This window comes from Phenylobacterium sp. (assembly GCF_037189685.1).
Lineage (GTDB): Bacteria > Pseudomonadota > Alphaproteobacteria > Caulobacterales > Caulobacteraceae > Phenylobacterium.
The window spans coordinates 1-55,717 of the sequence record NZ_JBBCIT010000008.1 but is presented as its reverse complement, the minus strand read 5'-3'; the positions used below and the strand labels follow the sequence as shown (position 1 = coordinate 55,717).

Sequence of the window (55,717 nt, the reverse complement as noted above, 5' to 3'; positions counted from 1 at the left end):
AAGCGCCTGCCCTACGACGAGGCCGCGCCGGGGGCCGTCGGCCTCCAGACCCTGCTGCCGGCGCTGCTCGCCTTCCATCACGAGGGCCGCATCCCGCTGATCGACCTGATCCGGGCGGTGACGGCGGCCCCGGCGAAGCTGCTGGGCCTGCCCTGCGGGCGCATCGCCAAGGGCGCGCCCGCCGACCTCGTGCTCTGCGACCTCGACGCCCCCGTCGTCGTCGACGCCGACCGGCTGATCTCGAAGTCGAAGAACTCGCCGTTCGATGGCCGGCGCCTGCAGGGCAAGGTGCTGCGCACCCTGGTCGACGGCCGGACGGTCTACGCCCCCTGACCCTTCGCCGGAGGGATCGGAACCCGCTTCGGCTCTCGTTGACGGCGGCCCGCAGCCGCTGTCAGCCGGACCGGCCAGATCGCGATTTCCTACAACTTGAAGATGATTTTTATACGGAGGACTATCGCCAGAATATCCAAAAGACTTAAACACAACAGCTTCTTATGCAAGTTTCCCGATGCGTGCGGCGGTCGGCCCCACACCCGCTGGGATTGCTAGATCGACCTCGGGAAATCTCCAGCGGCGCCGCTGCGGACAGGTAGATTCCTGGGGTTCCGCCCAGGCGGCGTATGGATCGAAGTGTTCTTTTTTTGTTCCAAAACCGGCTTTCAAGCGCTACGGTTCGCCCTGCTGATGATCGCCAGCCGCTGACGGCGCAGACCGTCCGCGCTAGGAGTGAAGCAGCGAGGGAGCGTTGATGGCCCAGATTCTCAGCCCGACCATGATCGGCGCCGCATTGGTGGGCGGCTATCTTTTGGGATCGATCCCGTTCGGGATGATCGCGACCCGGCTCGGCGGCGCGGGCGACCTGCGCGCGATCGGCTCGGGCAACATCGGGGCGACGAACGTCCTGCGCACGGGCCGGCGAGACCTCGCGCTCGTCACCCTCCTGGGCGATGGCGGCAAGGGCGCGGTGGCGGTGTTCCTGGCGTGGCTGGCGACACGGAACGGCACGGGCGAGCAGCAGGCGCTGCTGACGGCGCTCGCTGGCGGCGCGGCGTTCCTTGGCCACCTCTTCCCCGTATGGCTCGGCTTCAAGGGCGGCAAAGGCGTCGCGACCTTCTTCGGCACCCTGCTGGCCGCAGCCTGGCCCATCGGCATGGCGGCGGGCGCCGCATGGCTGATCGTCGCCTTCCTGTTCCGGATTTCGTCCCTGGCGGCGCTGGTGGCGGTGGCGGTGGCGCCCCTCCTGGCGCTGGCGCTGGGCCGCCCCAACGCGATCGCGCTGCTCGCCTTGTTCATGGCGCTGCTGGTCTACATCCGCCACGCTGAGAATATCCGCCGGCTGCTGAAGGGCCAGGAGCCGAAGATCGGCAGGAAGTCCGCCGTCACGGCGGCGGAGACGCCGGGGGAGACGACCGGGGAGTGATCCGCGCGCTCACCGACGCCCAGCGGCGCGACTGGCTGCGGCTGGCGCGGTCCGAGAACGTGGGGCCGGTCGCCTTCGACCAGCTCCTCGGCCGCTTCGGAGAGGCGTCGCTGGCGCTGGCCGCCCTGCCCGACCTGGCCCGGCGCGGCGGACGGGCGTCTCCGCTCAGGCCGGCCAGCGAAGCCGCGGCCGACAGCGAGCTGGCGGCGGGCGCGGCTCTGGGCGCAAGGCTGATCGCCTCGTGCGAACCCGACTTCCCCCACGCCCTGGCCGCGCTCGACCCGCCGCCGCCGCTCATCTGGGTGCGCGGAGACCCGGGCCTGCTCGACCGCAGGACGGTCGCCGTGGTCGGGGCGCGCGTCGCCTCGGCCGCCGGACAGCGGTTCGCCCGGGGCCTCGCGGCCGAACTGGGCCAGGCGGGCAGCGTCGTCGTCTCGGGGATGGCCCGCGGCATCGACGCCGCCGCCCACGAAGGCGCGCTGCCCACCGGGACGGTCGCCGTCCTGGGCGGGGGCGTGGACGACGTCTACCCTCCCGAGCACCGGCCCCTCTACGAGCGGATCGTCGAACAGGGCTGCGTGGTGTCGGAGAACCAGCCCGGACGAACGGCCGTGGCGCGCGACTTCCCGCGCCGCAACCGCATCATCGCCGGTCTCTCGCGCGCCGTCGTCGTGGTCGAGGCCGAGTTCCGGTCCGGCTCGCTCATCACCGCCCGCCTGGCCAACGAGCAGGGGCGCGAGGTCCTGGCGGTCCCCGGCTCGCCGCTGGACCCGCGCGCGAGGGGCTGCAACGACCTCATCCGCCAGGGCGCGGCGATCTGCGAGGGCGCCGAGGACGTCCTGCGGGCGCTCGAGGGCCTGGGCGACCTCCGCGAGCCCGAGGCGCCGCGGTTCCACCCCGCGCCGGTGGAGCCTGACGACGCGCTGCGCCGGCGACTCGCCGAGCTGTTGTCGCCGACCCCGGTCTCCCGGGACGAACTCGTGCGCGCCGCCGCCGCGCCGCCCGCCGCCGTGCTCGCGGCCCTCACCGAACTGGCGCTGGCCGGCCGCGCCGAGCTGCTGCCGGGCGGAATGGTGGTGAAGGGGTGACGATCCGGAGCCAAAGAAAGGAGCCCCTAAGGGGCTCTCCGCCCCTGTCTCGATCCGCGCCGTTGACAGGCCGCATCGGCCGCCCCCACTTTCCGCGCTCTTTTGGGAACAGCGCGCCTAGATGAACGTCGTCATCGTCGAGAGCCCGGCCAAGGCCAAGACCATCAACAAGTACCTGGGCTCGGACTACAAGGTTCTCGCCTCGTACGGCCATGTCCGCGACCTTCCGCCGAAGGACGGCTCGGTGCGTCCCGACGACGACTTCGACATGTCGTGGGAAGTCGACGCCAAGGCGGCCCGGCGGCTGTCCGAGATCGCCGAGGCCACCAAGGGCGCCGATCGCCTGATCCTGGCCACCGACCCCGACCGCGAGGGCGAGGCCATCTCGTGGCATGTGCTGGAAGTGCTCCAGCGCAAGCGCGTTCTGAAGGGCGCGAACGTCCAGCGCGTCGTGTTCAACGCGATCACCAAGAGCGCCGTCACCGAGGCGATGGCCAACCCGCGTGACCTCGACATGGAGCTGGTCGAGGCCTACCTGGCCCGCCGCGCGCTGGACTATCTCGTCGGCTTCACCCTGTCGCCGGTCCTGTGGCGCAAGCTGCCGGGCGCCCGGTCGGCCGGCCGGGTGCAGTCGGTCGCCCTCCGGATCATCGTGGACCGCGAACTCGAGATCGAGCGGTTCAGGACCCAGGAATACTGGACGGTCGAGGCCCAGGTCGCCGCCGGCGCCGATCCCTTCGCCGCCCGGCTGGTGGTCCACGAGGGCAAGCGCCTCACAAAGTTCGACCTCGCCGACGAAGCCGCCGCGTTCGCCGCCCGCGACGCCGTGCAGGCCGCGACGTTCAAGGTCTCGAGCGTCGAGCGCAAGCCGGGACGCCGCTCGCCGCCCCCGCCCTTCACGACCTCGACGCTCCAGCAGGAAGCCTCCCGCAAGCTGGGCTTCAACGCCCAGCGCACCATGATGGCCGCCCAGAAGCTGTACGAGGGGATCGACATCGGCGGCGAGACGGTCGGCCTGATCACCTACATGCGGACCGACGGCGTGCAGACCGCCCCCGAGGCGCTGGACGAGGCCCGCAGCGTCATCAACGGCCTCTACGGCAAGGACTATGTGCCCGAGAAGCCGCGGCTCTACTCGACCAAGGCCAAGAACGCCCAGGAAGCCCACGAGGCGATCCGTCCCACCAGCCTCGCCCGCAACCCCGGCCGCCTGCGCCTGGAGGGCGATCTCGGGCGTCTCTACGAGCTGATCTGGAAGCGGATGATCGCCTCCCAGATGGAAGCCGCGCGGATCGAGGACACCATCGTCAACCTCGACAGCGCCGACGGCCGCACGGGCCTGCGCGCCAGCGGCCGCGTCGTGACCTTCCCGGGCTACCTCGCCGTCTACGAGGAGGGCCGCGACGATCCCGCCTCCGGCGAGGGCGGCGACGAGGAGACCGGCCGCCTGCCCCAGGTCGCCGAGGGCGCCGCCGCCAGCGTGCGCAGCGTCAAGGCCGACCAGCACTTCACCGAGCCGCCGCCCCGCTATTCCGAGGCCAGCCTGGTCAAGAAGATGGAGGAGCTGGGCATCGGGCGGCCGTCGACCTACGCCTCGATCCTGGAGCGGCTGCGCGACCGGTCCTATGTCCGCATGGAGAAGCAGCGGTTCATCCCCGAGGACCAGGGTCGCATCGTCTCGATCTTCCTCGAGAAGTTCTTCGGCAAGTACGTCGAGTACGACTTCACCGCCGACCTCGAGAACCAGCTCGACCTGGTGTCGGCCGGCGACCTCGACTGGAAGGTCCTGCTGCGGGACTTCTGGGCCGACTTCAACGCCAAGATCGGCGAGATGGGCGGGCTGGGCACGCGCGAGGTGATCGACGCGCTGGACGAGACCCTCAGCCCCTACCTGTTCCCGGCCCGGCCCGACGGATCGGACCCCCGCGCCTGCCCCAGGTGCGGCGATGGCCGCCTCAGCCTCAAGCCCAGCCGCACGGGCGCGTTCGTCGGCTGCTCCAACTATCCCGAGTGCCGCTACACCCGCCCGTTCGGCAGCCCCGACGCCGAGGCGGCCCAGGCCGAGGGCGACCGCGAACTGGGCGTCGACCCCGTCACCGGCGAGACGGTCTTCCTGAAGTCGGGCCGCTTCGGTCCCTACGTCCAGCTCGGCGAGGGCGAGAAGCCCAAGCGGGCCAGCCTGCCCAAGGGCTGGAGCGCCCCCGACATGGACCTGGAGAAGGCCCTGCGCCTGCTCAGGCTGCCGCGCGAGGTGGGCCTGCACCCCGAGGACGGCAAGCCGATCCTGGCCGGCATCGGCCGCTTCGGGCCGTTCGTGCTGCACGAGGGCGTCTACGCCAACCTGCCCAATGTGGACGAGGTGTTCGAGGTCGGCGTGAACCGGGCCGTGGACCTCATCGCCACCAAGCGCGCCGGCCGTCGCGGCGGCGCCGAGGCGGCGGCGCTGAAGGAGCTGGGGGCGCACCCCGCCGACGGCCAGCCGGTCCGCGTGCTTTCCGGGCGCTACGGCCCCTACATCAAGCACGGATCGACCAACGCCAACGTCCCCCGCGGCGCCGACCCGCTGTCGGTGACCCTGGAACAGGCCGTGGCCCTCATCGCCGAGCGCGAGGCCAAGGGCGGCGGCAAGAAGGCCAAGAAGCCTGCGCGGGCCAAGAAGGCCGACGGGGCGGCGAAGACCACCGCGAAGAAGGCGCCGGCGAAGAAGGCGCCGGCGAAGAAGGCCACGGCCAAGAAGACGGCGGCCAAGAAGCCCGCTGCGACAAAGGCGGCCGCCTCCGCCGGCGACATCACCGACGACGAGACGCCGTTTTAGGCCCAGCTCCACGATAGACGGTGTCGCCCCCTCCTCTCCCCCACGCGCAGCGTAGAGGGGAGAGGGTAGGGAGAGGGGAGACGCCGAGCCTTTCGCGGGCAAGACGGTCCAGCCATGACCCATCCTGCGGCGCCTTCTGGCTGAACCGCGAGCGGCAGCCGATGGTTCTGCGCCGCCCCTCTTGCATCTCGCTTCGCGTGGGGCGAGGAGGTGCGTGGATCAATGTCGGCAATCGACCCTTAGCGGTCGCTCATCCTCTACCGCTTGCGCTCGTGCCAGATGATCAACGTCTCGCTTAGTTCGCCATCACCATCGCGCTCAAACTGGCTCCACAGCTCGCGAGTGACACGCTCTTCGCCGTTGAAGGCGGCCGTCACGTCATAATAGCACTCAGCAATGGCACCCCCGAAATTGGGCTCGCAGCGAGCGTTCGCGACTGAGACCAAGACAGAAATCTGCCCCGGTCGCCCAGCAAACCGGCCGAACCGAAGATCGAAGTCCGCAGTCCAGTGCTCAGCTACATAGCCGCCAATTTCGCTAGTGCTCGGCATCGTCAGACGCGCGTCTTCGCGATGCGCGCAAGCGGTCAACATGAGCGCGGAGCAGGCAGCGAGGGGCAATAGCTGAGCCATGCCAATCGGTGTCATCGCGAAGGTCCGCAGTCCACCCCAATCGGACCTAGCCCGCGTCCGCTTCGGCCATTCCGGGCCGAATGTCCGGTTGAAGCAGACGTCGCAGTGTCTGAACTCGACCCGTTGCGGACGTTGAATTCAGAGCCTCGAGAAGAGGTGCGGCTGTGACCGAACTAGTTGGGCTCGCGCTTCACGCTTCTCCCTGAGGCCCGGCGCAGTCGACTCCCAGCTCGCGACCGCTCCGGCCAAATGGCCGCTGCGCGTGAGCAATTCGTCTGCCAAGGCGACCACGACCAAATTGGGCGTAGCTTCTGGACGCAGAGCCAACAGCTGGGCGAGTGCGGTGGACTCGGCACCGGGGCCGAGGCGATCAGCGATAATCGCCAGTGCAATAGCTGCCGACCTGCCAACGCCGTGGAAGCAATGCACCAGCAACGACCCTGAAGCGTGAGAGCGACCAAACTCCAGAGCTGTTGAGACTTGTTCGCGTGTCGCCACTCGTAGGCCGATCTGATCATCGTCAACGTCCTCGAACGCCAGAACCAAGTGTGCTGGCGCGGGGCGCGTGTGAAAACGAAGCTGGTTTGCCGGGCGGCACGCGGGGTCTTCCAGGGTGATGACGGCATCGAACCGCCGCTTGTGTTTCCGCGCCTGAGAAAGGCTCGCGACGACGACATTCCCGGAGCCCGGAACGAACTGAAAGCTGGTCGCGTCGGCCATTCGACGCCACTAGCCGAGGTAACGTCGCCTAGCCACCCATCTCTGACCTTCAGTCCGTCCGCTCGCCGGCTGCGGTGGAAGCTCTCGACGTCGACGCCAGGATGCCTACCCTGCCCCCATGCCTCACGCGAACCTCAACGGCCTGACCTTCTATTTCGAGCGCGCCGGCGACGGCCCGCCGCTGCTGTTCATCTCGGGCACGGGCGGCGACCTGCGCGCGCAGCCGAACGTGTTCGCCTCGCCGCTCGCCAGGGCCTTCGATCTGCTGGCCTACGACCAGCGGGGGCTGGGGCGCAGCGACAAGCCCGACGTGCGCTACACGATGGCCGACTACGCCGATGACGCCGCGGCGCTCATGGCCCACGTCGGCTGGGACCAGGCCCTGGTGGTCGGCGTCTCGTTCGGCGGCATGGTGGCCCAGGAACTCGTCCTGCGACATCCCGACCGGGTGAAGCGGCTGGTGCTGGCCTGCACCTCGCCGGGCGGCGCCGGCGGGGCGTCCTTCCCGTTCCACGAGATCGGACACCTGAAGGGCGAGGCGCGCGCTCGTCACCTGATCCCGATCAGCGACACCCGGCGCGACGCCGCCTGGGCCGCCGCCAACCCCGAGGATCACGCCAAGCTGGTGGAATTGTCGGCCGCCGATCCGTTCGCCGACGAACCCGGCCGCGCCGAGGGCGCGCACCGCCAGCTCGAGGCCCGCGCGGACCACGACACCTGGGACCGCCTGCCCCGGATCGCCTGCCCGACCCTGATCGCCGCCGGCCGCTACGACGGCATCGCCCTGCCCGCCGCCCAGGAGAAGATGGCCGCGCGCATCCCCGGCGCCGAGCTGCGCTGGTACGAGGGCGGCCACCTGTTCATGCTCCAGGACCGCGCCGCCTACCGCGACATCATCGCCTTCCTGGCCGCCTGACCGCGCGGCGACAGGCGGTAGCCCACCTCCAGGCTCTCGGTCAGGCCCAGCGCCTTCAGCTTGCGCACGTTCAGCTTGAAGGACGGCGTCTCCAGTCCGAGCATGGCGGCGAGGTCTCCGGCGCGACGCCCGGGATGCCGGGCGATGAGGTCGAGGACCCCGGCCGTCCAGGCGCCGCGGATGTCCAGTCGCCCAAGCCGCTCCAGCACGCCGGTCAGGTCGGTGTCTTCACGCAGGGCTTGCCGCGGATCGGCGCCCAGATACCGCACACGAACGCGATACACCGTCCCCTCGCCCGCCAGGTCCACACGCAGCCGATCCGCCGACGCCGCGCCCGCCGCCTGCGCTTCGGCGTCGGTGATCCCGGCCGGATCGACCGCGGCCACCTCGTCGATGGCGAGTTGGCCCACGGCCGTGTTCAGCGTGCCGCCGGTCTTCACCGACGGCCGCGTCCACCGTCGGTAGACCAGGCTCACCTCGCCGCGCCGGATCGCCTCCAGCAGGACGACCTTGAGCAGCATCAGCCGGCCGCGATCTCGAGGATCTCCACGATGTCGGCCGGGCCGGAGATCGGGCGCGGGCTGTTGCGGACGCCGCCATCGTGCATCGTGTGCTCGGCGATGGCCTGGAAGTCGCCGCGCGTCACACCCACGCTCTTCAGGTCGGCCGGCAGGTCCAGCCTGCGGACGAGACCGCGGACGGCCCCCGCCGCATCCGGGCCGCCCAGGGCCTCGGCGACGGCGCCGTTCGGGCCGCCGGCCCCCGTCCACGCCAGCACCGCCGGCAGGATCACGCACGAGGTGATCCCGTGCGGCACGCCGTAGCCCCCGCCCAGGGTGTGGCCGATGGCGTGGCTGGGCCCCATGCCCCGCCCCGATCCGACGCCGCTGATCGCCAGCCACATGCCGAACTGGCATTCGAGCCGCGCCGCCAGATCGCGCGGGTCGGCCTGGGTCGCCGGAAGGCCCGCCGCCAGCCGCTTCAGGCCGTCCACGGCCAGCGCGTCCGCATACGGCGCGCGCAGGGGGTGACAGAGCTGCTCGACGGCGTGGTCCACCGCCTTCATGCCGGTCGAGGCCCAGAGCCGCGGCGGGGTGTCCAGCGTCATCGCGGGGTCCAGCACCACCGCGCGCGGGGCCAGCATCGGATGGGTGTAGCCCTCCTTCACGCGCCGGGTCGGATCGCTGACGCCGGCGAACGGGGTGAACTCGGCCGCCGACAGCGTCGTGGGCACGGCGATCATGCGGACGCCGGGCGCCACCTTCGCCACATCGACGCGATCCGCGCCCCGTCCGGCGCGATAGGCGTCGAGCTGGTCCGCCTCGGTCAGGTCCGCCCACAGGCAGAGCTGCATCACCTTGGTGGCGTCGATCACCGAACCGCCCCCCAGCGCCACCAGCAGGTCGGCGCCCGCCACCCGCGCCGCCGCCGCCCCGCCGATCACGCCCTCGCGCGGCGAATGCGCGCCGATGTCGGCGAAGACCCCGACGCAGAGGTCGCCCAGGTCCGCGGCGAACCCGGCCGCCAGCCCGTCGGCCAGCGAGCGGGTCGTCGTCACCAGGATGCGGCCGGCGCCCCAGGCCGCCGCCAGTTCGCGCACCACCTCCACCGCCGGGCGCCCGTAGGCGATCTGGTCCTGCCGCGGAAAACGGTGTGTTCCGGTGAGCATCTGCGTTCCTCCCAAAACGGTGCTAAGCACGCCGAATGGCCCGATCCAAGATGCCGAAGTCGACCCGCTTTGCGAAAGGCCTGCCCGACCGCGAGACCCTGCTGAAGTTCATCCGCGAGAGCGGCGAGACCGACAAGGCCGCCATCGCCCGCGCGTTCGGGCTGAAGGGCGAGGACCGCCGCCAGCTTCGCGCCCTGCTTCAGACCCTCCAGGACGAGGGTGCGCTGGGCAAGCGTGGCCGCCGGGGGTTGGCCGAGGCCGGCGCCCTGCCCGAGGTGGGCGTGGCCGACGTGGTCGAGCGCGACGCCGACGGCGAGCTCCTGGTGCGGCTGACCCGGGGCGAGGACGCGCCGCTGGTCCCGCTGGCCCCGGGCGGCGACGCGAAGGGTCCCGCGCCCGGCCTGGGCGACCGGGTCCTGGTCCGGTTCGTCCCCCTGGAGAACGGCGAGACCGAGGCCCGGCTGATCAAGCGCCTGGGCCAGAGCGCGCACCGCATCCTGGGCGTGGTCCGCAAGGCGCGCCGCGAGGTCCGCGTCGAGCCCGTGGATCGCCGCTCGAAGGACACCCTGCTGCTGCCCGAGGGCGAGGACGTCCGCGACGGCGACCTGGTGCTGGCCCAGGTCGAACCGCACGGCCCGCGCTACGGGCCCCGGCGCGGCAAGCTGCTGGAGGTGGTGGGCCGCGAGGACGAGCCCCGCGCCTATTCGCTCATCGCCATCCATGCCCACGGCATCCCGACCGGCTTCTCCGAGGCCGCCGAAGCCGAGGCCGAGGCGGCCCAGCCGCCGACGCTGGCGGGCCGCGAGGACCTGCGCGACGTCCCCCTGATCACCATCGACCCCCAGGACGCCCGCGACCACGACGACGCCGTCTACGCCCACCCGGACGACGACCCGAAGAACCCCGGCGGCTGGGTCTGCTGGGTGGCCATCGCCGACGTCGCCGCCTATGTCCGGCCGGGCTCGGAGCTGGACCGCATCGCCCGCGACAAGGGCAACAGCGTCTATTTCCCCGACCGGGTCGAGCCCATGCTGCCCGAGCGGCTGTCGAACGGCCTGTGCAGCCTGCGCGAGGGCGAGAACCGCGCCACCCTGGCCGTCCGCATGGTGTTCGGCGCCGACGGCAGGAAGCGCGGCCACCGCTTCGTGCGCGGCCTGATGCGCTCGGCCGCCAAGCTCAGCTACGAGCAGGCGCAGGCGGCCATCGACGGCCAGATAGACGACAAGACCGCGCCGCTGCTGGAGCCGGTCCTCCAACCCCTGTGGGCGGCCTACGCCTGCCTGAAGACGGGCCGCGACGCCCGCTCGCCCCTGGCCATCGAGAGCGCCGAGCGGCGCATCGCCATGACCCGCGAGGGCGAGATCGCCGCGATCACCCCCCGCGCGACGCTGGACGCCATGAAGCTCATCGAGGAGTTCATGATCCAGGCCAACGTCTGCGCCGCCGAGACGCTGGAGCAGAAGAAGACCCCGCTGATCTACCGCATCCACGACCAGCCCAGCCGCGAGAAGATCCAGGCCCTGGCCGACCTTCTGGACACCCTGGGCCTGCCCTGGACCAAGGGCGAGGCGCCGCGCACCGAGCGCTTCAACCGGCTGCTGGACGAAACCCGCGGCGGACCGCACGCCGACATCGTCAACGAGGTGGTCCTGCGCACCCAGATGCAGGCGCACTACTCCACCGAGAACATCGGCCACTACGGGCTGAACCTGGCCAAGTACGCCCACTTCACCTCGCCGATCCGCCGCTACGCCGACCTCATCGTCCACCGGGCGCTGGTGACGGCCCTGGGACTCGGTGACGACGGCCTGTCCCAATTCGACATCTCGCAGATGGCGGGCACGGCCGAGATCATCACCTTCGCCGAACGCCGCGCCATGGCCGCCGAGCGCGACGCCACCGACCGCTACGTCGCCGCCTTCCTGGCCGACCGCGTGGGCGCCGAGTTCGAGGGCCGGATCACCGGCGTCACCCGCTTCGGCCTCTTCGTCCGCCTGGCCGAGACCGGCGCCGACGGCCTGGTCCCCGTTTCGCGCCTGGGCGGCGAGTTCTTCGTCCACGACGACCGCGCCCACGCCCTGGTGGGTGAACGCTCGGGCGCCCGCTGGCCGCTGGGCATGACGGTCCAGGTGCGGCTGGCCGAGGCCACGCCCATCACCGGCGGCCTGCTGTTCGACATGCTGAGCGACCCGGCCCCGCCCGACCGCTCCATGCCGCTCCCCCGCCTGGGCGTCCGCGGCCGCGGCGACCGCCGCCCGCCCTCTGGACGCCCGCCCTCTGGCCGTCCGCCGGGCATCCGCACCGGCCGCAAGAAGAAGATGGGCGGCAAGAAGCGCTAGACGGCCGCGAAGCGGCGCCTCCCGATTCAAAGGACCACAGAAGGCACAGAAGGCGCCACCCGGCCCTCCTTCTGTGTTTTCTGTGTCCTTCTGTGGTTCCAATGACTGAGCCTCCGCTCGCGCGAAGGCTCGGAAAGGGGCTTCCGCGACGGCAGGCTTCCCAGCCCCACGCGGCGGATCATACAATTGTTTCATGCCGACCGACGCCCCCATCGTCCACAAGCCCGAAGGCCCGCCCCGCCAGCCGGGCCAGCGGGCCGTGCGCCCCAAGAACGCCGCCACGGTGATGATCATCCGGCGCGACGGCCCCAAGCCGCGCGTCCTCATGGGCAAGCGCCACGGCGGCCACAGCTTCATGCCCGACCGCTGGGTCTTCCCGGGCGGCCGGATCGACCGGGCCGACTACCGCGCCCCCTACGCCACCGACCTGCGGCCCGACGTGGGCGGCCTGTTCGACCGCTACCTGCCGGCCGGCAAGGGGCGCGCCCTGGCCCTGGCCGCGGTGCGCGAGACCTGGGAGGAAGCCGGCCTCCTGCTGGCCCGGCCCGGCGAGGCGCGCGGCCGCGGCCCCTGGAAGGACTTCGTCGACCAGGGGGTCCTGCCCGACCTCGAGGCGATGGACGTGATCGCCCGCGCCATCACCCCGCCGGCGGTCGGCAAGCGGTTCGACACCTGGTTCCTGCTGGCCGACGCCGAGCGCCTCACCAGCCTCGAGCGCCAGGCCGACTGCGGCGAGCTGGAGGAGATCGCCTGGGTCGACTTCGACGACGCCCAGGGCCTGCCCCTGCCCACCGTCACCCGCATGATGATCCGCGAAGCCGTCCTGCGGATGGACGACCCGACCCGGCCCAAGCCCTTCCTGCGCTACAAGGACCGCGAAGAGGGCATGCGGCCGGTCAGCCTCTGAGCCTTCGCCCGCCGAAGCCGGCGCAGGCCGGCTGAAGAGCGGGGGTGGGAAGGGCGAGCGGCCGGCAGGGCGGATCGACCGTCCGCCCATGAACCCGGCAGGTCGGATCGCGACGTCGTGGGCGAGGCTCGCCCTCTCCACCCCCGCTCCCACTTCGTGGGAAAGGACGTTGACTTCCGGGCGCGGATTCGTATTTTCCGCGCCTCCTGAACACCCGCCGGCGGTGCGACCCCGCTTGGCCCCGCAATCTTAAGGGACCCGCACCATGGCGAAGCCCGCCTCCATCAAGATCCGCCTGAATTCCACGGCGGACACCGGCTTCTTCTACGTCACCAAGAAGAACGCCCGCACCAAGACCGACAAGATGGTGCTGAAGAAGTACGACCCGATCGTGCGCAAGCACGTCGAGTTCAAGGAAGGCAAGATCAAGTAGGCCGACAAGCCTCTGGTTCCGCACGAAGACGCCCGGCCTCACCGCCGGGCGTTTTTCGTTGCGCCCACCCGACCCGCGACCAGCGCGCTCACGAAACCCAGCACCGTGAGGCCGAACATCCCGCCGATGACGCGGGTCAGCATCAGCTCGCGGTCCGTGACCTCGGCGCCCGGCTCCAGCACGCCACCGAGATGGCCGAAGAACGACATCCAGAACATGGCGCACGCGAATCCCCAGCCGCCGGCCAGCCAGTCCGTCCGGCCGCCGCGCAGGGCCGCGACACCGCCCGCCACGAGCAGCCCGGCCGCGACATAGTCCACCACCCAGAACGGCCACCACTGCCAGTCGCCCCAGTTCCGCACCGCCTCCAGCACCGCCAACGCCGAGCCAAACCCGATCGCCAGCCAGGCCGATATCCGAAGCATCATCCCCTCCCCTGAGGTTCGCGCTGTGGCGGGAGCATCCCGCCTCCGGTTGTAAACTGGCGCGTCCGCTTTCGCGTCGAGGACGAGATTCCGCCTTCGGCTCGGCCATTCACGAGGTCACCGCGTGCCGCGCGAGGACGAAGGCTGATGGAGTCGGGGATCGCCTGAGACGCCATTCTCCCAGGCGGCTAGGCAACTCGAGTTCGACGAGGAGCTCGTGCGGACGCCCGTCAACGGCGGTGGCGTACGCCAGCGCTCCGCCCACACCGAACGTCACGGGCTCTCCGAGATAGGTGAAAGGCTCCACCGCGACGGCGTTCCACTGGACGAAACCGCCCGCCCACTCCATCCGACAGACGCTGTCCGGCCCGGTCGGGATTGCTTCGAAGGTTTTCGCGGAGGAGCGAAGGACCACGGTCTCCCAGATCGGATCGGTATAGTCGGCGAGTTCCTGGCTCCAGATGTCGCCGCCCACCCACCGATTGTTCAGAATGAAGGTATCTGTGTCGTCGGCGATGCAGAACAAGGCGATCAACCGGGAGACCTCGGTGTGAAGTTCTTGGCTTACGGTTTGAGTCGGCATGTGCTTCGCACGAAAGCGCGGCGGCCCCGCTGCGGCGGCCACGAACTCCCCGATCGAGACTTGCTCCAGCCCCACGCCCGTCTTCCCCCGTCTCAGCCTAGGCGATATCGGCCCCGGCGCAACGTCGACGACGTCCGCGAGCCACCCTTTGCTGGCTCGCACCGGCTTCGGCGGGCGGCACCCCCACCTTCGCTCCCGCGGCAGGGGAGGCAAGGTCGGCAACCCTCTATGGTGGCCAGTTGATCAGTATCGGTGGCTGATCGCGCTTGTCGGCCAGATCCGCTGGAACACTCTCCGTCGCCAGGAATAGGCGACCGACATCCGTTCCAGAATCCCCGAGGTCTGCCCGGCCGCCGCCGCCAGCGCCCCGCCCGCGCCTACGCCGCCCGTGCGATCACGCGGTTGCGGCCGGCGGACTTGGCTTCGTAGACGGCTTCGTCGGCGCGCTTGAGCAGGGCGTTCGAGGTGTCGTCCGCTCCGGCGCTGGTCGCCACCCCGATGGAGATCGTCACCGACAGCAGCTCCTGGCCGCCCATGACGCGGAACGGCGCGCCGGCGACGTGCAGGCGGATGCGCTCGGCGATGCGCCGGGCGTTCTCCAGGTCGGTGTCCGGCATCACCACCACGAACTCCTCGCCCCCGTGGCGCACCGGCAGGTCGATGGCGCGCACGTTCGAGGCCAGGCGCACGGCGAACTCGGCCAGCACCTCGTCGCCCACGTCGTGGCCGAAGCTGTCGTTCACGCGCTTGAAGTGGTCGATGTCGATGACCAGCACCGAGACCGGCTCGCCCCCCTGCCCGGCCCGGCGCATCAGCGCTTCGAGCTGGCCGGCCATGTAGCGGCGGTTGTGCAGGCCGGTGAGCTGGTCGGTGACCGCCAGCTCCAGCGAATGGTCCAGGTTCGAGCGCAGGTAGTCGGTATAGCGCTTGCGGCGGATCTGGGTGCGCACGCGGGCGGCCAGCTCGCCGGGATCGATGGGCCGGGCCAGGATGTCGTTGATCCCGATCTCCAGCGCCTTCAGCGCCTTGCGGCGCTCGTCCAGATCGGCGACCGCCAGCACCGGCAGGCTCCGCGTCGCCTCGTCCGAGCGGAGCTGGGCCGCGAAACGCAGCCCGTCGAAGGCCCGCGCGTTCGCATTGACGATGACCAGGTCCACCGGCCCCCTGGCGGTCAGCAAGGCCTTTTCGGCCTCGCTCTCGACCACCGGGCGGTGCTCGACCGCCAGCTCGGCGGCCACCCGCTCGGCCTGGCGGACGTTGTCGTCCACGATCAGGATGCGGCCGCCCGACCCGCCCAGGCGCGAGGCGGCGCCGGCGATCACGCCCATCCGGCGGCCCGAGGCCTCGCGGTCGCGCAGCTCGTCGATCACGCCCTTCAGCCGCGTCAGGCTGCGCACGCGGGCGAACAGCATCACGTCGTCGATCGGTTTGGTGAGGAAGTCGTCGGCGCCCGCCTCCAGCCCCGCCACCCGGTCGGCGCGGCCGTCCAGCGCGGTGACCAGCACCACGGGGATGTGACGCGTCAACGCGTCGTCCTTCAGCCGGCGGCAGACGTCGAAGCCGTCCATGCCGGGCATCATCACGTCGAGCAGCACAATGTCGGGCTGCTCGGCCGCCGCCACGGCCAGGGCCGTCGGGCCGTCGTGGGCGGTCAGGACCTCGTAGTATTCGGCCGACAGCTTCGCCTCGAGCAGGCGCACGTTCGATTCGATGTCGTCGACGACCAGGATCCGGGCGGACATGGCTAGGTCAGCAGCCGGCGGATCGTGTCGAGGAAGTGCGTGACCGAGATCGGCTTCGAGATATAGGCCTCGCAGCCGCCCTCGCGGATCCGCTCCTCGTCGCCCTTCATGGCGAAGGCGGTGACGGCGACGACCGGGATGTGCGCTAGGTCGTCGTCCTCCTTGAGCCACTTGGTGACTTCCAGGCCCGAGATCTCGGGAAGCTGGATGTCCATGAGGATCAGATCGGGCCTGTGCTCGCGCGCGAGCGACAGCGCCGCGAGCCCCTCGCGGGTCTCCAGGGTCTCGTACCCCTGCGCTTCGAGCAGATCATGAAACAGCTTCATGTTCAGCTCGTTATCCTCGACGATGAGGACTTTCTTGGCCATTCGGGACCCGACGTTCTCCTCGGACCAGGCCGCAGACGGCCCACCCCACCCTTCCCGTTCTTATCCGCCCGGATATCCTTAAACTTCGTTATCTGCGTTCACGTCAGCCTGGACCCCGCCTTGACGAACCCTGCCGAACCCGCTGCGCCCCGCCTCGCCGACCTGGGGCTGTCCCCCGACCGCCCGCTCGTGCTGGTCGACGTTGACGAGGTGCTGGGCCTGTTCATGCAGGGGTTCGGGGACTACGTGGCCCGCCAGGGGCTGGAGATGCGGATCGAGCGGTTCGCCCTGTTCCAGAACATCTACCGCCCCGGCGAGACGCAGCACCTGGAGATCGCCGAGGGCAAGCGGCTGTTCGACGCCTTCTTCGCCGGCCATTGCCACGAGATGGAGCCTGCGCCCGGCGCCATCGCCGCGCTGAACCGCCTCTCCGACCGCGCGGAGATCCTCATCCTGTCGAATGCGCCGGCCGACGCCGAGCGGCTGCGCGCCGAATGGCTTCGCAAACATGGGCTCAAGCATCCGCTGGTGCTGAATTCCGGTCCCAAGGGGCCCATCGCCGCCAGCCTCGTGGCCCAGACGGCGCAGCCGACCGCCTTCGTGGACGACCTGCTCTCGAACCTCGACTCGGTGGCCGACCATGCGCCCCGGACCGCCACCTTCCAGCACGTCGCCGACCTGCGCCTGCGCCCCTTCGCGCCGCTGTCCGACCGCCACCCCCGCATCGACGACTGGGCCGAGCTGGGCGAGCGGATCGCCCGGGCGGTCGCCCGCTGAAGCCGTCGCGGCCCCGAAGTCTGTCCACCGGCGGGGCGCCCTCTCCCTGCCGGCCTGGACCAGATCGCGTATACCTGACCGCATGATCCGCATCGGCGTGGACTTCGGCGGCACCAAGATCGAGGCGGCGGCGCTCGACGCCGACGGCCGTTTCCGGGCGCGGGTGCGCGGCCCCACGCCACCCGCCTACGAGGACCGGCTGGAAGCCGTCCGCACCATCGTGGCCGAAGCCGAGCGGCAGGCGGGCGCCTCCGCGCGCCGCATCGGCGTGGGCGGGCCCGGGTCGCCCTCCCCCGTCGACGGCCTGATGCGGAACTCGAACTCCACGGTCCTGAACGGCCGCCCCTTTCCCGCCGACCTCGCGCGGGCCCTGGAGCGGCCGGTCCGGTACGCCAACGACGCCGACTGCCTGGCCCTGTCCGAAGCCACGGACGGCGCGGCCGCGGGCGCGGGCGTCGTCTTCGCCGTCATCATCGGCACCGGCTGCGGCGGCGGCATCACGGTGGACGGCCGGCTGGTCGAGGGCCGCAACCGGATCGCCGGCGAATGGGGCCATACGCCCCTCCCCTGGCCGCGAGGCCGCGAGTCGCCCGGCCTGACGTGCTGGTGCGGCCGGACCAACTGCCTCGAGCTGTGGCTGTCCGGCACGGGGTTCGCGCGCGAGGCCGGCCGCTCGGCGGAAGCCGCCGTCGCGGCGCGCGACCACGCCGCCCTCGACGCCTACGCCGACCGGCTGGCCCGCGGCCTGGCCGTGATCGTGGACATCCTCGATCCCGACGTGATCGTGCTGGGCGGCGGAATGTCGAACATCGCGCGGCTGTACGAGGTCCTGCCGGCCGCCGTCGCCCCGCACGTGTTCTCGGACGTCTTCGACACGCCCGTCCGCCCCGCCGCGCACGGCGATTCGTCGGGCGTCCGGGGCGCCGCATGGCTCTGGCCCCTGGAATGACCGCGCAATGAAGGCGTTCTGCCGCGACTGCTTCTGGACCGGCGCGGCCGCCCCGCCGCGCTGCCCGTCGTGCGGCTCGCCCCGCATCGCGGCCCATCCCGAGCTGGACCGGCTGGCCATCGCCCACATGGACTGCGACGCCTTCTACGCCAGCGTCGAGAAACGCGACCGGCCCGAACTGCGGGACCAGCCCGTGATCGTCGGCGGCGGCAAGCGCGGGGTGGTCACCACCTGCTGCTACATCGCCCGCATCTCGGGCGTGCGCTCGGCCATGCCGATGTTCAAGGCGCTGAAGCTCTGCCCCGACGCGGTCGTCATCAAGCCCGACTTCACCAAGTACCGCGCCGAATCGAAGCGCATCCTCGGCCTGGCCGCCGAGCTCACGCCCCTGATCCAGACCCTGAGCCTGGACGAGGCCTGGCTGGACCTCTCGGGCACCGAGCGGCTGCACGGCGCGCCGCCGGCCATCACCCTGGCGCGGCTCCAGGCCCGCATCGAGGCCGGGACGGGCCTCACCGTCTCCATCGGCCTCGCCCCCAACAAGTTCCTGGCCAAGGTGGCCTCCGACCTGGACAAGCCGCGCGGCTTCTCGGTGATCGGCGCCGAGGCGCCCGCCTTCCTGGCGCCGCAGCCGGTGCGCATCCTGCCCGGCGTCGGCCCCGCGATGGTGGCGACGCTGGAGAAGGCCGGCTTCCGCACCGTGGGCGATCTGGCCCGCGCCGACCGCAAGCTGCTGGCCGACCGCTGGGGCGCGCACGGCCTGCGGCTCTCCGAGCTGGCCCACGGCCGCGACACGCGCAGCGTCAATCCCAACGAGGCCCGCAAGGCGATCAGCGCCGAGACCACCTTCAACGACGACCTGTCGCGGCTCGGCGACCTGGAGGACCGGCTGGCCCCGCTCTGCGAGCGGGTGGCGCGGCAGGCGCGCACGGCCGGCGTGGCGGGCCGCGTCGTCACCCTCAAGCTGCGGGCCACCGACTTCCGCATCGTCACCCGCCGCCGCACCCTGCCGGTGGCGACCCAGACGGCGCACACGCTGTTCAAGGTCGGGCGCGAACTCCTGGCCCGCGAGGCGACCGGCCAGCCCTGGCGGCTCATCGGCGTCGGGATCGCCGACCTCGTGGACGCCGCCGAGGCCGGGGCCGACTTCTTCGCCGAGGACGAACGCCGGGCGCTGGCCAGCGAGCGGTCCGTGGACGCCCTCCGCGATCGATTCGGACCGGGCGCCGTCACCTCCGGGCGCCTCCTTCGCGCCCGCGGAACGTACAGGGAAGAGTGAGGTCGCCTCCAAAACAGGCGCCTCGCCAGGAACCCCCGCGCACGGGCCGGTCGCCCCCGCGCGCCCACGTCAAGGTCAACCGCGACGATTCAACCCTTCCAAAAGGCGCCATCTTCCATATCTAATCGGAAGATCGAACGATCGAGGCGCCGCCCAGGAGACCAGGCAGATGAGCGAACGGAAGGAAGGCGGTGCAGACACCGGCGTTCGCTCCGCGGTCGTCACCCAGACGAAGCCGAAGACGCAGAAGCCGGCCATGTATCGGGTTCTTCTGCTCAACGACGACTACACGCCGATGGAATTCGTCGTGTACGTACTCGAACAGTTCTTCAACAAATCGCGCGAAGACGCGACTCGCATCATGCTCCATGTTCATCAACATGGCGTGGGCGTCTGCGGGGTCTACACATACGAAGTGGCGGAAACGAAAGTAGCCCAGGTCGTTGATACGGCGCGGCGGCATCAACACCCGCTGCAGTGCACCATGGAAAAGGACTGAGGCGTTTGCCGTCATTTTCTCGCCAGCTCGAAGAATCCCTCCACCGCGCGGTGGCCTACGCCAATCAGCGCAAGCACGAATATGCGACGCTCGAGCACCTGCTGCTCAGCCTGGTCGATGACGAGGACGCGGCCGCCGTGATGCGCGCCTGCGACGTCGAGCTCCAGGCGCTTCGCACCACCCTCACCAACTACGTGGACAACGAGCTGCGCTCGCTCGTGGTCGACGACGGCGAGGACGCCAAGCCCACCGCGGGGTTCCAGCGCGTGATCCAGCGCGCGGTGATCCACGTCCAGTCCTCGGGCCGCGAGGAGGTGACCGGCGCAAACGTGCTGGTGGCCATCTTCAGCGAGCGCGAGAGCCACGCCGCCTACTTCCTGCAGGAGCAGGACATGACGCGGTACGACGCGGTGAACTACATCGCCCACGGCATCGCCAAGAAGGCCGGCGCCTCCGAGGCCAAGCCGGTCAAGGGCGCCGAGGACGAGGAGAAGCCGCAGGTGAAGACCGGCGGCGAGGCGCTCGAGGCCTACTGCGTCAACCTCAACGAGAAGGCCAAGCAGGGCAAGGTCGACCCCCTCATCGGGCGGATGGCCGAGGTCGAGCGCTGCATCCAGATCCTCTGCCGCCGCACCAAGAACAACCCGCTGCTCGTCGGCGAACCGGGCGTCGGCAAGACCGCCATCGCCGAGGGCCTGGCGCGCAAGATCGTGAACAAGCAGGTGCCCGACGTCCTCGCGGGCTCGACCATCTTCTCGCTCGACATGGGCGCGCTGCTGGCCGGCACCCGCTACCGCGGCGACTTCGAGGAGCGCATCAAGCAGGTGGTCAAGGAGCTGGAGAACCACCCCGACGCGGTGCTCTTCATCGACGAGATCCACACCGTGATCGGCGCCGGCGCCACCAGCGGCGGGGCGATGGACGCCTCCAACCTGCTCAAGCCGGCCCTGGCGTCGGGCACCCTGCGCTGCATGGGCTCGACCACCTACAAGGAGTTCCGCCAGCACTTCGAGAAGGACCGGGCGCTGGTCCGCCGCTTCCAGAAGATCGACGTGAACGAGCCCACGATCGAGGACACCATCAAGATCCTCAAGGGCCTCAAGACCTACTACGAGGAGTTCCACAAGCTCCGCTACACCAACGACGCCATCAAGGCGGCGGTCGAGCTGTCGGCCAAGTACATCAACGACCGCAAGCTGCCCGACAAGGCCATCGACATCATCGACGAGGCCGGCGCCTCGCAGATGCTGCTGCCCGAGGGCAAGCGGAAGAAGACCATCGGCCTGAAGGAGGTCGAGGCCGTCGTCGCCAAGATCGCCCGCATCCCGCCCAAGTCGGTCTCCAAGTCCGACACCGAGGCGCTGAAGCAGCTCGAGTCCGACCTGAAGCGCGCGGTCTATGGCCAGGACGCCGCGATCGAGTCCCTCTCCGCCGCCATGAAGATGGCGCGAGCGGGCCTGCGCGACGCCAACAAGCCGATCGGCTGCTACCTGTTCAGCGGCCCCACCGGCACCGGCAAGACCGAGACGGCCCGCCAGCTGGCCTCCACCCTGGGCATCGAGCTGCTGCGGTTCGACATGTCCGAGTACATGGAGCGCCACACGGTCAGCCGCCTGATCGGCGCGCCCCCCGGCTACGTGGGCTTCGACCAGGGCGGCCTGCTGACCGACGCCGTCGACCAGCATCCGCACTCGGTGGTCCTGCTGGACGAGATCGAGAAGGCGCACCCCGACGTCTTCAACATCCTGCTCCAGGTCATGGACCACGGGCAACTCACCGACTCGAACGGCAAGAAGATCGACTTCCGCAACGTGGTCCTGATCATGACCACCAACGCCGGCGCCTCCGACGCCCAGCGCAACGCCATCGGCTTCGGCCGCGGCAAGCAGGAGGACGAGGTCGACGAGGCGCTGAAGCGGCTGTTCACGCCCGAGTTCCGCAACCGCCTGGACGCCATCGTCCAGTTCCGCGCCCTCACCCCCGAGATCATCCGCCAGGTGGTGCAGAAGTTCGTCATCCAGCTGGAAGCCCAGCTCGCGGACCGGCACGTCACCATCGAGACCTCGGACGAGGCCGCCGACTGGCTGGCCAAGAACGGCTTCGACGAGCTCTACGGCGCCCGCCCCCTCGCCCGCGTCATCCAGGAGCACATCAAGAAGCCCCTGGCCGACGAGATCCTGTTCGGCCGGCTGGCCAAGGGCGGCCACGTCCGCGTGGTGCTCAAGGACGGCAAGCTGGGCTTCGAGATCGAGGGCGAGGAACGCGAACCCGGCGCCCCCGTGGTCGAGGCGCCGGCCGACGAGCCCGAGGCGGTGGACTGAGCTGGCGGCGAAAGCCCTCCCCGCGGGGAGGGCGATCGCCTGTCGTCATCGCATGTCCCCCCCCCGACGGGGTGTCATCCCGGTTTCGCAAAGCGAAGGCCGGGACCCGGGAGCGAACGAGGCGTCGATTTCCTCACAATGGCGCGGCGTCGATGCCGCGCGGGCCACGACGGCGCGACGACGAGGTGGAGATATTCCGCGCCGGGACCCTTCCGTCTGAAAGTGGCGTGTGTCCCTACTTCACAAATGTGTCTGCAAGTAGTAGGCGAAGGGCGGGGGCGGGCTAGGTCTTTGCCCTCAGCAGCGCGCCCAATGTGTCGACGACGACTTTCGCGTTCTCAGGCATTAGCGAAGCTCCGTCGTCCTTGTGGGATGCGCTGAACGCCCCGCGAACAATGAGGGCTGTCAGCCCGAAGATCGTAGCGAATGAACCGGCAAGGAAGGCGACCCGGACGCTATCGCTGCCAAGACCGGTGAAGCGCGTGGTCGTCGCGTCGTGAAACAAAACGATGCCCAAGGTTGTCATGGTTACCATGACAACAAAAACGGCAAAGCTGGTGGCGAATGTTCGAGCGCCCCGCCATGAGAGGATGTCTTTAGTGTTCTCTCGAAAGTGATCTCGGACCTCCTGCTCCATGACGCCGCGCTCTTCAAGCGCAGGTTCCAGCAAGATCCACAGCTCTTGCACACGCGGGTCGAGTTCGCTTTGCGCGTCAATGCCGGCCGCCGACTTCGCGAAAGCAGCCTCGAAGCGCGCCTTATTAAGCGTCATCTCTCACGAATTGCCGAAAGTAGGATTGAAGATCGGAATCGGGAATTTCTGAATAGGTGCCACTACGATCGATAGCTGCCTTCCACGGCCCGTCGTCGGCATGTGTCCGCCGGGACAGGTCAAAGGCGTGCAGTTTCCCATACTCATCAACGATCCACTCGATCAGAGCTTCCTCATCGTCAGTGAAATTGGCGCGATAGGGCTCAGCCGTAATCTTGTCCGTAATTAGCCCATCCAATGGACGCGATCCTGCGCCCGGAAACGCTTTGTAGACCAGAGGATAGACGGGACCATATTGCCAAGCGTGAGCTTTGTGACTGGTGATCGGCTTGCCGACAAATGCCAAATACCAGCCTTGGGCAAAGTAGATCAGCTTGACCAACTGCATGATGGTCAAGTTTTGGCCCTTCTCCCGAGCCACTTCCAAAATTCGGTTCGCTATCGCCCTTGAGTCATAACCGAGGCCGAGAGCGGACGTTATGGCGCCCATGTTTCTCCTAAGGCTGTCAAGGTACTATATAGGGAGTCTTGCGCGTAACGAATTCCCTAGCTGGAAATTCTAGCTGCTCCACTCTGAGGCCCTACCTCCACCACTGACGCCTACGCCCTCCGAAACGCTTCCTTCACAGCCGCCGCCCGATCCTCAAGGACCTGGCGCAGCTCATCCATGTACGCGGCCTTCTCTTCCTCTGAGCCTTCATGTGGAAAGCCCAGAGCCAGGATGTCCGTCGCTTCTCGGATGTAGTCCTCTATGGATTTGTCAGGGGAGGGCATGGGCCTGCTTCCTCGAGCTCAGGGCCGCGCCAAGTGTAGAACCAGGAGCACCACGGCGATCGCGCCAACTGCCAATCTCGTAAGGAGCCAGGGCGTCATTCGGGGACGTCCATATTGATCTCCTCAGGTGCGCCTATCGATCGGCTAATGGCCACGTCCGCTATCACTTTGCTGTTCGGCCGAGGTCGAACATGAAGGTGTGGACCTCCCCATCCACCTTCACCAGCAAGGCGAATTCCTTTGCGCTCCTGGGTATTTCGGAGATCGGCACGATGGTCGAACCGTACTCACCCGGTTGGAGGGTGAAGGGGTTGAAGCCGAGGCTACGAGCGCTTGCTGCTCTCTCTCCAGCGGAAGCCTGAGCCGCGTCGATCTCTCGGCGGGCGTCCGCGACCGCTGCGTAACTATCCAGAGGCGGAGTGTAGGAGCCGGTCGTGTGCGCCGTTCGACCTGAGTAGGTCGTTTGAGCCTCAAAGCTGCCGGACGAACCTTGGAGGGCGGCTCCCATACCGCGGAGCCTGGCGGCTAACACCTGGCGCTTAACGTCGGACTTCGCCTGAGCTTCCATATCGCCGCCGGTCAAGATTTTCGCCGGTCCTGCGTCCGTGGCGGCCCTCAGGTCGGCCGGGCCAATGTTTACGGGGGAGGTAGCTGCGACGGCTCGTGCAACGAGGAGCAATGAAAGGCCCCGATCCTCGACTCTCTCAGTTAGGAGGACCGCGCTCACAGCGGCGCGCGGGCCTCCAGATATGATCACCGGTCTGCCGTTGCGGTACTGGAGTTCTTGCCCTTCGCGCGGCATCGCCGTGATAGCCAGATCCCGAGCCACGGCGACCGCCGGGGTCAAGACGACACTAATGGCCCAAGCAATCGCTGCGGCCCGGATCATCGCAAATTCCAGCGCTAGCATTCGGCACATCTTTGCCCCTCCCCATCCGCCTCCCTAGAAGTCGGGATCATATGATCCGATCACCAACCCCACGATCTCAATTTCCGTCGTACAAGCAAGGACACACACCCCTTTTCAGCCTGCCCTAGGTGCGTGGTCCCGGGGTCGGCGCTTGTTCTCCTCCTGTTGGCCGTTATCGGCGGTCTTGAACTGCTCGAAGCTGCACGGGGACTCAGAGTCCCCGGAGGCTGTTGGGGCAGGTCGCGCCGGCGCGGCCCCGCCTCCTCGCGCACCAGCGCCAGTTACGGCGCAAACGCCCACTCATCATCCAGCGCGTCAGACGGATAGGGTTTATGAGCCACACCGGCCCGCCAGGCTGATCCCCCGCCCGCGTCCCTGACAGCCTCTAGGACCGGTCGACCAGGGTGAAGCGGTACTCCACCACCCGTCCGGGGGCGACGTCGCTCGAGCGCGCGCCGGAGAGGATCACCGGCTGCCCGGCTGCGATCTTCGGCTCGACCCGCTGCCCGTTCGCGTTGACGACATCCAGGACGGCTGTCGGTCTTCCACTGTCCGTCACGACGATCTCCAGGAAGGTCGGCTCCGACTCATGGCCGCTGTCGTCGACGACGACGAGTTTGAAGCGGTGGACACCGGGGGACAGGCTGCTGGCGTCGACCGTGACCTGAGGCTCGCTCTGCGCCACGGTCTTCCCAACGGTGAACTCGGTCATGCCCTGTCGCCCTCGATTATCTACCGGCACGATAGCACGCACCAACCAGGAGACGAGCCCCAACCTGCCTGAACCGCGCGGCGGACGAGGCAGGCGGCCCCCGACCTCACCGCCCCTTGCGCTCTCCGCCACAATGTTCTATGTTTGTTCTCATGACGTCGGAGCCGACCACGTCCGGGATGCTGACCGAGCTGGGCGCATGCGCCTATCGGCTGGGGGTGGCGTTCGCGGAACAGGCCGAGGCCGAGGCGGTCTGGGCGCGGAAGCTGGAGCTGTTCCAGCTCTTCGACCGCTGCTTCTCGGGCTTCCGGATCTCGGTCGCGCTCGACCTGCGCCTGCGCCAGGAGGCGCGCCGCCATGGCGCGACGGGCGCGCGCCCCACGCCCTCCGAACGAGAACCCGCCGAACATCCGCCGGCCGAGCGCGAAGCTCCCGAGCGCGAGCGGGTGGACTACGATCGCGACCGCGAGACCGCCACCCTGCCCGTCCTGCTCAAGACCCTGAACGGCGTCGTGGCCGCGGCGGACGCGCTTCCCGGCCCGCCGCCGGCCGAGCTTCCCACCCTGCGCGAACTGCTGGCCCGGATCGGCGCCACGGGGGCGAGCGCGACGCAAAGCCCGCCCGGCTCCAGGCCGCCCGATCCCGGAAGCGGACCGGGGGCCCTGCGCGCTCGGCTGGCGGGTTCGGCCGGGGTCGCGCTCGCCCGACCGCCGGACCCGCCGCGACCCCGGACGCCCCCTGGGCCGTCACCTCTCGCCGTCCCACGGCGACCAGCCACCGGCCCGCCGCCCCATCGCTGATTGGCCAGGTGCTGATCGATTCCGTCACCGGCCGCGGAGCCGGATTCCGAAGCCCCCTCGTGTCGGATACCCCCGGCGGCTCCCGCCGGCGCCGGCGCTCGCCCTGTGAACGCTCGCCCTGTGAAAAAGCCCCGGAACCGATGTTCCGGGGCTTTTCATGTGGATTTCGGACAGCCCTCGAGCGTGGGGCGCGAGGGCCAGACGAACCCCGCGACGGGGTTCAGGCGGTGCGGTCGGATGGCTGCGCCGGTTCGGCGGGCGACACTACGGCGGGCGCCTGGACCGGCTCGACCTCCACCACCGTCGCCGCCTCAACAGCCCCGTCCTCCACGGCTCCGCCCTGGGCGGCGGCCTGCTGCGCCTCGCGGGCCTCCTGGAGCTGGGTGCGGACCTGACCGATCTTCTGGGTGGCGGTCTGGGCCGCCCCCTGGGCCAGGGCGCCGGCCCGGTTGCCCGCCTTCTGGAGGCTTTCCTTGAGGATCAGGCCGTCGTCGGTCTTGAAGTCGGGCAGCACTTCCAGCCCGCTCTCGTCCACGGTGAAGAACGGCGCCTCGGGAAAGCCCACGGCCGAGGCGAACAGGGCCTGGGGCAGCGAGGAACGGTAGCTGTTATAGACGCTGGCCGCCTCGTTGTACTGCTCGCGCCGGCTCTGGAGGTTGCCCTCGATCTCGTGCAGCTGCGACATCAACTGCTGGTAGGTGGCGTTGGCCTTGAGGTCGGGGAACGACATGGCGAGGCCCGAGAACAGCCGCGAGGCGTTCTCCATGTCGGGGCCGGCGCCGGCGACGCCGCTCATGTTCGTCGACGCGGTGATCTGGGTGAGCTTCTCGTGGTCGCCGTACGACTTGGCGATGTCGCTTAGCCGGCCCACGAGGTCTCCGCGCTTCTTCATCGCTGCGGCGATGTCGCCCCGGAAGCGCTTCACCTGATTTCCCAGCTTTTGCAGGTGGTTGTACTTGACGACGAAGGCGCCCAGGATCCCGAGCACGATCAGGAGAAGCAGCAGTTCCATGAGTCTCAACGCCCCCAGGAGCGCGACGAGGCCCGCGGCGCTCCGTTCATGACAAGCCGCTCGTCCCGTCGCATGCGGGCGGGCGCGACGACCATTGCGTAAACCAACTCCTCCTCATGGCCAAGCCGGGACACCCGATGGGGGAAAGGATCGCCGGCGATCCATCGCGCGGCCGTCGCCCTACGCGCCGAACTGATCGGCCAGGAAAAAGCCGATCGCAGCCACCAGGGCGAACCGCTGCAGATGCACAAATCCCGTGAGCCAGCGGTCACCGATCTCCCTGTGTGAACGCCCCAGCACGAGCGCCAGCACGCGCCCGTTGCGCATGCGTGTGACGTTGCCGCCGCGAGGAGTCAGGCGGCCACCGAGTTTGGCGCGAAGGCGCGCCGTCTCGGTGATGGGCGCAAAGTAGTCGGCCAGGTGCGGCGGAATCCGGTTCTGCGCCTTAAGCTGCGTCAGCCGAACGATCGACGCCAGGGCCGCCAGCGCCCCGAGGGCGACGCTCGCCGCCTCCAGGCCCGCAGGCGAAGTCATGAGATCTTCGCGGAAATCTGCGCGGCCAGCGCCTTCAGTTCCTCCACGTCCGCCATGCCGCCCTCGCCGTGGCGGCCGAGCGGCGTCCCCTCCCAGCGCGGGATGATGTGGAAATGCAGGTGGTAGACCGTCTGTCCGGCCGGGGCGCCGTTGAACTGGCTGATCATGATCCCGTCGGGGTTCAGGGCCGCGCGCACGGCCTTGGCCACCCGCTGCACGCCCGCCATCAGCGGCCCGATGATCTCGGGGGCCTCTTCCAGGAAGTTGCGCGCCGTCGAGTGCTTGGGGATCACCAGCGTGTGTCCCTTCGACTGCGGGAACACGTCCATGAACGCGAACACGTGCTCGTCCTCGAACACCCGCACCGAGGGCGCCTCGCCCCGCAGGATCTTCGCGAAGATGTTGCCGGCGTCGTACGTCCCGTCCAGGCTCATGCTCAAGCGCTCCCTCTGAAACTGGGACCTGCCTACCAAATCGCCGGCGGTCGCGGAACGCGGCGTGCGGACTCTCACCGCCCGAGCCGGCTCTCGAGCACCTCGAGCGCGCGGTCGAGATCGGCGTCCCGCGCGCGGCAGACGTCGGCGGCGGCGCGCGGAACCTCGACGTCAGGGGTCACCGACCGGTCGCCGAAGTCACGGCCGTCGACACCCCAGACGCCCCCCACCGGGACGGTCAGCCGCCACCCGCCCGACAGGCTGAAGCGGTCGCTGCTGAGCAGTTGGCCGGCGGTGGGGCGTCCCACCAGCGGAGCGGCCGCCAGGTCGCGCATGATGAGCGCGAAGCCCTCGCCCGCGCTGGCCGTCTCGCCGGACATCACCACCACCACCGCGCCCTTGTAGCGCTTCGCGCCCATGTCCTCCGACTGATAGACGGCGGCGCCCCGGCCCCGTTCGACGGCCGCGAAGACCGCCGCATCGGTGTAGGCGCCCTGCGTCGGCGCGAGGTTCGCGAGATCGGCCGCGGTCGCTCGCCGGCCCAGGCTGTCCAGATAGGGGCGCGCCAGCAGCGCGACCGCCGGCCGGCTCTCGCCCGAGAAGTAGCTGGCCAGCCGCAGAGCCGAGAGATTGCCCCCGCCGTTCCGCCGGATGTCGATGATGATGCCTTGAGTCTCGGCCAGCGCGTCCATCGCGCGGTCGGCCAGTTCGGCGGCGCCGTCGTCGAATCGGTCGATGCGGAGATAGCCCACCTTGAGCCCCGGCCGCAGGCCCAGGATGCGCCAGGACAGACCGGGATGCGGCGGCGGCCAGCTCGCCTGCTCGCGCCGGATCCGCATCCGGCGGACTTCGCCGTCGCAGCCCATGACCTCGACGTCGACGGCGCCGCCCAGCGGGCCGGCGAGCGACTTCGGTCCCACGATCCGGTCGCCCACGCGAAGGCCCTGGCGCTGCGCGTCCGACAGCGGCGCGACCTCGATCACCACCCGCGCGCCATCGATCGTCTCGATCTCGGCGCCGATGCCGACACCGCCGCGCACCGCGTTCGCGGCGGGCGGCGAGAGGTGCAGGTGCGACACGCCCAGTTCGTTCAGCATCCGGTTGGCGACCCGTCCGAACGCCGCATCGTCCGGGGCAGCCGACGCCTCGGCGCGATAGCGGTCGCCCAGGGCGCGCCAGTCGCGGCCGTTGAACGTGGGATCGTAGAAGTTGGTCCCGACGGTCTTCCAGACCTCGTCGAACAGGGCGCCGTAGGCCGGCGGCGGATCGGCGGCGCGGGCGGGCGACGCAAGGACGAAGAAGCTGGCCAGGGCGACGGCCAGCGGACGGACGATCATCAGAACAGCTCCATGCAGGAGCGGGCCGCCTGCGGCGCCTCCCGCCGGTCTGGCAACCGCGTTGCGGTCAAGGGCGCTCGCGGAACGGCGAAAACGCCTCCTCCAGCCACTCCATCTCCTGGTCCACGGCCGCCCGCTCCTGATCCAGGTAGCGCATTACCGGCGCACGCAGGGCGGGATCGGCGATCCAGTGGGCGGAGTAGACCGGCTTCGGCAGATAGCCGCGGGCGATCTTGTGCTGGCCCTGCGCGCCCGCCTCGACCCGCGGCAGCCCCTGCTCGATCGCCCATTCGATGGCCTGGTAGTAGCAGAGCTCGAAGTGCAGGAAGGGCGCCTCCTCCACGCAGCCCCAGTGGCGGCCATAGAGGCAGTCGCCGCCGATCAGGTTGAGCGCGCCGGCGATCCAGCGGCCCTCGCCCCGCCCGTCGGGCCGCCGGGCCAGGATCAGCAGCACCCGGTCGGCCATGCGCTCGCCGAGTTCGGAGAAGAAGGCCCGGGTCAGGTAGGGCCGCCCCCACTTCCGCGCCCCGGTGTCCATGTAGAAGCCGAAGAAGGCGTCCCAGTGGTCCTCGGTCAGGTCAGCCCCCGTCAGCCGGACGATCTCCGCCCCGGCCTGAGCGTCGCGGCGCTCGCGGCGGATGGTCTTGCGACGCCCCGAGGAGAGCGCGCCCAGGAAGTCCTCGAAGTCGCGGTAGCCGCAGTTCTCCCAATGGTACTGCTGCCCCTCGCGCCGCCCCAGGCCCTGCTCGCCCAGCCAGCGCCACTCGTCCTCGGTGACGAAGTTGAGGTTGAGCCCCGAGGCGCCGTAGCGCTCGCACACCGAAAGGCCGCCCGCCAGCAGGATGCGCCACGCCGCCTCCCGGTCCACGTCCGGCCGCGTCAGCAGCCGCGCGCCGGTCGCCGGCACGAAGGGCGCGGCCGACAGCAGCTTGGGATAGTAACGCCCTCCCGCCCGTTCGTAGGCGTCGGCCCAGGCGTGGTCGAAGATGTACTCGCCCTGGCTGTGGCTCTTCAGGTAGAGCGGCATGACCGCCGCTGTCCGGCCCGCCTCGTCCTCGACCGACAGGTGCTGCGGCCCCCACCCCGCCCGCTCGACCGCACAGTTCGACGCCTCCAGCGCGTCGAGGAAGTCGAACCGGATGAAGGGATTGCCGGCATAGGCCGGATTGTCGGCGCAGGCGTCCCACGCCTCCCGGCCGATCTCGGCGATGCGGCGGGAGACCTTCACCGCCGGCGTCAGCGTCACGCCCGGCCGTCCTGTTCCGGCGCGAAGCCTTCGAAGATCAGGTTGTCGCAGCCGTCCTTCACCGCGTCCCACTCTTCAGGACTGCGGACCGTCCAGGCCACCACGGGGTAGCCTTTCGCCCGGTACTCGGCCGCCCGCGCGCTGGGCAGCATGTCCAGGCCCAGGGCCAGGAAGTGCGGCCGCGCGATCTCGACGTGCTCCAGGTCGGCGAAGGCCCGGCGCTGGGCCTCGGCCATCTTCGGCGCCTGGACATAGGAATAGCTGTCCAGCCCCCGCAGCACGCCCGGATAGCGGTCGGCGAACCAGGCGTGGGAATAGGGATTGAAGCCGATGACGCACAGCGGCCCGTTGTGGTCGGCGATCACCTCGTGCACCCGCTGCTCCAGCGGCCCGACCTCCCCGAACGGCGTCTTGAGCTCCACGTGGACCATCGCGCGATGGCCGATGAGCGCCAGGGTCTCCAGCAGCGTGGGGATTCTCTCGTCCGTGCCGGCCAGCCACATCTCGCCCAGGTCGGCGGCGCTGTGGTCGTTCACGCGGCCCGCGGCGCCGGTCATCCGCGCGAGCTTGCCGTCGTGGAACACCATGGCCTCGCCGTCGGCCGAGAGCTGCACGTCCAGCTCGATGCCGTAGCCGGCGGCGCAGGCGGCCTGGAACGCCCCCAGCGAATTCTCGGGCGCGCCGTCCGGGCTCCACAGCCCCCGGTGCGCGACGGGCGGATGGAAGAGGAGGTCCCAGGCCTCGCCGAAGCCCCCCGTCTCCACGACGGCCTTCACCGGACCTGCACCACCGCGTCGACCTCGACGGCGAAGTTCAGCGGCAGGCGATACACCCCCACGGCCGAGCGGGCGTGACGACCCGCATCGCCCAGAACCTCGACCATCAGGTCGGAGCAGCCGTTGACCACCTTCGGGATGTCGAAGAAGCCCGGCCCCGCCTGGACGAACCCGCCCAGCTTCACCACCCGCACCACGCGGTCCAGGTCGCCTTCGCAGGCGGCCTTCATCTGGGCCAGCAGGTTGATCCCGCAGAGGCGCGCGGCGCGGACGGCGGCGTCGAAGTCGACGTCCTCGCCCACCACCCCGCGGACGCCGCCCGAGGCGTCGACCGAGACCTGGCCCGAGATGTGGACCAGTTCGCCCGAGCGGACGAACGGCACGTAGTTGGCCACCGGCGCATTGGGCTGCGGCAGCTCGATCCCGAGGGCTCTGAGGCGGTCTTCGACGGTGGTCATGGCCGCAGGTCTAGCCCTGCCTGCGGCAAAGAAAAAGGGCCGGCCCGCGAGGGGTCGGCCCATTTCCTACTCGAAACTCGCCCGCCGGTCGGGGGAGACCGGCGAACGTACGCGACTATCTGTCGGCCCCGCTTAGCGGACGGCCTGGAACTTCTCGACGACCGCGGTCACGCGCTCGTTGAGCGGCTTCATCGATTCCTTGACCGACGAGGAGACCGTCTCGGTCATCTTGCCGAACTCGGACATGTAGGTTTCGAGGGCGGTCTTGGCGAAGGCGGTCTGCAGTTCGACCACTTCCTGCACGCTCTTGGCGCCGGCCAGCGACTTGGCGGCCGACACGTTGGTGTCGAAGACGGCCTTGGAGAAGGCCATGGCCTGGGCGCCCAGGGCTTCCGCGCCCTTGGCCGAAGCCGTCGCCGAGGCGACGACCGCTTCCAGGTTCTTCTTGGACTGGGCGTTCAGCTCGTTGAGCGACGCGAGGCTCTTCTCGACGCCTTCCTTGAAGGCGACGTTGGAGGCGGAGGTGAATTGTTCGAAGGTGGACTTCGCGGCTTCGGCGGCGGCCATGGGGCAGGCTCCTGAATGACGGACGGTTACGGAACGATCGATATGGGGGGGACGTGATCGTCCCGTTCGACATCGGCGTTCTCTCATGTTGCACCGCAGCAGTCAACGACTTTTTGTGCAGTGCAACATGACTGTCATGCGCCTGTTCGGAGGGCGCCGCGGCAAATCCGCCCGTTCAAACCTTGTTTACCCTCCTGCAAGGGTACGCAGGGCATGCTACCGACTCCCACAGGCGGCGCAGTAGCCGTCTCAACGCTTTGATTCGACGGACGAAGCATGACCAAGCACGCCCGCCGCCTGTTGCTTACCCTCGGCCTGGCCGCCGCCACCGCCCTGACGGCCGCCGCGCCGGCGGCCGCCCAGCAACCTTATGTGGCGCCCTATCTCTCGCTGATCCCGCAGAGCTCCACGAAGTACGCGGCGATCGTGGTGGACGCCCGGACCGGCGAAGTCCTCTACGGCAGCCGGGCGGACGCCCCGCGGTATCCCGCCTCGATCACCAAGGTGATGACGCTCTACCTGGCGTTCGAGGCTCTGGCCGCCGGCAAGATCCAGTTGGACGACCCTGTCGTGTTCTCGCCGCGGGCGGCGGCTCAACCCCCGACCAAGCTGGGCGTGCGCGCCGGTGACTCCATCACGGTCCACGAGGCGATGCAGGGCATGGTCACCCGCTCCGCCAACGACGCCGCGGTCGCCCTGGCCGAGAAGCTGGGCGGCACCGAGCAACGCTTTGCGGCGCTCATGACCCTCCGGGCCCAGGAGCTCGGGATGGCCAACACCCACTTCGCCAACGCTTCGGGCCTGCCCGACAGCCGCCAGCTCACCACGGCTCGCGACCTCGCCATCCTGTCGCGCGCCGTCATGCGCGACTATCCGCAGTACTATCGCCTCTTCTCGACCAAGAACTTCGAGTTCCGGGGCCAGAGCATCCGCAACCACAACGGCCTGCTCTACCGGATGGACGGCGTGGACGGGCTGAAGACCGGCTTCATCAACGCCTCGGGCTTCAATCTCGCGGTCTCGGCCGTGCGGGAGAACCGCCGCCTGATCGCCGTTGTCATGGGCGGGCCGAACGTGGCCACCCGCGACCGCGTGGCCGAGAGCCTGCTGGTGACCGGGTTCGACGTGCTGGAGCGCCGCGCGCGCGGCGAGCAGATCACCGTCGCGCAGAACTTCTTCGAACCGCCGCAACTGGCCCAGGCGACCGAAGCCTCGATGCAACAGGGCGACACCGATCGCGGCCTGAGCGTCCAACTCGCCTCGGCCCCGCCGCCCGGACGCGCATCCTCGATTCAGATCGTGGAGCCCAGCTCGGTGCCAAAGCTGAACAGCGGCGCCAAGGCCTCGGCCGGCGGTCGCTGGACGGTGCAGGTCGGCAGCTTCAACAGCCGCGACGACGCGCGCAAGCAGCTCAATATCGTCCAGAAGCGCTTCGGGGCGCCCTTCACCCAGGCGCGGGGCGTGGCCGAGAAGGACGGCACCAAGTATCGGTCGCGCTTCTCGGGCATGACCGAGGCCCAGGCCAAGGGCGCCTGCCGCGAGCTGAAGGCCAAGAAACAGCCCTGCATGGTGGTGCCGCCCGCCCGCGGCTGAGCGTCTATCTCGACTTCAGCAGCCGGTCCCGCGCAGCGTTGAGCTGTGCGGCCAAGCCGGCCGTGCCGCCCTTGTCCGGGTGGACCGCCCGCATGAGCCGCGCATAGGCGGACTTGATCTCGTCGTCAGACGCGCCGGCCCCCACCCCAAGAATGCGCCTGGCTTCGTCGAGGCTCATGTCCCGGGAGGTCACAGGCGGCGTTGAGCCGGGAGCCGACTTGCGCGCCGACGCCGCGAACCAAAGGCCCACGATACAGAGCACGGCGGCGGCGCCCCAACCGCCGCGGGTTCCGACGAAGACGGCCGCCGTGAACGCGGCCAGCGACAGCACGCCGCCCACGATCCGCCATTCGCGGCGCTTGAGGAACGGCGAGGTCCGGCGCGTGGCCCACAGGTAGAGCGCGAGCGCTGCGCCCCCCAGGGCGAGGTAGAGCATGGGTCGGCTCCCGCGGGCGGGCCTACTCCGCCGCGATCCGTTCGGCGTCGTCCAGCCCGGTGAAGCCCAGCGCGATCATCAGCGCCCGAAGCTCCTGGCGGGCGGCCACGTGCTGAAGGCTCATGGACACCGGCCGGATGGCAGGGGACAGGTCGGCGACGGTCAGGCCGAAGGGAAAGAGTTCGCGATAGATCACCCGGTCGCGCAGACCCGGCCCCACGCGGAAGCCCACCTTCTTCGACAGCGCCTCCACCCGCTCGTCGAGGCGACGGCGGTTGCGGGCTTCGGTGGGCGCCAGGCGGTTGCGCAGGACCACCCAGTCGATCTGCTTGCGCTCGGCCGTCGCCCGCTGCTTGCGGCAGCTCCACACGGTCTCGGCGTAGAGGCTGTGGCGCTTCAGGTCCAGCGTCACCGGGTCGACGACGCCCAGCATGTCGAAATCGACGAAGCTGTCGTTCATCGGCGTCACGATGAGATCGGCCCGCGCATGCGCCGCGCGGCTGATCGCGGTGTCGCTGCCGGGCGTGTCGATCAGGACGAAATCCACGGCCTGAGCCATCTCGGCGAAGGCCTCTTCGAACCGGGAAAGCTGCGCCTCTGCGGGCGCCTTGGCCAGGGCGTCTCCCGCAGAGCTGATCGCATGCTCCAGCGGCATGGGGGCCTGGGCCTCGTTCGCGGCCAGCCAGGCGCGCCGGTTGGCGAAGAAGTGCCCCAGCGTCTGCTGGCGCAGGTCGAGGTCCAGCACCGCCACCTTGGCGCCGCCGTGCAGGAGGGCCGTGGCGATATGGATGGCGATGGTGGACTTGCCCGCCCCGCCCTTCTCGTTCCCGACCACGATGACGCTGGCCTGGCTGACAGTGCTGGCCTGGCTCATGACAGTTCTCGCTCCCCGCCGGCCACGCTTGGCCGACTCGCCTGCGCTAAGTGACCTTGCGAGCCCCGACGGCGTCAACGCACAGTTCCGTCGCGGCCCGTCCGCAGGCCCCCTTCAACAGGCCCCTGCGGATGGACTCGGCCCCAGCGCCGCCGCATAAGCCCGCCGATGTCCGCGCCCCTCCCGATCGTCCGCACCGTAGCAGACCTTCGCGCCCGCGTCCGCGCCTGGCGCGCCGAGGGCCTGCGGATCGGCTTCACGCCCACGATGGGGGCGCTGCACGAGGGTCATCTGTCGCTGGTGCGGCTGGCCGGAGCCCGGACCGACCGCGTGGTGGCCAGCGTGTTCGTGAATCCCACCCAGTTCGGCCCGAACGAGGACTTCGACGCCTATCCCCGCGACGAGGCGCGCGACGCCGCCCTGCTGGCCGGCGCGGGTTGCGACCTGCTCTACGCCCCGTCGACCGCCGAGATGTACCCGCCGGGCGCCGCCACCACCGTGACCGTGGCCGGCGTCTCGGAGCCGCTGGACGGCCAGGCCCGGCCCGGCCATTTCGCCGGGGTTGCGACGGTGGTGGCCAAGCTCCTGAACCAGTGCGCGCCCGACGTCGCCGTCTTCGGCGAGAAGGACTACCAGCAGCTCCAGGTGATCCGCCGCCTGGTCGCCGACCTCGACCTGCCGGTGGAGATCGTGGGCGGTGCGACAGCCCGGGCCGAGGACGGCCTCGCGCTGTCGTCGCGCAACGCCTACCTGAGCGCCGAGGAGCGCGCCGTGGCGCCCCGGCTCAACCGGGCGCTCCGTACGGTGTTCGAAACCGTGAAGGCCGGCGGCGACGTCGCGGCGGCCGAACAACAGGCCGTCTCCGACCTCCTGGCCGCCGGCTTCAGCCAGGTGGACTATGTCGAGGCCCGCCGTCCCGGGACCCTGGAGCGCCTCGGCCCCGGCCCGGCCGACGCCCCCGTCCGCGTCCTGGGCGCCGCCCGCCTCGGCCGCACCCGCCTCATCGACAACCTGGGCGACTGATCTTCTTCCCACGCGGTGGGAGAGGAAGGCTCGCTACCAGGCCCCCGCCTCGCGCAGGCGTCGCGCCAGGTCGTCCGGCACGTCTCCGAACGCGGCTTCGTCCAGGTCGGGTGGGGCGTCCCTGGCCTCGAGGTATCGCCAGCCCTGGAAGGCGCGCCGGGGCGTGGGCGCGACGCGGACGACCGTCTCGTCCAGGGTGACGTGGCAGCGGGCGGCCGCGCCCTCACCCACGGTGTCCACGGCCAGGATGCGCTGGCGGCACAGGATCTCGCCCTTGAACACGCGATAGACCGACCCGCCGTCCAGCAGTTCGGACGCCCGCTTCGGCGTCATGCGCGTGTGCAGGGTCCAGGGCTGGCCCGGCTGCGCATGGGCCGCGCGCCAGGCCAGCAGGTCGTCGATGGTGGCCGCGCCGACCACCAGCTTGATCATGTGGAGCGCCATGTGGCTCCTACTCCGCCCACGGCGCCTTGCGGCGTTCCAGGAAGGCGCGGACGCCGGCCTGCCCCTCCTCGCTCACGCGGGCCGCCGCGATGCGGTGGGCGGTCAGTTCCATCAGGTCGCGGTCGATCTCGCGGCCCGTCACGTCGGCCACCAGGCGCTTGGATTCCTCCACCGCGCCGGGCGCGCAGGCCCGCATTCCGGCGGCGATCCGCTGGGCGGCCGCGCGCAGAGCGTCGTGATCCGCGACCACTTCGCTCACGAGCCCCACCCGCTCGGCGTGGGCGGCGTCGAAGACCTGCCCCGTGGCGAACAGGGCGCGGGCGTTCCGCGGGCCGATGGCCTCGATGACATAGGGACTGATGGTGGCCGCGATCAGGCCCAGCCTGACCTCGGAGAAGCTGAACCTCGCCTCGGCCGTGGCGATGGCCAGGTCGCAGGCGGCCGCCAGGCCCGCGCCGCCGCCGAACGCCCCGCCCTCGACCAGGGCCACCGTCAGCGCCGGCAGGTCGTGCAGCGCCTTCAGCATCTTGGCCAGCTCCAGAGCGTCGGCCCGGTTGTCGGCCTCGGTGCGGTCGATGGCGGCGCGCATCCAGTCCAGGTCGGCGCCGGCCGAGAACGTGCCGCCCGCGCCGCGGACGAACACCACCCGCACGCCCTCGGCGCCCTTCAGCGTCTGGAACGCCTCCTCCAGCGCCGAGATCAGGCCGTCGTCGAAGGCGTTCCGCTTGGCCGGACGGTTCATCGTCACCGTCACCGCCCCGCCCAGCGTGGCCGAGATGTGCACCAGCTCGGTCGTCGCGCTGACGTCCGGGAACTCGACGAGGGGATGAACGAACTCGTTGGTCATGCAGCGTCTCCGGCAGGAAGCGCAGGCATAGCCCTGGCCGCCGGGTGGCGCTACCCTCCGCCGCCGTGTCGGACCTCCCGGACATTCCCATCGATTCGGCCCTGGCGCGGCTGTTCCATCAGCCGCGCGCGCGGGACGAGACCATCTGGTTCTCCCTGCCCGGCGGCTCCAAGCTGTTCGGCCAGGGCGACGCCTCGGACCGCCTGTTCGTGGTGCGGACGGGCCGACTGGGCGCCTTCCGCCGCGACGAGGGCCAGGAGCCGCAGTTCCTGGGCGTGATCCGCCCGGGCGAACCCGCCGGAGAGATGTCGCTGATCGCCGGCATCCCGCACTCGGCCGACGTCTACGCCCTGCGGGACTCCGAGATCTTCGCGGTGCCGAAGTCCGCCTTCTTCGAGGCCTGCGACGCCGACGGTTCGGTGATGACCGAGCTGGCCCGCCTGATGATCCTGCGCAGCCGCCAGAACGCCCGGCGCGGTCCGCCGGTGGGCGATCCCTCGGTTTTCGGCTTCATCCCCGTGGGCCGTCCCGGTCCCATGCGCCCGCTGGTGGAGCGGATCGAGCGCGAGATCGCCGCCCTGGGCTATGAGGTCACCACCATCGGGTCCGAGGCCGAGGCCGCGCCGACGGAGTGGTTCTCGGAGGTGGAGCGCGTCCACGACTTCGTCCTCTACGTGGCCGAACGGGACGAGCCCGGCTGGGCCGCCTTCGTGCCCCGCCAGGTGGACCGCCTGCTCCGCGTGGGCCGGGGCGACCGCATGGCCGAGGAGGCCGCCTGCCCGCCCGGCGCCGCCACCTTGCAGGACCAGGGCCTGGTCGACCTGCTGCTGATCCAGCCGCCCGAGATCGAGCGCCCCAGAGGCGCCGAGGCCTGGCTGGACGCCACCGCCGCCGCGCGGGTGTTCCACGCCCGCCGCGGCCGCGCCGCCGACTTCGAGCGGCTGGCCCGGCTGCTCACGGGGCAATCCATCGGCCTTGTGCTGTCGGGCGGCGGCGCCCGCGCCTACGCCCATGTGGGCGCGATCAACGCGTTGCGGGAACGTGGCGTCCCGATCGACTTTGTCGGCGGCTCGTCCATGGGCGCCATCGTCGGCGCGGGCCTGGCCATGGGCTGGGACGCCGAGGAGATGGACCGGCGCCTGCGCGAGGCCTTCGTGAACTCCAGTCCGCTGGACGACATCGCCCTGCCCCTCCTGGCCATGACCCACGGGGTGAAGGTGAGCGAACGCCTGCACCACCATTTCGGCGACACCCAGATCGCCGACCTGTGGCTGCCGTTCTTTTGCCTCTCGTCCAACCTGACCACGGGCGCCTACCAGCTCCACCGCCGCGGCGCGCTGGCCCAGTCCCTGCGGGCGTCGATCTCCTTGCCCGGCGTCCTGCCGCCCGCGACGGACGGCCCGAACGTGCTGGTGGACGGCGCGGTGATGAAGAATTTCCCCGCCGACATCATGCGCGCCGCCCAGCCCGGTCCGGTCGTCGGCGTGGACGTGACCACCGCGCGCAGCATCACCGCGAAGGACGTGGCTCGCCCCTCGTCGGTCTGGCGCTGGATCCGCTCGGGCCAGTGGCGCCTCGGGCCGCCCATCGTCTCGCTGCTGATGCGTACGGCGACGGTCTCGACCGGCCGCGACCTCGCCGCCGCCCGCGAGGCGACCGACGTCCTGATCCAGCCCGACGTGAGCGGTATCGAGATCCGCGACTGGGGCGCCTACGACCAGGCGGTCGAGGCCGGCTATCGCGCCACGCTCACGGCGCTCGACAAGCTGAGCCGGCCGGTGACGCAGCTTCGCCGGCGGCCGAGCCTGCGCGAACAACAGGCGCAGGGCGCCACTCTGTCGCCCTTCATGGCGTCGGCCTACGCTGCGGCGGAATGAGCCCTTTGCAGACGGCGGCGACACGGCCCATATTCAGGACGTTCGTTCAACAACTGAAAGGAGGTGATCCAGTGTCTCATAGCGCCAGCAAGGTTTCGCACGACACTGCGAACAATAAGGCGTCAGAAAATGTAGGGATCGTTTGCGCCTGACCCTCCTGAAAAAGGTTGTGCTCAGCACGCCGAATGAATACCCAAGATTATCCGCTTTTACTTGAGCGGGTATTTTCTAAGGACGGCTCGGAAGGGCCGTCCTTTTTTACATGCCACGCCGATTCCACACGCGCGCAAATTCCTTATCGATACCTGACTCGTACTCATTCTCGCGAATCGCCTGCCAAAAAATGAATACATGGAGCAGCCAGAACGATGTGTCCAAGGGACTCATTGATCCAATCCACGAAGGTGACTGGGCGTCTGGGAACGTGTTGGGGCCATCGCGTCAATCGCAAGCAGTATTCGAAACTAGCTCCGTGCAGCGTGTCCGACGCAGTTTGCGTTTTTTGCGCGGTTAGAAACGCAATCGCCCACAACGGGCGAAGAGCGATCGCCAGCGCGCTGGATAGGCTTGCCGACAATGGCACGTTGATCGAAGCGCGGCTCGAAAACAGCGCAAACTTGGGCCTCTACGCCATGAACCTTGAGTCGGTTCTGTACATCGCCGCCGATAAATTCTCAGGATTCGAGGGCCTGGGCCATGATGTAAGACATGCGCCATAAGTCGACATTGGCTCCGTTCCAGAAACCGGACCTTCCTCGGCCGAGTCGAGGGCCTACCCTGAGCCAATGAGGATACTCGCGACGCGCCGTGGGCCTAAGGCCAACCTAGTCCGGGTCCATCGACGCGGGTGCCAAGCCCTGGGAGCCAATCTTGTACTGCGTCAGCCGCGGTCTGATCCGGGCCCATCGGCGCAGGACCCGACTGAGGTAGAGGGCGGCGTCGTGTGACTGCGCCTCAAGGGTCGAGACCCATTCCGTCTCGTGGCTGATGAAGAGTTGGGACTCCTCGATCGCGAGCATTGGCGGCAGGAGATAGTTCAACGCAGCGCTCTCGGGTGTCACGCCCAACGCTCGACAGACTGCCGCGGCAAGCACCTCGCGCGCCAACGCGGATCTCATCCGGGCTGGGGGATGGCTGGAGGCGGTGACGAGGGCGTCAGGCGTCCAGGCGCCGCCGGTGTCGAAGCTCCGGAACATCAGGTTCACGACGGCCACGCCAATCCGAGTCGCGACATCGCGAGAGGAGCAGAGCGGTGCTAGTAGCGGCGGAATGCCATAACCGTGCGCGAACATGTCGAGCGTTTGTACTGCGGCGAAGCAATCGGCGTCGAACTCTAGTGTCTGACGCGTGACTCGGAGGTCCGGGTTGTCAAGCGCCGCTTGTTCCTCAAGGGCTTGTCCTACGCCGCCCATCATGCCGAGGTGGCCGTTCAGGATGTGGCCGAGTTCATGGAGAAGCACCGATAGGACCATGCCTTCGCCGAAGGCGCGGCCCAGCATCATCGCCAGAGGCGTATGCTCGATCGCGGGCAGGCCGTTGATACGCGGAAAAGTGCGGGCGTTTCCGCCAGTGATTTGAACGACAGCCGGATCGAGGTCAAAGGCGGTCTGGAATGGCTCGCAGACAACGACGAGTTCGGCCTGGAAGTAGAGATGGCTGACCAGTTCGTACGGCAAGGCGATGTGGTAGGCACCCCCGGCGCGAAAGGCGCAGGCGTTCTGCACAGGGCAGGCCGCGCCGACCAGACAGAGCCTGATCTGGTCGGTGAAGCCATAGCGACGACGAAGCATGTCGAGCAGGCTCTTGAAGAGCATCAAGAGGGCTTGTCCGGCGCGGTCCCCCTCCAAGTCGGAGGCCTGGACGATGGGTCCGGGCATGCGCTTTATCAGGACGGCCTCGATCTGGCCCAGATCCCGCGGCCGAAAGTAGATGTCCTCGACGGTATTGGGGAGGTTCATTGTCGAGAATCTCGCAACCGCCCGGCTAGCCGTCCTGCATCGCCCTCCGGCCTTGGCGCACAAACATGATCACCTCGCCGCGTACTCGTTCGAGATCGGCGATGTTGTCGCCCTGCGCAGCGACGGCGAGCCGCTGGCCTATTTCGTCGGCGGCGTCGAGGAACCGAGGCTCTCCGGTCAGCAGAAATCCTTTGGCGGCTCTCTCGAATGCGATTGCGCAGTCCATTGCGGGAGCATCCATCGCCATGTCCAGCAGCAGTTCGGTAAACTGCGCAACCTCTTCGATTTCGTCGACGGCCTGGTTTAGCTTGCGGCGGAAACGTACTTCATCGTCAGGGTCGTACTCGATCCAGTCTGTCCTGGTCAGATCAGACGGGGCGGCGGCTGCCTTCGACTTGACGATCACGAGTGGCTTTCCGCACATCGAGGCGAACCCCAATTCCAGGGCGATGTTGGCCATCGCCGTGCCACGCGTGTCCTCAGAGAAGATTGCGATAGTCAGTCCTGTTCCGCGGATGAGACCGAGGATGCGTTCCAAGAAGTCTTTCGCGCCCGTCGAGGCGTCAGCATCCTTCAAACCGATCCCACGCGCCTCGAATACCTCCCCGACCATTGCCGCCATCGCCTCGTCCAGCGCCGGGGGATTGCCAATCTGACGCATCACAAAGGCATGCTTTGGAAATAGTGTCCGAGGCGTAGTGAGAAGCGTATCCTCGGAGAGAGGCGAGAAGACGAGGGTCAACGGCTACTTCTTCCTTGTCGTGACCTCGCGGACGCCCTTGTAGGGGCCGGCGGTCTTTTTGTGATCGACGATGCGGCCCGTGGTTGTGTCGATCTTGACGTAGCGCTTGGTGACCGGGTTGAGCGCCTGGACCCGCTCTTTCACCGCGCCCTTTCGACTTCCGCTTCCCGTATTCTTCGCCATGTGGCCATCATACTCAATCACGAGCAGCGCAACTAGCTTTGCCGCGCAGCCTCGAGGGAGATCACGTTTTTCGCGGGGCTCGCCTAGGCCAGCAACTCCACCGACCACTCATCGCTGGCAACGCGACCGACAAGGTGGTCAGGGTGCCTAGCTAGCATCCGACGGGCCGCCGCTTCCGTTTCGAAGGCCCACACCAAATCGGCTGTGCCGTCATTGGTCAGCCGAAAAACGACGTACCGGCCCTGATAGAACTCCGCCACGGCTCGGCGAGGATCAACGGTAGAGGCGAAATCGATCCGATCATCCGCCGTGAACCCGTCGGGATCATACTGAGCGATCAGTGCTTGGTGGGTCGCGATATATCCGCGAAGGGCAGCCACGTGATCCGCCGACGTGTCCACCCCGTCAGTCCGGAATGCCATGGCCCGTGCCGACGAATGCGATGCCGCGCTTCCACTCGCGGATGTGCTGACGAGATCCTCGCAGCATGGCAGCAAGGCCTTTGTCCATCACAGCCTCAAACGACAAGGTTGGTGCCGAATTGCCGTTGGCATATGGGCACACTAGGTACCGCCGCAAGCAACAAGCGGCGCCGGGATCATCGTTGGGCCAGGCGGCGCAGCGCGCCGAAGCTAAGGATGCGCCAGAAGCAGACTCTGGCTTAGCTCCAGAAAACTGACATTCGTCCGTTTGATCCAACGTAACAGGTTCCGTCCCTTAGGGGGCCATCGGGCGTTTCGCTCAATGCGCAAATGCCAACATCTTAGCGAGCGTACCGATGCCGGAAACTTAACTGTCGAGTAGGAGCCGCGCGCGGCGGGACCGAGCACGTCCGCCGGCCGCTCGCCGCATCGGGGCGTTGCGGGATGTCCCCGCTCGAAGGGGTCGCCGAGACCTTGGGGTCGGACTCAGGGGAAGGCCTTCCGCCGGAAGTGGCAATTCCAAGAGGACACAGTCGCGCGACAAGCCCATCGTGACGTAACGGCCCGACGCAGCTTACGCTGAAGCTGCCGTCGCCCGAGCATCGGCCATCACCGGTGGAACCTCATGGCCTTCCGCATCGAGACGAAGCTTGCCGTCATCCAAGCCCTCGTTGCGGATATCCGCGCGGCAGCGGACACCGATAAGGAGGCGCTGGGCTTCCTCCCTGCGTCGGCGTACGACCAAGCCGCCCGAAAAGGCGAACTGACCGTCGCGCTGCAGGATGGTCTTCACGGCCCGACCTACGCCGGCCACATCTGGGTGAGCGGCCTGTTCCCGCACGCCCGTGTCGTCCAGCTGTTCGTGGCTTCGGCCTTCCGGGGTCAGAAGCTGTCGACGCGTCTCCTGCGGGCGGCGATCCAGTCTGCGGAAGCTAGCGGCTTCCTGACGATCTTCGCGAAGGTGGCCGCCGACCTGGCGGCGAACCATGTCTACGAGCATCACGGCTTTGTCGTCGTCCGCACCAAGGCGGGCGGCCAGGCCCGCAACCGACAAATCCACATTCGGTCCCGTGAACTGTCCACGCCGACGTTGTTCAACTACCGCCCCACGTCTGTGGCGGCGGTCGACGACGGCGCCGCGATGCAAAGCGGCCAGCAACTCTACCTCATCGACTTAAATGTATTCTTCGACGCCACTCGGCAGCGTCGCTTCACTCCTGCCGCAGAGAAAATCCTCGCTTCGGCCCTGAACAGCGGCGTGCGCCTGGCCGTTACGAACGAGTTCGTGAAAGAGCTACAGCGCACCACCATCGGCAAAGACGATCCCGTGCTGAGCTTCGCCAAGCAGCTGCCGACGGTGGCCGGGCCGTCCCCGCTAGAGGTCGAAAGCCTGGCGACCCGCCTGGCGCCGACCGTATTCCCGGACCAGTCGCGTGACGGGACCTTGTCAACCAACGACCATTCCGATCTCCGGCACTTGGCGGAAGCGATCCTGGTGGGCGCCGCAGGCTTCGTGACGGGGGAGAACGGCGTCTTGCGAGCCCACACCGCCCTGCGGGAACAGCATGGCCTCAACGTCTGGTCAACCGAGGATTTTGCAATCTTCCTCACGCCGGTCTTGGCCGAGCTGCCAGTCGCTGGGCACGCCGAACACGACCTCGCCTTCACGGAGGAGAAGTCGCTGTCTCCCGAGGCCATAACCTTCCTCAAGACCCATGGCGCCGCCGATAGTGTGATCGGGAACTTCAGCCGCCTGGACGCTGCCGACAAGCGGTTCCGCTACCTGACGGCGCGCGAAGCCCAGGCGCTGGTCGCCTTCGCCGCCTGCCGGGCGGCGCCAGGACCGACGGATGCGGTCGGCCTGCTTCTCGTCGCCGATCCCCGCCACCCGGCCACGCCCACCGCCCTGGACTTCTTGGTCGAGCACGCCGTGCGCGCTGCGAGCTTGTCCCGGCCCTCGCGCGTCGAGATGGCCCACGTCGATGGACAATCCGTGGCGCGGATGACCGCGATCGCGAACGGCTTTCTGGCGGCGCGATCCGGCGCCGACGCCCCCTTGCGCAAAATCGCAGTCGGGACGGTGGTCACACCGGTCAACTGGACCGTGTTGCGCGACCGAATCCAAAAGGGCGCCGGCCTGACGCTTCCGGCCTACTGTCCCGATTTCCGAGACGACGAACAGGAGATCGCCGTCACCTTGGATGGTCGCGCCGCCACGCTGCCCTTGGCCAGCCTGGAGTCCATGGTGGCGCCAGGCCTGTTCCTGCTCAAAGACCGCCCTGTCGCTGTCGTGCCCATCCGCCGCGCGTGGGCGGAGGATTTGGTTGGCGGGCCCCAGCTCAGCTTCCTGCCGAAACCAGAGGCCGCGTTCCGCTCGCGCCGGGTCTACTTCGCGTCCGTGCGCAACCAGCACATCCTGGTGAAAGGGCGCCCCATCATCCTCTACGAGTCGGGCAAGGATGGCGGCCGCGGCGCGGCCATCGCCGTCGCCCGCGTGGCGTCGGCGGAAGCGGTGCCAAAGGCCTATGCGCCCGACGCGCTCCTGCGCGCGGCCGTGGTCCGCGGCGGCGATCTGCAAGACCTAGTGAAGGGTACGACCGTTCTTGCCGTATGGTTCGACAATATCATGCGCTTCGAACACCCCGTGTCGTTCCAGCGCATGAAAGTGCTCGGCCTCGCCGATCCGACAAACCTCATTAAGAGTCATATGCTTAAGTTTGAAACCGCAGTAAAAATTCTTGAAGTCGGGCGTCCCGATGCACGATGAAAACCCGATCATGCTCTCGATCGCCCCCCAGTACGCGCGAGCGATCCTCGCCGGCTTGAAGGGCGTCGAGCTGCGGCGACGGGCACCCCGCCTCCAGGCCGGGACCCGAGCTTGGCTCTATTCGACCCTCCCCATCGGCGAGGTTGTCGCGATGCTGACCATCGACAAGGTGATCGAGGCGCCGTTGGCCGAGCTGTGGAGGCGATATGGTCCTCACGCCGCCATCGCCCGCCCGGCTTTCGACGCTTATTTCGCCGGGCTGGATCGCGGCGCGGCGCTCATTATCCGGGACGTCCAGGCGCTGAAGGAGCCCGTCTCTCTCCAAGCTCTGCGGGAAGAGGGCGCGTTCCAGCCCCCGCAGTTTTATCGCCGAATGCGAGCCGGTGCCCCGAACGCGCTTCTTTGGGATAGTGAATTGCACCCCGCGGTCCAGGTTGCGCTCGGTTAAACCTAGGCATTTGCAACGGGTCTGTCCGAAGTCGGACTTTGCCGCATGAGCGACAATCGCCCTGACCTGCTACGCGGCATCCCGCACTACACTGGCGTGCCCACGCGCGATAGTGGTCGGCGAGCCCTCAATGGGCCGCCTCGCGCCAGTAGGGGACGTTGGGATCGGGCCGCAGAGGGGGCATTCGCCGTGGCTCCGATTGGAGCCTTGCAGGTTAGGCGGAACGTCTCGGTGAGGGCTCTTAGCCGCTGAAGGCTTCCCTAGTCTTTCAGCACGCCAAACGCGAGCTTAGCGTCAAGGAGATTGAGGATCTCCGCGAATGTGCGCCCCAAAATCGGTGCCGGCGCACCGAGCCGATCTGCGTACGCACCATGCGCTGCCACGCGGCCGCGGATAGCAGGATGTCGATAAGCGAACGCTGCCTTTTCCGGGGTATCCCAGCCCCTGCGGATGGCGATCGGGAGAATCTCCAGCACCGCCGGATTCACCGCTTGGACCTCCAGCGCCGCCAGCTTCTCCTTCACGAGTTCGGCGATGGCTGCCGCGACCATGTAGAGTTGTCGGTTGGCCAGCTTGAGGACGAGGTCCCGGCTCCGCGTGCAGGCGTCGACATCCTCCGCAGCGACACCCAGGGCGACCTCGATCCGGTCGAAGGGCTGACCTGTCACCCAGGCGCGCAGACCAGCCTTGAGGCGCGCGAACTCGGCAGGGGTCAGGGCTGGGGCCGATTTCGTACCCCGACAGACCGCCTTCACGGTGTCGACGTCCTGCCCCACCAGCGCCTCAAGGATGGCCGGTTCGGCCGCGAACCGGTCGACGATCCAATCGCACCAGTCGGGAACGGTCGACGGCAGCGCCGCGATCTGTGTGTCCAAGACCACGCTCAGCGCCTGTAGCGCCGCCGCGCTCAATCCGGTGAACGCCGCGACGCGGGCCACACCGGGACCGAGTTCCTCGGCCTCCGCGATGAGCGCCGTCCGCAGGGCCACGAGCTTTGCCTCGAAGTCCTGGTCGCGAAGCCTCGCCCTGTATCCCGCGAGCGACCTGCGGACGATCTCCACGGCGGCGTCGACGGCTCCATCATCGGCCTCGCCGGCCTTCAGCCGGCTCAGAAAGTAGCGGGCTTCCGCGGAGAGCGGACCGGCGACCTGAACTTGGTCGAGCATGAGGTTCATTGGATCATCGATGCGCACGCACTGGTCGTTGGCGGGCAGGACCGACCTCAGCGCCGTGAAGGCCTCCTCGGAGGCCGCCGCGGCCGTGAAGCCAACCACAGGCTCCGGCACCAGCAGCACCACGCCATTCGCCAGGTGACCCGCACGCCCCGCGCGTCCCGCGGCGTTCAGCAGCTCATGCTGCTTCAGCGCCTGCCGTGTCTTGTTCTCGTTGCGCACATTGCCGGCCAGGATCGCCACCTGGGCCGGCAGGTTCATGCCCTGCGCCAGCGTCGGCGTGGCGACGATCACCCGTGCCCCATCGGCCCGCTGGAACAGGGACTCCGCCAAGCGCCGTTCCGGAGCGAGCATGTCACCGTTGTGAGGAATCGCGCCCGCCTCCGGATCGACCAGCGATCGTCCATTCGCGCCGAGCTCGACGGCGATCTCCCTCCGGTAGGCCGCCTCGTCCGCGGATAGGTTGCCGACAGCCGGCAGCTTGGGAGCCAGCGACTTGGCGGTCGAGCAGGCGTAGTCCGCCTGCTGCACGAAGATGATCGTCTTCAGACCCGCGCGCGCCGTGCGCGCCGCGATCGCCGCGGAGACCTTGTTGGCGTTCGCTGTGGGCCCGCTCCTCCCCACTGCGATCCTGACAGGGTCCGGCAGCAGCTTCAGGAGCGCGGTGTCACGAGGTTGGGCCTTGTTCCAATTGTTCTGCAGCCCGAAGAGGGCATGGGCCGGTACGTCCAGGGTTGGCTTCCTGGCATCCACGCGCCGCCTCTTCGCCCGCGCATAATTGGAGAGCGCGTCGAGCGGCGCTTTAGGATACGCGACCACGCCGCGCGCCTGCCGACTTGGTTTCCACGGCTCATGGTAGTAACGGGCCTCACCCGGCAGGAGGGTCGTCAGCCAAGCGGCAAGCTCCTCGCCGTTTGTCAGCATGGCCGACAAGAGCAGGAAGTCGGCCTTCGGCGCCCTCTTCGCCGCGTGCATCAGGCAAAGCATCGCATCGAGGCTGCGGCTGCCCCCGCCGACCGGGCTGAGGATGTGACACTCATCCATGATGATCAGTCCGACCTCGGAGACGTCAGCGTCCGCGAAGCTCAACGTCGCCAGCAGGCGCTCCGGGGTCATCACCTCGATGTCACCTAGTTCGGGGCCGCTGGCGAGGACGGATAGGTCACCATCCGTCGACACCACGACGCCGCCGAGGTCATCGGGGAAGCTCCTGGCGAGGTCGTCCTTTAGCTGGTCGACCAGGGCCAGGGTCGGCACGAGGAAGATGACCTTGCGGCCCGCCGCCAGGGTGGCGGCGATCTTGAGTTCCGAGACGGTCGTCTTGCCCGCGCCGGTGGGGAGCACCAGGACTGCGGAGCGTCCGGCGTCAAGCAATCCATCATCAATGGCAGGTCTATGGTTGGGCCAGACGGTTGGCTTGGCCCTCGCCCGACTCCGGATCCAGGTCCTCCAAACCTCCGCGTTGGCGCCGGCCGGGACCGGTAGGGCCGCCAGACTCGAACCCATCAGCCCCTCCGCCACTTGTCGCAGTAGGCGCGCAAGGTGGCGCGGACCGGTGAAGGCCGACGTCATCACGCCACCATCTCCCGGAACCGCGAGATCGCCGATCGCCAGGCCCTCGACGCTCGTGAACGTCGCCTGGGCGGTGTCACCGCGGCGGAAGGCGCTCTGCGGCACGTCCTGATCCAGCGCCAAGGCGGCCATCTGGACCAAGCCCGACCAGCACAGTCCATAAAGCGCCTGGGTGGCCTGAAACTCGAGCGGAACAGCAGCGCTCGACCTCAGCTGCTGCAGCCGCTGCGCGCGCGCGAGGATCGCCTCGAACCGTTCAGCGCTCAGATCGGCGATCGACTCCAGCAGGGCCGTCAGTACGAGGTCTTCAGCAGCCAGGCCCTGCAGACGGAGGCCGGCTTCCCGCGCATCGGGACTCTGCCCGGCGATCATGAAGAGGAGCGGCGCCGCCAGGGCCGGATGGATTGCGTTGGCGGTCAGCATGTCGTCGCCCGTGAACCCACGGCGCGTCTCGACGCGGCCCACAATCTGGTAGGCGGTAGCCGCGACGAACGACGCCGCCCGCCGGTCCGCGGTGTCCAACGCCGTGTCGGTGATGGCCTCGTAGACGGCTGCCACGCGCAGCAGACGGTCTAGGTTCGGCGCCCGCTCGACGGCTGCTTCTGGGTCGGCAGCCTGCAGTCTCAGCGCCACCAGCTCTGCATAGATGCGGGTGAGCTCCTGCGGCAGAACCTCGGGATTCACCCCCTCGACCACAGGCGCCGAACGGATCAGAGCGGCGGTCCCGGCGTCAAACATCGAACGCCTCGATCTTGGCCCACACGGCCGAGGCGAATGCCTCGAACCACCCGCGCATATCGTCCAGTGGGAACGTGTCGCCGAACCGTGCATCGAGGGCCACGGCCAGGCCGTCGTAACCCTTGAAGACCTTCTTGCATTCAGCCTCGGGGAAGACGGCGGGGCTCACCGTCAGGGCCGCCCGGAAGGCTACCGGGCGCGGCGCGAGGGCGAGACGCGCGTAGGCGCGATTGTGCTCGGCATCCGTCAGGTTGAAACGGGCCAACAGTCCGATCGCGATCTGGAGCAGCTCATCGTCGCGCGTACCGGTGATCCAGTCCGAGAAAGCGGGCAGCACCTCGTCTCGGAACTTGGCTCGGGCGTTGTCGGAGCATTTCTGCTCGTAGACGGTGACTTTCTCGAGCTCGCGGGCGGCCGGATCGAAGACGACCTTAACCGAATCCGCCCCCTGGTTCGTCGCCCTACGATGCGGATCAGAGAGCACTTCGTCGGGCGCAGAGCCCTTTCGCGCGACGATCCAGCAGATGGTCTCGAACAGGAGACCATCGCGATGCCAGGTGTCCTTCCCCTCCTCCAGGATCAGGCTGCTCTTCAGGCGCGCCTTCAGGGCCGCGCTCGCCACGATCGGACCTGACTCCGCCCCTGCCAGGATTCCCGCGACAAGCTGCGCCCTGCCGACCATCACGACTGCCACAAGGCTTGCAAGCGCGTCGAGGTCGTCGACCTGCCATTGCTCGCCGCCACACAGCGCCTCGACACCGTGATCAACAATGGAAATAGGCATTGGATTCGGGTCCCGCCGGCGATCTATCACAGTTGAGCGGCGCGGATGCAAGCTGTGGTCGAGCTTCGCGCTAAGGCCTCCCGTGGTTGGGCCTCGGCGAGCGCGAGATGTGGCCGAGGATCAGTTCTGGGCCCTGCGCGGAGGAGACCTTCCCGACACCCGCAATGGGTCAGACCTGCACCTTGGTCACCGGCGCTGAGCATGGCGCCGACGAGCGGACCTTCCGAACTTCGCCTTGGAGTCAACACCTGCCCCTGCACGCTCCCGGAAGCTTACGAATGCATGCTGTTCGGTCGCAAATTGCGACCTCAATGCCCCACCACGCTGGTGGTGCCTTGCGTGAGGCGTTGTAGGAACTGCAGCTAAGAATCCCGAACCGTCAGCCGCCAAGTGAAGCCGCCGGCTTCCCGACAAGCTCCACCAGGAAATCCGCAAACGGGCCGATGTCCTGCCCGACGCTGGCGGCTTCCAGGGCAGCCATGTAGCGGGCGCGCGCCTGCGGCGCTGGAGGGAACCGAGGAGGACACGTCACCATCGCGGTTCGACATCGTAGGCCAACTTGGAAAGCGCCTTGTTGGCGTCACCCCGCGAACCATAGAGGACCAGACCGCAAGGACCTATTCGGAGCGCGTCACCAGACCGGCGCGGCGAGCCCGCACACGCTCAAGGAAGCGAAGCTTCACCCGTGCGAAGAACGACGGCGGAAGCATCCCATAAGCCGCCGTCTCCATGCCTCTACCCGGCAGAGGCCGCAAGTCCGGTCCCGGCCAGATGAAGTTGTTGCCCTCGCTGACCACCACCCATGACCGCTCGCCGTCGAGCCCAAGACGAGCCTTGGTCGCTAGCGGCAACTCGACCGCGTCATCAGGATCGTCGGGTGACGTGTGGGTGATCGGCAGGACGTAGACCTGCTTGTCGTCCTCGCCGACATCGACGGCGACGATGATCGCGCAGGGACGATCCTTCACACCTTCCTCACGGCCGGCGTCGTGCTCCCGCCGCCAGAGATAGGAATACCGAATGACGAGGCCGGGCGTCGGCTCCGGCCAGCTCACGCCGCCCCGTCGTCAAGCTCGGCGTCGAGATGCGCAAAGCCGGGAGGAACCTCAGACCGGGCGATCATTTCGAGGACGCCGTCCGGAAGCATGGCCGACTGAAAGACCTGACGGTCGCGTCGCCGCAGCCGTTCGTACTCCTCGGCCGAGACCACCACGAGACGATCACGGCCGTGCTTGGTGATCGTCACCGGCTCGGCCAGCGCCTGGTCGGCCAGCGCGCTATAGTTCCTGATGAACTCCGCGGTCGACACACGCACGACGGACGCCTCCATTTCAGAATTATACATATAACTCGGAAACCTCCCAACGCCAAGGCTTCGTCTGGAACTAACGAAACCGCCGCTGCACAGTCCGCACCTCACCATCGCGGCTCCGCCTCATAGGCCAACTTGGAAAGCACCTTGTTGGCGTCACCCCGCGATCCGTAGGTGCCCACTCTCGCCCCTGGATCATCGACATCCTGGATGCGGAAAAGATCCCACCGCTTGTCCTTCGTCGGTGACAGGCGGTAGGAACGGCCGTTCTTGCGTATGTAGAGCGCCCTCGAGCCCCCGATCGACGTCCACTTGCAGTCCGCGCCGGCAAGAAATCGCTGCTCCAGCGCTTCTTTTTCTTCCTGCAGAATCTGACGTCGCCTCGCCTCCGCCATAAGGCGCAAGCGCTCCCTCTCCTGCTCGACATATTCCTGCAGGGCGCCGACGATAGCCGGCAGTTCCGTGCCCTCCTCCGTCTCCCGAGCATAGAGCTCTAAGCACCCTTCGCGGAGCCGCTCGTCCGGATAGGCGCTGTACGCCTCCTCATGGATAGCTCGAAGTCGCTGAGCGACATCCGTGATCGTCAATGCCGGACCGGGAAGGCTGTTCAGAAACTGGCGAAGGTCCTCCACCGGAATCCAGCATTCGGCCGCTCCGCGCAGCAGGGCCTCGCGCTCGCCCTCCCATTTGCGCCAAACACTGGGTTCGTGATCGATGGCTTGGATGATCTTCCGAGTGAGGCCGTCGATCGAACGAGGGTCACGCAGATGCCGAAGCGATGGGCTCTGGAGGTAGTCGGACAGGAGCCGGTGGACGGCATGGATACGCTCGTGACCATACATGCGGTGTCTTTTGTGATGAGAATCTCTTCCGAGCCCCCTTCTGGCGCTGTTTAGCCGCCTGATGAAGTCATCGGATCGATTACCCACCGCAATTCTCGGGATCGAGCGGCGGTGGATCCCGCAACCTACCCCTCGTCGTTCAGCTTCGCCGTCAAGCACTTGCTGATCTGGTCAGCGATACCGACCACGGCTTCCCTCTTGCGGTCCTTGATCAGGTGGGCGTAGCGCCGCGTGGTCTGGATGTCGGTGTGTCCGAACAGTTCCCCGATCTGGTCGAGCGTGTAGCCGGCCGACAGAGCCTCGGATGCGAAAGAGTGCCTGATGTCGTGAGGCACGAAATTCTCGATCTTCGCCGCGGCCATGATCTTGTCGATGGCGACGGTTGGCCGGCTGTTGAGCCCACAAAGCCACTCACGCTTGGGATCAAGTGCGTCCAAGACGTCCTGGGCGGCCGGCGGGAAGATGATCTCCTTCGCGCCGGTCTTCTCGACCGTCTTATGCTCCTCGAGCGTCAAGACGCCGTCCTGGTACCACTCACGCCTGGCCCTCAGGAGTTCCCCGCTTCGGCATCCGGTGAGCAGCAGGAGACGAAGGAAGGCGACCGCGTTTGGATATTGCGCCTCATGGTCGTCCAGAGCCTTCGCCAGCCGGATATATTCGTCGGGCGCGAGGTAGCGCCGGCGGGGAGTTTCACGGAAGCGGGGGACCCGCTTGACGGGGTTGGGCTCGATTTCGGCGAAGTTGAATATCTTGGACAGCAGCGCACGTGTGCGGTTGAAGCTGACCCCAACATCCTTCATCGACCGCCGAAGCCCAAAGATGTCCTCTTTGGTGATCTCACACGCCGGGCGAGCCCCCCACCGCGGCTTGATGACGTTCTCGATCCGCATCTTGTCGCGCCAAGCTGTGCGCTTGTGCTCGTTGGCATAGTCCTCGAGATACCGATCACAGAGCTCGGCCATGGTTTCGGCTTGCCGCCTGGTTTGCCAGTCTCCGGACGGGTCACCTCCCAGCGCGACGTTCGCAAGAAGCGCTCTGGCGGCTTCACGAGCTTGCCCCAGGCTCATGGTTGGAAAATCGCCAAGCTTGGGTCGTCGGCGCTGGCCCGACTTCGTTCGGTAGTAGAGGTAGAAGCTCTTATGCCGCTTGAGCGCGCGTAGCATCAGGCCTCGGACCTCGCCGTCGGTAAGCTCATCACCTTCCCTTGCGGTACGAATTTTAGTAAGGTTCATCCGTTCCGGCTCCGCATATGAAATGTCTGAGATCGAAAATTCCAGGTGTCACAGAGGTGCCCGCACACATCTAAATCACCCGAAACGTTCCGATAACGACAAAAAAGAAATGGTCAGCAAAAACAGCATGCTTCCACTCCCATCAATACCCACCGATACTATGCCGATGCGATCCAGTGTCTCATAGCTCCAACCGCCAAGCGGTGACCGTGACCTGGACCTCCGTGAACGGGGTTCGCGCCTAGTCATTACGACGGCAGGGTCGCGCGCCGCCTGAGCGGTCCGACTATGGAAAGCCCGCCCCAGCAATGGGGCGGGCTTTCGCTGTTCCGGCCCCCTTCACGGGCGGGCGGATTACGGGCGGATGGAGCGCCGCAGACACGCCTCGCGCGTCATCGACACACGCCACAATCCTGGCGACAGTCGAGATCCTCGGTACGCCGCGCGTCGGGCCGAGGCGCAGATGAACGCTGGCAACCTATTGAACATGGCCGCTCAAAGGGTGGGCGCCCACCACCGTACAAGGCCGCCGCCGCAAGGTGTCGCGTGACAGCCGCCCCGGCATGAATTCAATAGCATCGCAGTGGCGGTTTCACGGACCCGCCCGACGCTGGAAACGATAGCGGCCGGACCAGGCGGGCCGCGGTCCAGCGAGGGAGCAAGCGCCGGACGACGAGCAAGGAGTGGCCAATGCTTGCCAGCACTCAGACTTACTCTCACGTTGTTCCTTCCGCTGCCGAACTCGACAAGAACATCATCAAGTCGGCGCATCGCGCGCTGGAAGTGTTCGAGTTCTTCGCCAGCGCCGGCCGGCCGGCCAGCGCCACCGAGATCGCCAACGTTCTCGGCTATCCGCAGTCTTCGACATCCATGCTGCTGCGCAGCCTGGTGGCCCTGGGCTATCTCGACTATCACCGCGACGAGCGCAGCTACGAGCCGACCCTGAGGCTATCGCTCCTGGGCGGCTGGATCCCTCAGCGGATCGACATCGCGCGGCACATCATCGAGACGATGAACAACCTGCACGAGGAATTCGCCGAGACGGTGCTCCTGGCGGTCCAGTACCGGCACTATGTGCGCTACATCTACGCCGTCCAGAAGCCGGAACCCGGGATATCCTATCATGTGCGGCCGGGAATCCTGCGGCCGGCCACGGCGACGGCCACGGGCCTGGCGCTCCTGACCCTCAATTCGGACCGCGACGTCCAGTCGATCCTGAACCGTATCAACGCAGACCAGCACGACCCCGGCGAATGGCTGCGGCGACAGGATCTCTTCGACCGGCTCGAGCAGACCCGACGGGACGGCTACGCCTATCATGAGCGCGAGCTGGACGCGTGGATCGGGGTGCAGGTCGCCGTCCTGCTTCCTCCAGGCGAGGGATCGCCGCGCATGGCCCTGGGCGTCCTGTCCCGGCGGCCCCGCTACAAGCAGCGCGAAAACGAGATCCTGTCCCGGCTGCTGGAGATTTCACGCGGCCAGTGAGGGACTGGCCGCGCAACCGGGATCAGGCGTCCACCGTCTCGGGATCGACCAGCGGCGTGGTCATGGCGTCGTAGCTATAGACCCACGTCGGATCGGTCGCCTTGGTGCGCATCCACTTGTTCTCGTGGGATTGTCGTTGGACCTCGGAGGTTCGTTCGATGCGCGTGGCGCGGTACATCTGGAAGGCGCGGTCGAAGGCGCCGTCGGCCTGCTGGATGCATCGGAAGAGGACGGCGGCGTCCTCGATGGCCATGCCGGCGCCCTGTCCCATGTGGGGTTTCATGGGGTGGCAGGCGTCGCCCAGGACGACGACGTTGTCGCGGCTCCAGAGGGGCAGGGGGTTGCGTTCGAGGAGGGGCCACTTGGATAGGGCTGGGGCGGCGTCGATGATGCGCTGGACGTCGGGGTGGAAGCCCTCGTAGCAGGTCTTGATCTCGTCCTTGGTGGCGGGGACGGAGGAGACGCCGCCGGGCCAGTCGGGGAAGGGCGACCCGGTGACGAAGTACATCTCGTCGCGCTTGCGGGTGAGGTAGTAGTGGATGAAGTGCCGGTCTTCGTTGGCGGGGTGGCGCTCGTCGGACCACCATTTCGCAGCGTCGGACGCGGGTCGCCAGTCGCCGAGGAGGCTGACGGGGTAGATGGAGCGGAAGGCGACGAAGCCGGTGTAGATGGGGGGTTCGACGCCGAGGAGGATCTCGCGGACCTTGGAGTTGACGCCGTCGGCGCCGATGACGATGTCGGCCTCGACC

The 55,717-nt window shown here is 68.3% G+C and carries 55 protein-coding genes (1 of these 55 cut by a window edge); 20 read left to right on the top strand and 35 right to left on the bottom strand.

Annotated elements, in window-relative coordinates:
• The 4 genes from pyrC to topA all read left to right on the top strand — a co-directional run.
• On the top strand, window positions 1–333 hold the final stretch of the coding sequence (gene pyrC, locus WG212_RS05720; protein WP_337186116.1) for a dihydroorotase. Its footprint begins 957 nt before the window's first position; 333 of the gene's 1,290 nt are visible here — the last part of the coding sequence; its start codon lies off the left edge, out of view; its stop codon occupies window positions 331–333.
• Window positions 334–751: 418 nt separating this feature from the next.
• Window positions 752–1,423, top strand: coding sequence for a glycerol-3-phosphate 1-O-acyltransferase PlsY (gene plsY, locus WG212_RS05715; RefSeq protein ID WP_337186115.1), 672 nt, complete (start codon window positions 752–754; stop codon window positions 1,421–1,423).
• Window positions 1,420–2,511 carry a DNA-processing protein DprA gene (dprA, locus tag WG212_RS05710; protein WP_337186114.1) on the top strand — a complete coding sequence of 364 codons (1,092 nt, stop codon included), beginning with the start codon at window positions 1,420–1,422 and terminating at the stop codon, window positions 2,509–2,511. The genes plsY and dprA overlap by 4 nt, the downstream gene beginning before the upstream one ends.
• A gap of 121 nt (window positions 2,512–2,632) precedes the next feature.
• Entirely contained in the window at window positions 2,633–5,326 is a 2,694-nt protein-coding gene (topA, locus tag WG212_RS05705) for a type I DNA topoisomerase (RefSeq protein WP_337186113.1), read from the top strand.
• Between the two features lie 257 nt (window positions 5,327–5,583).
• Here the strand turns inward: topA and WG212_RS05700 are convergent, their stop codons facing one another.
• Together WG212_RS05700 and WG212_RS05695 are read right to left on the bottom strand one after the other, a co-directional pair.
• Window positions 5,584–5,973: a hypothetical protein gene (locus tag WG212_RS05700; RefSeq protein WP_337186112.1), complete on the bottom strand. Its 390-nt coding sequence runs from the start codon at window positions 5,971–5,973 to the stop codon at window positions 5,584–5,586.
• A 123-nt stretch (window positions 5,974–6,096) separates the two neighbouring features.
• Window positions 6,097–6,678, bottom strand: coding sequence for a hypothetical protein (locus WG212_RS05695; protein WP_337186111.1), 582 nt, complete (start codon window positions 6,676–6,678; stop codon window positions 6,097–6,099).
• 118 nt (window positions 6,679–6,796) lie between these two features.
• On the opposite strand from WG212_RS05695, the gene WG212_RS05690 reads away from it, so the two are divergent.
• On the top strand, window positions 6,797–7,594 hold the full coding sequence (locus WG212_RS05690) for an alpha/beta fold hydrolase (RefSeq protein ID WP_337186110.1): 798 nt from the start codon (window positions 6,797–6,799) through the stop codon (window positions 7,592–7,594).
• On the opposite strand, the gene WG212_RS05685 is transcribed toward WG212_RS05690, so the two are convergent.
• Complete coding sequence (locus tag WG212_RS05685) at window positions 7,561–8,115, bottom strand: hypothetical protein (protein WP_337186109.1); 555 nt, start codon at window positions 8,113–8,115, stop codon at window positions 7,561–7,563. The genes WG212_RS05690 and WG212_RS05685 overlap by 34 nt on opposite strands.
• The gene (locus tag WG212_RS05680) at window positions 8,115–9,263 is read right to left on the bottom strand and encodes an iron-containing alcohol dehydrogenase (protein ID WP_337186108.1); all 1,149 of its coding nucleotides are present in this window, start codon (window positions 9,261–9,263) and stop codon (window positions 8,115–8,117) included. Before WG212_RS05680 ends, WG212_RS05685 begins: the two co-directional genes overlap by 1 nt.
• Window positions 9,264–9,298: 35 nt before the next feature.
• On the opposite strand from WG212_RS05680, the gene rnr reads away from it, so the two are divergent.
• The 3 genes from rnr (at window position 9,299) to rpmG (ending at window position 12,942) form a co-directional block, all read left to right on the top strand.
• Entirely contained in the window at window positions 9,299–11,602 is a 2,304-nt protein-coding gene (rnr, locus tag WG212_RS05675; protein WP_337186107.1) for a ribonuclease R, read from the top strand.
• Between the two features lie 193 nt (window positions 11,603–11,795).
• Entirely contained in the window at window positions 11,796–12,509 is a 714-nt protein-coding gene (locus tag WG212_RS05670) for an NUDIX hydrolase (RefSeq protein WP_337186106.1), read from the top strand.
• Window positions 12,510–12,774: 265 nt separating this feature from the next.
• Window positions 12,775–12,942: a 50S ribosomal protein L33 gene (gene rpmG, locus WG212_RS05665; RefSeq protein WP_012521869.1), complete on the top strand. Its 168-nt coding sequence runs from the start codon at window positions 12,775–12,777 to the stop codon at window positions 12,940–12,942.
• A 38-nt stretch (window positions 12,943–12,980) separates the two neighbouring features.
• Here rpmG and WG212_RS05660 read toward each other — a convergent pair whose 3' ends face one another.
• From WG212_RS05660 to WG212_RS05645, 4 genes are all read right to left on the bottom strand, one after another.
• Complete coding sequence (locus WG212_RS05660) at window positions 12,981–13,370, bottom strand: hypothetical protein (protein ID WP_337186105.1); 390 nt, start codon at window positions 13,368–13,370, stop codon at window positions 12,981–12,983.
• A 106-nt stretch (window positions 13,371–13,476) separates the two neighbouring features.
• Window positions 13,477–14,025, bottom strand: a complete 549-nt coding sequence (locus tag WG212_RS05655; RefSeq protein WP_337186104.1) for a hypothetical protein — start codon at window positions 14,023–14,025, stop codon at window positions 13,477–13,479.
• Between the two features lie 302 nt (window positions 14,026–14,327).
• Entirely contained in the window at window positions 14,328–15,692 is a 1,365-nt protein-coding gene (locus tag WG212_RS05650) for a PleD family two-component system response regulator (protein ID WP_337186103.1), read from the bottom strand.
• Between the two features lie 2 nt (window positions 15,693–15,694).
• Window positions 15,695–16,060, bottom strand: a complete 366-nt coding sequence (locus tag WG212_RS05645; RefSeq protein ID WP_337186102.1) for a response regulator — start codon at window positions 16,058–16,060, stop codon at window positions 15,695–15,697.
• 120 nt (window positions 16,061–16,180) lie between these two features.
• Between WG212_RS05645 and WG212_RS05640 the strand changes: the two genes are divergently transcribed.
• The 5 genes from WG212_RS05640 to clpA all read left to right on the top strand — a co-directional run bounded on the left by WG212_RS05640 (window position 16,181) and on the right by clpA (window position 21,885).
• Window positions 16,181–16,837, top strand: coding sequence for a hypothetical protein (locus WG212_RS05640; protein ID WP_337186101.1), 657 nt, complete (start codon window positions 16,181–16,183; stop codon window positions 16,835–16,837).
• Between the two features lie 82 nt (window positions 16,838–16,919).
• Window positions 16,920–17,786, top strand: a complete 867-nt coding sequence (locus WG212_RS05635; RefSeq protein WP_337186100.1) for an ROK family protein — start codon at window positions 16,920–16,922, stop codon at window positions 17,784–17,786.
• A gap of 7 nt (window positions 17,787–17,793) precedes the next feature.
• Window positions 17,794–19,065 (top strand): DNA polymerase IV, encoded by a 1,272-nt coding sequence (locus WG212_RS05630; RefSeq protein WP_337186099.1) that lies wholly within the window; start codon window positions 17,794–17,796, stop codon window positions 19,063–19,065.
• A 169-nt stretch (window positions 19,066–19,234) separates the two neighbouring features.
• Window positions 19,235–19,564: an ATP-dependent Clp protease adapter ClpS gene (gene clpS / locus WG212_RS05625; RefSeq protein WP_293383999.1), complete on the top strand. Its 330-nt coding sequence runs from the start codon at window positions 19,235–19,237 to the stop codon at window positions 19,562–19,564.
• A 5-nt stretch (window positions 19,565–19,569) separates the two neighbouring features.
• On the top strand, window positions 19,570–21,885 hold the full coding sequence (gene clpA / locus WG212_RS05620; protein WP_337186098.1) for an ATP-dependent Clp protease ATP-binding subunit ClpA: 2,316 nt from the start codon (window positions 19,570–19,572) through the stop codon (window positions 21,883–21,885).
• Window positions 21,886–22,168: 283 nt separating this feature from the next.
• Here the strand turns inward: clpA and WG212_RS05615 are convergent, their stop codons facing one another.
• From WG212_RS05615 to WG212_RS05600, 4 genes are all read right to left on the bottom strand, one after another.
• Window positions 22,169–22,657 (bottom strand): hypothetical protein, encoded by a 489-nt coding sequence (locus WG212_RS05615; RefSeq protein ID WP_337186097.1) that lies wholly within the window; start codon window positions 22,655–22,657, stop codon window positions 22,169–22,171.
• Window positions 22,647–23,045, bottom strand: a complete 399-nt coding sequence (locus tag WG212_RS05610) for a Panacea domain-containing protein (RefSeq protein WP_337186146.1) — start codon at window positions 23,043–23,045, stop codon at window positions 22,647–22,649. Before WG212_RS05610 ends, WG212_RS05615 begins: the two co-directional genes overlap by 11 nt.
• Before the next feature lie 549 nt (window positions 23,046–23,594).
• A complete protein-coding gene (locus WG212_RS05605) occupies window positions 23,595–24,341 on the bottom strand; it encodes a hypothetical protein (RefSeq protein WP_337186096.1) in 747 nt (248 codons plus the stop codon).
• A 385-nt stretch (window positions 24,342–24,726) separates the two neighbouring features.
• Window positions 24,727–25,053: a hypothetical protein gene (locus WG212_RS05600; RefSeq protein ID WP_337186095.1), complete on the bottom strand. Its 327-nt coding sequence runs from the start codon at window positions 25,051–25,053 to the stop codon at window positions 24,727–24,729.
• A 152-nt stretch (window positions 25,054–25,205) separates the two neighbouring features.
• Here WG212_RS05600 and WG212_RS05595 point away from each other — a divergent pair, with 152 nt between their 5' ends.
• Complete coding sequence (locus WG212_RS05595; protein WP_337186094.1) at window positions 25,206–25,853, top strand: hypothetical protein; 648 nt, start codon at window positions 25,206–25,208, stop codon at window positions 25,851–25,853.
• 220 nt (window positions 25,854–26,073) lie between these two features.
• Here the strand turns inward: WG212_RS05595 and WG212_RS05590 are convergent, their stop codons facing one another.
• From WG212_RS05590 to phaP, 8 genes are all read right to left on the bottom strand, one after another.
• Entirely contained in the window at window positions 26,074–26,865 is a 792-nt protein-coding gene (locus WG212_RS05590) for a LemA family protein (RefSeq protein WP_337186093.1), read from the bottom strand.
• Window positions 26,866–27,045: 180 nt separating this feature from the next.
• Entirely contained in the window at window positions 27,046–27,399 is a 354-nt protein-coding gene (locus WG212_RS05585; RefSeq protein WP_337186092.1) for a hypothetical protein, read from the bottom strand.
• A complete protein-coding gene (locus WG212_RS05580; RefSeq protein ID WP_337186091.1) occupies window positions 27,396–27,833 on the bottom strand; it encodes an HIT family protein in 438 nt (145 codons plus the stop codon). The genes WG212_RS05585 and WG212_RS05580 overlap by 4 nt, the downstream gene beginning before the upstream one ends.
• Before the next feature lie 74 nt (window positions 27,834–27,907).
• On the bottom strand, window positions 27,908–29,170 hold the full coding sequence (locus WG212_RS05575; RefSeq protein WP_337186090.1) for a S41 family peptidase: 1,263 nt from the start codon (window positions 29,168–29,170) through the stop codon (window positions 27,908–27,910).
• 67 nt (window positions 29,171–29,237) lie between these two features.
• Entirely contained in the window at window positions 29,238–30,416 is a 1,179-nt protein-coding gene (locus WG212_RS05570; RefSeq protein WP_337186089.1) for a GNAT family N-acetyltransferase, read from the bottom strand.
• Window positions 30,413–31,180, bottom strand: a complete 768-nt coding sequence (locus WG212_RS05565) for a glycerophosphodiester phosphodiesterase family protein (RefSeq protein WP_337186088.1) — start codon at window positions 31,178–31,180, stop codon at window positions 30,413–30,415. The genes WG212_RS05570 and WG212_RS05565 overlap by 4 nt, the downstream gene beginning before the upstream one ends.
• A gap of 8 nt (window positions 31,181–31,188) precedes the next feature.
• Window positions 31,189–31,650, bottom strand: coding sequence for a RidA family protein (locus WG212_RS05560; protein ID WP_337186087.1), 462 nt, complete (start codon window positions 31,648–31,650; stop codon window positions 31,189–31,191).
• Between the two features lie 132 nt (window positions 31,651–31,782).
• Window positions 31,783–32,217: a TIGR01841 family phasin gene (gene phaP, locus WG212_RS05555; RefSeq protein ID WP_337186086.1), complete on the bottom strand. Its 435-nt coding sequence runs from the start codon at window positions 32,215–32,217 to the stop codon at window positions 31,783–31,785.
• A 276-nt stretch (window positions 32,218–32,493) separates the two neighbouring features.
• Between phaP and WG212_RS05550 the strand changes: the two genes are divergently transcribed.
• A complete protein-coding gene (locus WG212_RS05550; protein ID WP_337186085.1) occupies window positions 32,494–33,810 on the top strand; it encodes a D-alanyl-D-alanine carboxypeptidase in 1,317 nt (438 codons plus the stop codon).
• A gap of 4 nt (window positions 33,811–33,814) precedes the next feature.
• On the opposite strand, the gene WG212_RS05545 is transcribed toward WG212_RS05550, so the two are convergent.
• Both WG212_RS05545 and WG212_RS05540 read right to left on the bottom strand, forming a co-directional pair.
• Window positions 33,815–34,246 carry a DnaJ domain-containing protein gene (locus WG212_RS05545; RefSeq protein ID WP_337186084.1) on the bottom strand — a complete coding sequence of 144 codons (432 nt, stop codon included), beginning with the start codon at window positions 34,244–34,246 and terminating at the stop codon, window positions 33,815–33,817.
• Between the two features lie 22 nt (window positions 34,247–34,268).
• A complete protein-coding gene (locus tag WG212_RS05540) occupies window positions 34,269–35,120 on the bottom strand; it encodes a division plane positioning ATPase MipZ (protein WP_337186083.1) in 852 nt (283 codons plus the stop codon).
• 168 nt (window positions 35,121–35,288) lie between these two features.
• On the opposite strand from WG212_RS05540, the gene panC reads away from it, so the two are divergent.
• Entirely contained in the window at window positions 35,289–36,143 is an 855-nt protein-coding gene (gene panC, locus WG212_RS05535) for a pantoate--beta-alanine ligase (RefSeq protein ID WP_337186082.1), read from the top strand.
• Window positions 36,144–36,176: 33 nt separating this feature from the next.
• Here the strand turns inward: panC and WG212_RS05530 are convergent, their stop codons facing one another.
• Window positions 36,177–36,587: a DUF1489 domain-containing protein gene (locus tag WG212_RS05530; protein ID WP_337186081.1), complete on the bottom strand. Its 411-nt coding sequence runs from the start codon at window positions 36,585–36,587 to the stop codon at window positions 36,177–36,179.
• A gap of 7 nt (window positions 36,588–36,594) precedes the next feature.
• Window positions 36,595–37,434 carry an enoyl-CoA hydratase-related protein gene (locus WG212_RS05525; RefSeq protein ID WP_337186080.1) on the bottom strand — a complete coding sequence of 280 codons (840 nt, stop codon included), beginning with the start codon at window positions 37,432–37,434 and terminating at the stop codon, window positions 36,595–36,597.
• 65 nt (window positions 37,435–37,499) lie between these two features.
• Between WG212_RS05525 and WG212_RS05520 the strand changes: the two genes are divergently transcribed.
• On the top strand, window positions 37,500–39,311 hold the full coding sequence (locus WG212_RS05520) for a patatin-like phospholipase family protein (RefSeq protein ID WP_337186079.1): 1,812 nt from the start codon (window positions 37,500–37,502) through the stop codon (window positions 39,309–39,311).
• Between the two features lie 824 nt (window positions 39,312–40,135).
• Here WG212_RS05520 and WG212_RS05515 read toward each other — a convergent pair.
• The 4 genes from WG212_RS05515 to WG212_RS05500 form a co-directional block, all read right to left on the bottom strand.
• Window positions 40,136–41,269, bottom strand: a complete 1,134-nt coding sequence (locus WG212_RS05515) for a hypothetical protein (protein ID WP_337186078.1) — start codon at window positions 41,267–41,269, stop codon at window positions 40,136–40,138.
• Window positions 41,270–41,294: 25 nt separating this feature from the next.
• Complete coding sequence (locus WG212_RS05510) at window positions 41,295–42,011, bottom strand: hypothetical protein (RefSeq protein ID WP_337186077.1); 717 nt, start codon at window positions 42,009–42,011, stop codon at window positions 41,295–41,297.
• A gap of 3 nt (window positions 42,012–42,014) precedes the next feature.
• A complete protein-coding gene (locus WG212_RS05505) occupies window positions 42,015–42,194 on the bottom strand; it encodes a hypothetical protein (RefSeq protein WP_337186076.1) in 180 nt (59 codons plus the stop codon).
• A gap of 83 nt (window positions 42,195–42,277) precedes the next feature.
• Complete coding sequence (locus WG212_RS05500) at window positions 42,278–42,574, bottom strand: hypothetical protein (protein WP_337186075.1); 297 nt, start codon at window positions 42,572–42,574, stop codon at window positions 42,278–42,280.
• 667 nt (window positions 42,575–43,241) lie between these two features.
• On the opposite strand from WG212_RS05500, the gene WG212_RS05495 reads away from it, so the two are divergent.
• Both WG212_RS05495 and WG212_RS05490 read left to right on the top strand, forming a co-directional pair.
• Entirely contained in the window at window positions 43,242–45,383 is a 2,142-nt protein-coding gene (locus tag WG212_RS05495; RefSeq protein WP_337186074.1) for a GNAT family N-acetyltransferase, read from the top strand.
• On the top strand, window positions 45,355–45,831 hold the full coding sequence (locus tag WG212_RS05490) for a hypothetical protein (RefSeq protein ID WP_337186073.1): 477 nt from the start codon (window positions 45,355–45,357) through the stop codon (window positions 45,829–45,831). The genes WG212_RS05495 and WG212_RS05490 overlap by 29 nt, the downstream gene beginning before the upstream one ends.
• 260 nt (window positions 45,832–46,091) lie before the next feature.
• On the opposite strand, the gene WG212_RS05485 is transcribed toward WG212_RS05490, so the two are convergent.
• The 6 genes from WG212_RS05485 to WG212_RS05460 all read right to left on the bottom strand — a co-directional run bounded on the left by WG212_RS05485 (window position 46,092) and on the right by WG212_RS05460 (window position 53,483).
• Window positions 46,092–49,313 carry a DEAD/DEAH box helicase gene (locus WG212_RS05485; protein WP_337186072.1) on the bottom strand — a complete coding sequence of 1,074 codons (3,222 nt, stop codon included), beginning with the start codon at window positions 49,311–49,313 and terminating at the stop codon, window positions 46,092–46,094.
• Window positions 49,306–50,097: a hypothetical protein gene (locus WG212_RS05480; protein ID WP_337186071.1), complete on the bottom strand. Its 792-nt coding sequence runs from the start codon at window positions 50,095–50,097 to the stop codon at window positions 49,306–49,308. The genes WG212_RS05485 and WG212_RS05480 overlap by 8 nt, the downstream gene beginning before the upstream one ends.
• Window positions 50,098–50,714: 617 nt before the next feature.
• The gene (locus WG212_RS05475) at window positions 50,715–51,152 is read right to left on the bottom strand and encodes a growth inhibitor PemK (RefSeq protein WP_337186070.1); all 438 of its coding nucleotides are present in this window, start codon (window positions 51,150–51,152) and stop codon (window positions 50,715–50,717) included.
• A complete protein-coding gene (locus WG212_RS05470; protein WP_337186069.1) occupies window positions 51,149–51,412 on the bottom strand; it encodes a type II toxin-antitoxin system prevent-host-death family antitoxin in 264 nt (87 codons plus the stop codon). The genes WG212_RS05475 and WG212_RS05470 overlap by 4 nt, the downstream gene beginning before the upstream one ends.
• A 101-nt stretch (window positions 51,413–51,513) precedes the next feature.
• Window positions 51,514–52,251 (bottom strand): hypothetical protein, encoded by a 738-nt coding sequence (locus tag WG212_RS05465; protein ID WP_337186068.1) that lies wholly within the window; start codon window positions 52,249–52,251, stop codon window positions 51,514–51,516.
• A 125-nt stretch (window positions 52,252–52,376) separates the two neighbouring features.
• Window positions 52,377–53,483, bottom strand: a complete 1,107-nt coding sequence (locus WG212_RS05460) for a tyrosine-type recombinase/integrase (protein ID WP_337186067.1) — start codon at window positions 53,481–53,483, stop codon at window positions 52,377–52,379.
• Between the two features lie 690 nt (window positions 53,484–54,173).
• Here WG212_RS05460 and WG212_RS05455 point away from each other — a divergent pair.
• On the top strand, window positions 54,174–54,968 hold the full coding sequence (locus tag WG212_RS05455; protein ID WP_337186066.1) for a helix-turn-helix domain-containing protein: 795 nt from the start codon (window positions 54,174–54,176) through the stop codon (window positions 54,966–54,968).
• Between the two features lie 22 nt (window positions 54,969–54,990).
• On the opposite strand, the gene WG212_RS05450 is transcribed toward WG212_RS05455, so the two are convergent.
• A partial coding sequence (locus WG212_RS05450; RefSeq protein WP_337186065.1) for an FAD-dependent monooxygenase occupies window positions 54,991–55,717 on the bottom strand: 727 nt, incomplete at its 5' end.

What these genes read in the sequence shown, in the direction of transcription:
- WG212_RS05485 (WP_337186072.1), bottom strand. Translation starts at nt 49,313, where the DNA reads ATGTTTGACGCCGGGACCGCCGCTCTGATCCGTTCGGCGCCTGTGGTC.
- WG212_RS05455 (WP_337186066.1), top strand. Translation starts at nt 54,174, where the DNA reads ATGCTTGCCAGCACTCAGACTTACTCTCACGTTGTTCCTTCCGCTGCC.
- WG212_RS05530 (WP_337186081.1), bottom strand. Translation starts at nt 36,587, where the DNA reads ATGGCGCTCCACATGATCAAGCTGGTGGTCGGCGCGGCCACCATCGAC.
- WG212_RS05515 (WP_337186078.1), bottom strand. Translation starts at nt 41,269, where the DNA reads ATGAACCTCCCCAATACCGTCGAGGACATCTACTTTCGGCCGCGGGAT.
- WG212_RS05480 (WP_337186071.1), bottom strand. Translation starts at nt 50,097, where the DNA reads ATGCCTATTTCCATTGTTGATCACGGTGTCGAGGCGCTGTGTGGCGGC.
- WG212_RS05605 (WP_337186096.1), bottom strand. Translation starts at nt 24,341, where the DNA reads ATGCTAGCGCTGGAATTTGCGATGATCCGGGCCGCAGCGATTGCTTGG.
- panC (WP_337186082.1), top strand. Translation starts at nt 35,289, where the DNA reads ATGTCCGCGCCCCTCCCGATCGTCCGCACCGTAGCAGACCTTCGCGCC.
- rnr (WP_337186107.1), top strand. Translation starts at nt 9,299, where the DNA reads ATGGCCCGATCCAAGATGCCGAAGTCGACCCGCTTTGCGAAAGGCCTG.
- WG212_RS05685 (WP_337186109.1), bottom strand. Translation starts at nt 8,115, where the DNA reads ATGCTGCTCAAGGTCGTCCTGCTGGAGGCGATCCGGCGCGGCGAGGTG.
- WG212_RS05495 (WP_337186074.1), top strand. Translation starts at nt 43,242, where the DNA reads ATGGCCTTCCGCATCGAGACGAAGCTTGCCGTCATCCAAGCCCTCGTT.
- WG212_RS05660 (WP_337186105.1), bottom strand. Translation starts at nt 13,370, where the DNA reads ATGATGCTTCGGATATCGGCCTGGCTGGCGATCGGGTTTGGCTCGGCG.
- WG212_RS05560 (WP_337186087.1), bottom strand. Translation starts at nt 31,650, where the DNA reads ATGACCACCGTCGAAGACCGCCTCAGAGCCCTCGGGATCGAGCTGCCG.
- phaP (WP_337186086.1), bottom strand. Translation starts at nt 32,217, where the DNA reads ATGGCCGCCGCCGAAGCCGCGAAGTCCACCTTCGAACAATTCACCTCC.
- WG212_RS05550 (WP_337186085.1), top strand. Translation starts at nt 32,494, where the DNA reads ATGACCAAGCACGCCCGCCGCCTGTTGCTTACCCTCGGCCTGGCCGCC.
- WG212_RS05680 (WP_337186108.1), bottom strand. Translation starts at nt 9,263, where the DNA reads ATGCTCACCGGAACACACCGTTTTCCGCGGCAGGACCAGATCGCCTAC.
- WG212_RS05580 (WP_337186091.1), bottom strand. Translation starts at nt 27,833, where the DNA reads ATGAGCCTGGACGGGACGTACGACGCCGGCAACATCTTCGCGAAGATC.
- WG212_RS05670 (WP_337186106.1), top strand. Translation starts at nt 11,796, where the DNA reads ATGCCGACCGACGCCCCCATCGTCCACAAGCCCGAAGGCCCGCCCCGC.
- topA (WP_337186113.1), top strand. Translation starts at nt 2,633, where the DNA reads ATGAACGTCGTCATCGTCGAGAGCCCGGCCAAGGCCAAGACCATCAAC.
- WG212_RS05630 (WP_337186099.1), top strand. Translation starts at nt 17,794, where the DNA reads ATGAAGGCGTTCTGCCGCGACTGCTTCTGGACCGGCGCGGCCGCCCCG.
- plsY (WP_337186115.1), top strand. Translation starts at nt 752, where the DNA reads ATGGCCCAGATTCTCAGCCCGACCATGATCGGCGCCGCATTGGTGGGC.
- WG212_RS05595 (WP_337186094.1), top strand. Translation starts at nt 25,206, where the DNA reads ATGACGTCGGAGCCGACCACGTCCGGGATGCTGACCGAGCTGGGCGCA.
- WG212_RS05700 (WP_337186112.1), bottom strand. Translation starts at nt 5,973, where the DNA reads ATGACACCGATTGGCATGGCTCAGCTATTGCCCCTCGCTGCCTGCTCC.
- WG212_RS05695 (WP_337186111.1), bottom strand. Translation starts at nt 6,678, where the DNA reads ATGGCCGACGCGACCAGCTTTCAGTTCGTTCCGGGCTCCGGGAATGTC.
- WG212_RS05635 (WP_337186100.1), top strand. Translation starts at nt 16,920, where the DNA reads ATGATCCGCATCGGCGTGGACTTCGGCGGCACCAAGATCGAGGCGGCG.
- WG212_RS05540 (WP_337186083.1), bottom strand. Translation starts at nt 35,120, where the DNA reads ATGAGCCAGGCCAGCACTGTCAGCCAGGCCAGCGTCATCGTGGTCGGG.
- WG212_RS05545 (WP_337186084.1), bottom strand. Translation starts at nt 34,246, where the DNA reads ATGCTCTACCTCGCCCTGGGGGGCGCAGCGCTCGCGCTCTACCTGTGG.
- WG212_RS05590 (WP_337186093.1), bottom strand. Translation starts at nt 26,865, where the DNA reads ATGGAACTGCTGCTTCTCCTGATCGTGCTCGGGATCCTGGGCGCCTTC.
- WG212_RS05690 (WP_337186110.1), top strand. Translation starts at nt 6,797, where the DNA reads ATGCCTCACGCGAACCTCAACGGCCTGACCTTCTATTTCGAGCGCGCC.
- WG212_RS05525 (WP_337186080.1), bottom strand. Translation starts at nt 37,434, where the DNA reads ATGACCAACGAGTTCGTTCATCCCCTCGTCGAGTTCCCGGACGTCAGC.
- WG212_RS05650 (WP_337186103.1), bottom strand. Translation starts at nt 15,692, where the DNA reads ATGTCCGCCCGGATCCTGGTCGTCGACGACATCGAATCGAACGTGCGC.
- WG212_RS05645 (WP_337186102.1), bottom strand. Translation starts at nt 16,060, where the DNA reads ATGGCCAAGAAAGTCCTCATCGTCGAGGATAACGAGCTGAACATGAAG.
- WG212_RS05610 (WP_337186146.1), bottom strand. Translation starts at nt 23,045, where the DNA reads ATGCAGTTGGTCAAGCTGATCTACTTTGCCCAAGGCTGGTATTTGGCA.
- clpS (WP_293383999.1), top strand. Translation starts at nt 19,235, where the DNA reads ATGAGCGAACGGAAGGAAGGCGGTGCAGACACCGGCGTTCGCTCCGCG.
- rpmG (WP_012521869.1), top strand. Translation starts at nt 12,775, where the DNA reads ATGGCGAAGCCCGCCTCCATCAAGATCCGCCTGAATTCCACGGCGGAC.
- WG212_RS05465 (WP_337186068.1), bottom strand. Translation starts at nt 52,251, where the DNA reads ATGTATGGTCACGAGCGTATCCATGCCGTCCACCGGCTCCTGTCCGAC.
- WG212_RS05575 (WP_337186090.1), bottom strand. Translation starts at nt 29,170, where the DNA reads ATGATCGTCCGTCCGCTGGCCGTCGCCCTGGCCAGCTTCTTCGTCCTT.
- WG212_RS05585 (WP_337186092.1), bottom strand. Translation starts at nt 27,399, where the DNA reads ATGACTTCGCCTGCGGGCCTGGAGGCGGCGAGCGTCGCCCTCGGGGCG.
- WG212_RS05505 (WP_337186076.1), bottom strand. Translation starts at nt 42,194, where the DNA reads ATGGCGAAGAATACGGGAAGCGGAAGTCGAAAGGGCGCGGTGAAAGAG.
- WG212_RS05460 (WP_337186067.1), bottom strand. Translation starts at nt 53,483, where the DNA reads ATGAACCTTACTAAAATTCGTACCGCAAGGGAAGGTGATGAGCTTACC.
- WG212_RS05615 (WP_337186097.1), bottom strand. Translation starts at nt 22,657, where the DNA reads ATGACGCTTAATAAGGCGCGCTTCGAGGCTGCTTTCGCGAAGTCGGCG.
- WG212_RS05600 (WP_337186095.1), bottom strand. Translation starts at nt 25,053, where the DNA reads ATGACCGAGTTCACCGTTGGGAAGACCGTGGCGCAGAGCGAGCCTCAG.